Origin of the sequence: Streptococcus sp. AS14, assembly GCF_000286495.1 — a bacterium.
Lineage (GTDB): Bacteria > Bacillota > Bacilli > Lactobacillales > Streptococcaceae > Streptococcus > Streptococcus sanguinis_P.
Genome location: NZ_ALKI01000016.1, coordinates 1 through 57,671 on the forward strand (window position 1 = coordinate 1; position 57,671 = coordinate 57,671).

At 41.9% G+C, this 57,671-nt stretch carries 57 protein-coding genes and 1 tRNA gene (1 of these 58 running past the window's edge); 51 read left to right on the top strand and 7 right to left on the bottom strand.

Annotation, left to right across the window (positions count from 1 at the left end):
• Positions 1-34: 34 nt before the first annotated feature.
• Positions 35-1,386, bottom strand: a protein-coding gene (locus tag HMPREF1150_RS11775) for an IS3 family transposase (RefSeq protein ID WP_156788984.1) whose coding sequence is annotated in 2 segments (ribosomal slippage) — positions 35-945 and positions 945-1,386 — 1,353 coding nt in all. Because the reading frame shifts where the segments join, the coding sequence is not laid out codon by codon here.
• 92 nt (positions 1,387-1,478) lie between these two features.
• A complete protein-coding gene (locus tag HMPREF1150_RS03945; protein ID WP_009660094.1) occupies positions 1,479-2,960 on the bottom strand; it encodes a M protein trans-acting positive regulator PRD domain-containing protein in 1,482 nt (493 codons plus the stop codon).
• A gap of 293 nt (positions 2,961-3,253) precedes the next feature.
• Here HMPREF1150_RS03945 and HMPREF1150_RS03940 point away from each other — a divergent pair, with 293 nt between their 5' ends.
• From HMPREF1150_RS03940 to rpmH, 17 genes are all read left to right on the top strand, one after another.
• A complete protein-coding gene (locus HMPREF1150_RS03940; RefSeq protein WP_002920347.1) occupies positions 3,254-3,493 on the top strand; it encodes a GlsB/YeaQ/YmgE family stress response membrane protein in 240 nt (79 codons plus the stop codon).
• A gap of 55 nt (positions 3,494-3,548) precedes the next feature.
• Positions 3,549-4,130, top strand: coding sequence for an alkaline shock response membrane anchor protein AmaP (gene amaP / locus HMPREF1150_RS03935; RefSeq protein WP_002899157.1), 582 nt, complete (start codon positions 3,549-3,551; stop codon positions 4,128-4,130).
• Between the two features lie 11 nt (positions 4,131-4,141).
• A complete protein-coding gene (locus HMPREF1150_RS11780; RefSeq protein ID WP_002905455.1) occupies positions 4,142-4,312 on the top strand; it encodes a DUF2273 domain-containing protein in 171 nt (56 codons plus the stop codon).
• 18 nt (positions 4,313-4,330) lie between these two features.
• Positions 4,331-4,921, top strand: a complete 591-nt coding sequence (locus tag HMPREF1150_RS03925) for an Asp23/Gls24 family envelope stress response protein (protein ID WP_002902153.1) — start codon at positions 4,331-4,333, stop codon at positions 4,919-4,921.
• 76 nt (positions 4,922-4,997) lie between these two features.
• Positions 4,998-5,201: a CsbD family protein gene (locus tag HMPREF1150_RS03920; protein WP_009660108.1), complete on the top strand. Its 204-nt coding sequence runs from the start codon at positions 4,998-5,000 to the stop codon at positions 5,199-5,201.
• 783 nt (positions 5,202-5,984) lie between these two features.
• Positions 5,985-7,652, top strand: coding sequence for a ribonuclease J (locus HMPREF1150_RS03915; protein WP_009660103.1), 1,668 nt, complete (start codon positions 5,985-5,987; stop codon positions 7,650-7,652).
• Positions 7,653-7,726: 74 nt separating this feature from the next.
• Entirely contained in the window at positions 7,727-8,506 is a 780-nt protein-coding gene (locus tag HMPREF1150_RS03910; protein WP_009660076.1) for an alpha/beta hydrolase family protein, read from the top strand.
• A gap of 106 nt (positions 8,507-8,612) precedes the next feature.
• Entirely contained in the window at positions 8,613-10,070 is a 1,458-nt protein-coding gene (gene gltX, locus HMPREF1150_RS03905) for a glutamate--tRNA ligase (RefSeq protein WP_009660042.1), read from the top strand.
• Between the two features lie 89 nt (positions 10,071-10,159).
• Complete coding sequence (locus HMPREF1150_RS03900) at positions 10,160-10,795, top strand: DUF6287 domain-containing protein (RefSeq protein WP_009660084.1); 636 nt, start codon at positions 10,160-10,162, stop codon at positions 10,793-10,795.
• A 174-nt stretch (positions 10,796-10,969) separates the two neighbouring features.
• Positions 10,970-12,169: an argininosuccinate synthase gene (locus tag HMPREF1150_RS03895; RefSeq protein WP_009660046.1), complete on the top strand. Its 1,200-nt coding sequence runs from the start codon at positions 10,970-10,972 to the stop codon at positions 12,167-12,169.
• Between the two features lie 14 nt (positions 12,170-12,183).
• Positions 12,184-13,566: an argininosuccinate lyase gene (gene argH / locus HMPREF1150_RS03890; protein WP_009660112.1), complete on the top strand. Its 1,383-nt coding sequence runs from the start codon at positions 12,184-12,186 to the stop codon at positions 13,564-13,566.
• A gap of 151 nt (positions 13,567-13,717) precedes the next feature.
• A complete protein-coding gene (gene rnpA, locus HMPREF1150_RS03885; protein ID WP_009660044.1) occupies positions 13,718-14,077 on the top strand; it encodes a ribonuclease P protein component in 360 nt (119 codons plus the stop codon).
• On the top strand, positions 14,061-14,876 hold the full coding sequence (locus HMPREF1150_RS03880; RefSeq protein ID WP_009660050.1) for a YidC/Oxa1 family membrane protein insertase: 816 nt from the start codon (positions 14,061-14,063) through the stop codon (positions 14,874-14,876). The genes rnpA and HMPREF1150_RS03880 overlap by 17 nt, the downstream gene beginning before the upstream one ends.
• Before the next feature lie 21 nt (positions 14,877-14,897).
• Positions 14,898-15,923: an RNA-binding cell elongation regulator Jag/EloR gene (jag, locus tag HMPREF1150_RS03875; RefSeq protein ID WP_002911583.1), complete on the top strand. Its 1,026-nt coding sequence runs from the start codon at positions 14,898-14,900 to the stop codon at positions 15,921-15,923.
• Positions 15,895-16,989, top strand: coding sequence for a DUF6287 domain-containing protein (locus tag HMPREF1150_RS03870; protein WP_083842666.1), 1,095 nt, complete (start codon positions 15,895-15,897; stop codon positions 16,987-16,989). The genes jag and HMPREF1150_RS03870 overlap by 29 nt, the downstream gene beginning before the upstream one ends.
• Before the next feature lie 17 nt (positions 16,990-17,006).
• Complete coding sequence (locus HMPREF1150_RS03865) at positions 17,007-17,639, top strand: hypothetical protein (protein WP_009660081.1); 633 nt, start codon at positions 17,007-17,009, stop codon at positions 17,637-17,639.
• Positions 17,640-17,777: 138 nt separating this feature from the next.
• Positions 17,778-17,912, top strand: a complete 135-nt coding sequence (gene rpmH, locus HMPREF1150_RS03860; protein WP_002893904.1) for a 50S ribosomal protein L34 — start codon at positions 17,778-17,780, stop codon at positions 17,910-17,912.
• 63 nt (positions 17,913-17,975) lie between these two features.
• Here rpmH and HMPREF1150_RS03855 read toward each other — a convergent pair whose 3' ends face one another.
• Positions 17,976-18,593 (bottom strand): YafY family protein, encoded by a 618-nt coding sequence (locus HMPREF1150_RS03855; RefSeq protein WP_032905579.1) that lies wholly within the window; start codon positions 18,591-18,593, stop codon positions 17,976-17,978.
• 24 nt (positions 18,594-18,617) lie between these two features.
• Between HMPREF1150_RS03855 and HMPREF1150_RS03850 the strand changes: the two genes are divergently transcribed.
• Positions 18,618-19,082, top strand: a complete 465-nt coding sequence (locus HMPREF1150_RS03850; protein ID WP_032905614.1) for a pyridoxamine 5'-phosphate oxidase family protein — start codon at positions 18,618-18,620, stop codon at positions 19,080-19,082.
• An 11-nt stretch (positions 19,083-19,093) separates the two neighbouring features.
• Positions 19,094-19,654 (top strand): DNA-3-methyladenine glycosylase I, encoded by a 561-nt coding sequence (locus HMPREF1150_RS03845; protein ID WP_009660106.1) that lies wholly within the window; start codon positions 19,094-19,096, stop codon positions 19,652-19,654.
• Between the two features lie 131 nt (positions 19,655-19,785).
• Here the strand turns inward: HMPREF1150_RS03845 and HMPREF1150_RS03840 are convergent, their stop codons facing one another.
• From HMPREF1150_RS03840 to HMPREF1150_RS03830, 3 genes are read right to left on the bottom strand one after another with little or no spacing between them, the layout of a single operon-like run.
• Positions 19,786-21,201, bottom strand: a complete 1,416-nt coding sequence (locus tag HMPREF1150_RS03840) for a DUF4153 domain-containing protein (RefSeq protein ID WP_009660059.1) — start codon at positions 21,199-21,201, stop codon at positions 19,786-19,788.
• A 2-nt stretch (positions 21,202-21,203) separates the two neighbouring features.
• Positions 21,204-21,422: a helix-turn-helix transcriptional regulator gene (locus HMPREF1150_RS03835; protein ID WP_002902177.1), complete on the bottom strand. Its 219-nt coding sequence runs from the start codon at positions 21,420-21,422 to the stop codon at positions 21,204-21,206.
• Between the two features lie 8 nt (positions 21,423-21,430).
• On the bottom strand, positions 21,431-21,907 hold the full coding sequence (locus HMPREF1150_RS03830) for a DUF2975 domain-containing protein (RefSeq protein WP_002902179.1): 477 nt from the start codon (positions 21,905-21,907) through the stop codon (positions 21,431-21,433).
• Positions 21,908-22,112: 205 nt separating this feature from the next.
• Here HMPREF1150_RS03830 and HMPREF1150_RS03825 point away from each other — a divergent pair, with 205 nt between their 5' ends.
• The 7 genes from HMPREF1150_RS03825 (at position 22,113) to rsmA (ending at position 29,349) form a co-directional block, all read left to right on the top strand.
• Entirely contained in the window at positions 22,113-23,195 is a 1,083-nt protein-coding gene (locus HMPREF1150_RS03825; RefSeq protein ID WP_032905581.1) for a helix-turn-helix transcriptional regulator, read from the top strand.
• A 131-nt stretch (positions 23,196-23,326) separates the two neighbouring features.
• Complete coding sequence (locus tag HMPREF1150_RS03820) at positions 23,327-24,568, top strand: MFS transporter (RefSeq protein ID WP_009660118.1); 1,242 nt, start codon at positions 23,327-23,329, stop codon at positions 24,566-24,568.
• 95 nt (positions 24,569-24,663) lie between these two features.
• A complete protein-coding gene (locus HMPREF1150_RS03815) occupies positions 24,664-25,434 on the top strand; it encodes a TatD family hydrolase (RefSeq protein ID WP_009660099.1) in 771 nt (256 codons plus the stop codon).
• Positions 25,427-25,999, top strand: coding sequence for a ribonuclease M5 (gene rnmV, locus HMPREF1150_RS03810; protein ID WP_032905616.1), 573 nt, complete (start codon positions 25,427-25,429; stop codon positions 25,997-25,999). Before HMPREF1150_RS03815 ends, rnmV begins: the two co-directional genes overlap by 8 nt.
• Before the next feature lie 67 nt (positions 26,000-26,066).
• Entirely contained in the window at positions 26,067-27,164 is a 1,098-nt protein-coding gene (locus HMPREF1150_RS03805; RefSeq protein WP_009660064.1) for a DUF262 domain-containing protein, read from the top strand.
• Positions 27,161-28,390, top strand: coding sequence for a hypothetical protein (locus HMPREF1150_RS03800; RefSeq protein ID WP_009660072.1), 1,230 nt, complete (start codon positions 27,161-27,163; stop codon positions 28,388-28,390). Before HMPREF1150_RS03805 ends, HMPREF1150_RS03800 begins: the two co-directional genes overlap by 4 nt.
• An 86-nt stretch (positions 28,391-28,476) precedes the next feature.
• Complete coding sequence (gene rsmA / locus HMPREF1150_RS03795) at positions 28,477-29,349, top strand: 16S rRNA (adenine(1518)-N(6)/adenine(1519)-N(6))-dimethyltransferase RsmA (protein WP_009660031.1); 873 nt, start codon at positions 28,477-28,479, stop codon at positions 29,347-29,349.
• 146 nt (positions 29,350-29,495) lie between these two features.
• Here the strand turns inward: rsmA and HMPREF1150_RS03790 are convergent.
• Positions 29,496-29,578 (bottom strand) — tRNA-Leu (locus HMPREF1150_RS03790).
• 195 nt (positions 29,579-29,773) lie between these two features.
• Here HMPREF1150_RS03790 and HMPREF1150_RS03785 point away from each other — a divergent pair.
• From HMPREF1150_RS03785 to HMPREF1150_RS03675, 25 genes are all read left to right on the top strand, one after another.
• Positions 29,774-34,459 (top strand): Cna B-type domain-containing protein, encoded by a 4,686-nt coding sequence (locus tag HMPREF1150_RS03785; protein ID WP_009660055.1) that lies wholly within the window; start codon positions 29,774-29,776, stop codon positions 34,457-34,459.
• 234 nt (positions 34,460-34,693) lie between these two features.
• On the top strand, positions 34,694-35,572 hold the full coding sequence (gene rsgA, locus HMPREF1150_RS03780; protein ID WP_009660102.1) for a ribosome small subunit-dependent GTPase A: 879 nt from the start codon (positions 34,694-34,696) through the stop codon (positions 35,570-35,572).
• An 11-nt stretch (positions 35,573-35,583) separates the two neighbouring features.
• Positions 35,584-36,243, top strand: a complete 660-nt coding sequence (gene rpe / locus HMPREF1150_RS03775) for a ribulose-phosphate 3-epimerase (protein WP_002893879.1) — start codon at positions 35,584-35,586, stop codon at positions 36,241-36,243.
• Positions 36,236-36,868 carry a thiamine diphosphokinase gene (locus tag HMPREF1150_RS03770; protein ID WP_009660095.1) on the top strand — a complete coding sequence of 211 codons (633 nt, stop codon included), beginning with the start codon at positions 36,236-36,238 and terminating at the stop codon, positions 36,866-36,868. Before rpe ends, HMPREF1150_RS03770 begins: the two co-directional genes overlap by 8 nt.
• A gap of 1 nt (position 36,869) precedes the next feature.
• Entirely contained in the window at positions 36,870-38,126 is a 1,257-nt protein-coding gene (gene rmuC, locus HMPREF1150_RS03765) for a DNA recombination protein RmuC (RefSeq protein ID WP_009660111.1), read from the top strand.
• Positions 38,116-39,060 carry a 3'-5' exoribonuclease YhaM family protein gene (locus tag HMPREF1150_RS03760; RefSeq protein ID WP_009660082.1) on the top strand — a complete coding sequence of 315 codons (945 nt, stop codon included), beginning with the start codon at positions 38,116-38,118 and terminating at the stop codon, positions 39,058-39,060. The genes rmuC and HMPREF1150_RS03760 overlap by 11 nt, the downstream gene beginning before the upstream one ends.
• Before the next feature lie 92 nt (positions 39,061-39,152).
• Positions 39,153-39,968, top strand: coding sequence for a pur operon repressor (gene purR / locus HMPREF1150_RS03755; RefSeq protein WP_032905583.1), 816 nt, complete (start codon positions 39,153-39,155; stop codon positions 39,966-39,968).
• A gap of 21 nt (positions 39,969-39,989) precedes the next feature.
• On the top strand, positions 39,990-40,454 hold the full coding sequence (locus tag HMPREF1150_RS03750; RefSeq protein WP_009660035.1) for a hypothetical protein: 465 nt from the start codon (positions 39,990-39,992) through the stop codon (positions 40,452-40,454).
• A 215-nt stretch (positions 40,455-40,669) separates the two neighbouring features.
• Positions 40,670-41,083, top strand: a complete 414-nt coding sequence (gene rpsL, locus HMPREF1150_RS03745; RefSeq protein ID WP_002893867.1) for a 30S ribosomal protein S12 — start codon at positions 40,670-40,672, stop codon at positions 41,081-41,083.
• 19 nt (positions 41,084-41,102) lie between these two features.
• Positions 41,103-41,573, top strand: coding sequence for a 30S ribosomal protein S7 (rpsG, locus tag HMPREF1150_RS03740; RefSeq protein WP_002893865.1), 471 nt, complete (start codon positions 41,103-41,105; stop codon positions 41,571-41,573).
• A 240-nt stretch (positions 41,574-41,813) separates the two neighbouring features.
• Positions 41,814-43,895 carry an elongation factor G gene (gene fusA / locus HMPREF1150_RS03735; protein ID WP_004185285.1) on the top strand — a complete coding sequence of 694 codons (2,082 nt, stop codon included), beginning with the start codon at positions 41,814-41,816 and terminating at the stop codon, positions 43,893-43,895.
• Between the two features lie 321 nt (positions 43,896-44,216).
• Entirely contained in the window at positions 44,217-45,224 is a 1,008-nt protein-coding gene (gap, locus tag HMPREF1150_RS03730; protein ID WP_002899102.1) for a type I glyceraldehyde-3-phosphate dehydrogenase, read from the top strand.
• Positions 45,225-45,577: 353 nt separating this feature from the next.
• Positions 45,578-47,389, top strand: coding sequence for a glutamine--fructose-6-phosphate transaminase (isomerizing) (gene glmS / locus HMPREF1150_RS03725; RefSeq protein ID WP_009660061.1), 1,812 nt, complete (start codon positions 45,578-45,580; stop codon positions 47,387-47,389).
• A gap of 209 nt (positions 47,390-47,598) precedes the next feature.
• Entirely contained in the window at positions 47,599-48,645 is a 1,047-nt protein-coding gene (locus HMPREF1150_RS03720) for a uroporphyrinogen decarboxylase family protein (RefSeq protein ID WP_009660119.1), read from the top strand.
• 55 nt (positions 48,646-48,700) lie between these two features.
• Entirely contained in the window at positions 48,701-48,901 is a 201-nt protein-coding gene (locus HMPREF1150_RS03715; RefSeq protein WP_002928014.1) for a hypothetical protein, read from the top strand.
• An 87-nt stretch (positions 48,902-48,988) separates the two neighbouring features.
• Positions 48,989-49,990, top strand: a complete 1,002-nt coding sequence (locus tag HMPREF1150_RS03710; protein WP_009660073.1) for a uroporphyrinogen decarboxylase family protein — start codon at positions 48,989-48,991, stop codon at positions 49,988-49,990.
• Positions 49,991-50,005: 15 nt separating this feature from the next.
• Positions 50,006-50,890 (top strand): transporter substrate-binding domain-containing protein, encoded by an 885-nt coding sequence (locus HMPREF1150_RS03705; RefSeq protein ID WP_009660107.1) that lies wholly within the window; start codon positions 50,006-50,008, stop codon positions 50,888-50,890.
• Positions 50,891-51,089: 199 nt separating this feature from the next.
• A complete protein-coding gene (locus HMPREF1150_RS03700) occupies positions 51,090-51,782 on the top strand; it encodes an amino acid ABC transporter permease (protein WP_009660029.1) in 693 nt (230 codons plus the stop codon).
• A 3-nt stretch (positions 51,783-51,785) separates the two neighbouring features.
• Positions 51,786-52,472 (top strand): amino acid ABC transporter permease, encoded by a 687-nt coding sequence (locus HMPREF1150_RS03695; RefSeq protein ID WP_002908663.1) that lies wholly within the window; start codon positions 51,786-51,788, stop codon positions 52,470-52,472.
• Positions 52,473-52,484: 12 nt separating this feature from the next.
• Positions 52,485-53,249: an amino acid ABC transporter ATP-binding protein gene (locus HMPREF1150_RS03690; protein ID WP_002911634.1), complete on the top strand. Its 765-nt coding sequence runs from the start codon at positions 52,485-52,487 to the stop codon at positions 53,247-53,249.
• Between the two features lie 456 nt (positions 53,250-53,705).
• The gene (locus HMPREF1150_RS03685; protein WP_002911636.1) at positions 53,706-55,844 is read left to right on the top strand and encodes an ATP-dependent Clp protease ATP-binding subunit; all 2,139 of its coding nucleotides are present in this window, start codon (positions 53,706-53,708) and stop codon (positions 55,842-55,844) included.
• 343 nt (positions 55,845-56,187) lie between these two features.
• Positions 56,188-56,631 carry a hypothetical protein gene (locus HMPREF1150_RS12155; RefSeq protein ID WP_009660067.1) on the top strand — a complete coding sequence of 148 codons (444 nt, stop codon included), beginning with the start codon at positions 56,188-56,190 and terminating at the stop codon, positions 56,629-56,631.
• 102 nt (positions 56,632-56,733) lie between these two features.
• Positions 56,734-57,066, top strand: coding sequence for a hypothetical protein (locus tag HMPREF1150_RS12290; RefSeq protein WP_002926131.1), 333 nt, complete (start codon positions 56,734-56,736; stop codon positions 57,064-57,066).
• Positions 57,067-57,338: 272 nt separating this feature from the next.
• Complete coding sequence (locus HMPREF1150_RS03680) at positions 57,339-57,611, top strand: TIGR04197 family type VII secretion effector (protein WP_009660100.1); 273 nt, start codon at positions 57,339-57,341, stop codon at positions 57,609-57,611.
• A 12-nt stretch (positions 57,612-57,623) separates the two neighbouring features.
• Positions 57,624-57,671: the 5' portion of a hypothetical protein gene (locus HMPREF1150_RS03675; protein WP_002902213.1), read on the top strand. 315 nt of this gene lie beyond the right edge of the window; only the first 48 of its 363 coding nucleotides appear in the window; the start codon lies at positions 57,624-57,626; the stop codon falls past the right edge of the window.

Consider the following 57,671-nt stretch of genomic DNA (forward strand, 5'->3'; position numbering starts at 1 on the left):
AGATGTACTGACCCCAAAAAGTTAGACAAATAATTTAAGTGAAGGATTTAGTTCTGTATTGCACAGGGCTAAGTCCTTTTAGTTTGACCTTAATTCGTTTGTTGTTGTAGTAATCGATATAGTCTACAATAGCTTGTTCAAGGTCTTCTAAAGACCTAAAGTGCTTCTCATAACCGTAAAACATCTCAGATTTCAAAGTACCAAAGAAGGACTCCATCATACCGTTGTCTGGGCTGTTGCCCTTGCGCGACATAGATGCTTGAATTCCCTTACTCTCTAGAAACTGATGATAAGAATCATGTTGGTATTGCCAGCCTTGATCACTATGGAGAATCGTATTCTCGTAGTGTTTCTCTGTAAATGCCTGTTCCAACATCGTTTTTACTTGTTCTAAGTTTGGTGAAGTAGAAAGATGATAAGTAATGATTTCGCTGTTAAAACCATCTAAAACTGGCGATAGATAGAGTTTTTGACTGCTTGCTGGAATGGCAAACTCTGTCACATCCGTATAGCACTTTTCCATTGGCTTGGCTGCTTCAAACTGGCGTTGAATGAGATTCTCTGCTTTCTTGCCAATCTCTCCTTGGTAGGAAGAATACTTCCGTTTCCGACGAATTCGAGCCGTTAAACCAAGGACTTTCATCAGCCGTTGGACCTTCTTATGATTCACCACGAAGCCACGATTCCTTAGTTCAAGAGTAACTCTCCGATAGCCATAATTTCCTTTATGCTCACGATAAATGGCCTGAATTTCAGCTTTAAGTTCTTGATTCTTATCTGGTTGATCTAGCTGTTTTAAGTGATAGTAGTAAGTTGAGCGAGCTAAATGTGCCGTTTCAAGGAGTAAATCTAATCGAAATCCTCCTGAAACCATTTCTCTAACTGTCTCTGCCTTTCTCTCTCTAAGGCTTCGTCCCTGTCTTCTAGCTCTTTTAACTTTTTTAGGTAGGCCACCTCGGTACGTAGACGCTCATTCTCCTCTTGAAGTCGTTCTAATTCTGTCATTTCTTCCCAAGTTTTCTTCCGTTTACGTCCCATCCTAGCTGGCCTTCCTCTTGTTTTCTCAACAATAGTATACCCGTTTTTCTTGTATTGTGCCAGCCAATTTGAAAGTAATCCACTACTTGGGAGAGCATAATCCAGAGATACGCTTAGTTGCGAACGACCTTCAATCAAAACCTTATTGATGATTTCTTGTTTTAATTTAGGAGAGTAATAACGGTTTTTCCCTTTTTTGACATTTTCTATTCCGTAACGATCAATCAATCGGATTAAGTACTTAAGATTTGAAAGGTTCATTCCATATTTTTCTGAAAGTCGCTTTAAGCTGATTCCTTGTTTTCTTAGTTCATAGATTCGAACTTTATCCTCATAAGTTAATTTCATTTAAAAACACCCCAAAAGTTAGATTTTTTCTGTCTAACTTTTGGGGTGCGGTTCATAGAATGCGGTTTTTTTTGTTATCAAAATAGTCCAAATCACTCGTCTAAGCGAATAAACATCATTGCGTTAAGTAAGGAGATGAGTGCGACCGTATTAATATTATTGGAATAGATCAGTCTCTTGTTCTCAATGGGTGGAATAATAAAATTAGAAATGATGATATCGTAAGGTGATTCTTTTAAAGAATCAATTGATAATTCTAATTTATTCCAAACTTCAAGTTCAAAATTATTACTGCAATAATAAGAAAGGGTCTCTGCTACTGATTTTGCATGATACTGATCAAAATTACTCATGACTAGAACCTTTAATTTAGGCTGATTTTGTAAAAGATTCAGCACTAAATGTTTGCTGTGAGTGATAAAAGTATAGGATAGATGGTTGACTTTCATTGGTGTGCTATGGATATCCAAAGTCTCTAGGTAATGTTCAATCCCTTCTTTTACCTCTGAAACAAATTGAGGGAAAATATTTTGAAAGTTCTTGATTGTATTCCCTTTTTGATCAAACAGAATAAACTCTGTAGATAGTTCCTGACGGTGCAGATGTGCTGTGTTATGCAAATGCCAAATAAGATTGTCCTTATTGTCAATTTTAAGATTATATTTGCTTTCTATCTGATCAATTAAATCACTTAATAATTGATACGAATTTTTTACATAGCTGTCTGTTTTTGCGCAGCTCATAAATAGATTTTCATCAATGAAAAACATTTTTTGAAAATAGGAGACAAATAGTTGACCTATCACTTCTTTATTCAGAGAGATATGGTATTCAGAATCAAAGCTTGCTACAATGTCTTCGATTCCTTCTGCCTGCATGAAAGATTCTAACAATTGATTGTTAAAAGAATCTTTCTCAACTTCCAAGAAATGACCAAACTTTATTCGATATAAATTCGTAACGAGGAGCAATTTTAACATTCTTTGAGTTGAGAAATTGACAGGAAATGCAGTTTCTTTATAGACAAGTGCTAATAGCTTACACAAAGGCTCTACTGAAAAATCTGTAAATGGCCATTCAAGGAAATAATATTTTTCCGAAAAATATTGTGCAAAAAAATAACGGATATCAATCTCATCTCCAATAATCCGAGCAGGATTGAGACTAATTTTAAAATTATATTGTTTTTTTATGATTTTGTTAATATGACTGATTATACGATAGAGTGAGGAAGAGCTTATATAAAACTCTTTACAAAGACTCTCAGTTTCATATCCTTCGTTAAAGAAGATGAATTCTAAAATTGAAAAATGGGTTGAATGCTTAAAAAAATGGTGATACACCATCTCAATATCACTATCATCGGTATTAATGATACGTATACCATTAGTGGACGAGTGAAAAATCAATTGAGGAAACGCAGACTTGACATGGGATAAATCATCTTTTACTGAACGTTCTGTACAATTCAATAGTTCAGCCAGTTCAGAAATATGAAACCAGCGTTTGTTTTTAAATAGTAGTTCTAATAGTTCTAATTGCCTGTGGCTCTTTTTAGACAGTAATTCTCGCATTAAAATATTATCTTTCTTTATATAGTGTTTTTATTATCAGGCAATTATACCATATTTTATGCATTTAACCTCGTTTAACAACTCTAAAATATATCTAAAAATGCTGATAAAAGCCTATAGAACAAGGAATTCTTATCTTTGCGTATCTATAGTACAGATAAACGGAAAGAAAACCAAGTTGAATTATTATGTTTCCAAGTTGGAAAATTATATAATTATGTTAATCAAAAAATAATAGTAAAAAATATTATTAAACAATTTTGATTTAGAAAAAATTAGAAAGGAGAATCAATATGCTTTGGTCTATTATTGTTGGAGGTGTTATTGGTCTTATTGCTGGATCAATCACTAAAAAAGGCGGCTCAATGGGTGTTATTGCAAACGTTGTTGCAGGTTTAGTTGGTTCTGCTGTCGGTCAGTCACTTTTGGGAACTTGGGGTCCTAGTTTGGCTGGTATGGCCTTGCTTCCTTCTATCATTGGTGCAGTTATTGTAGTAGCTGTTGTATCATTTTTTGTAGGTAAAAATGCATAAATTGTCTTTTTACTTTCAAAATACAATTTAAAATTTAATGATGTGAGGATTCAATATGTCAAAATCAAGAAAAATACTTTCCCTTATTTTCTGTATTTTAATCTTGACAATTTTGATTCCTGTTTTGCTAGACTTTCATAAAGTCAGCGGTCTGGGGCTCCAGTTATTTAGCTGGAAGTTATTCACGTGGAAGCAGATTCCTTTTGTGGGCTACTATCTTTCTAGGTATGTTTTCTGGGGCACTGTGGTTTTAGCAAGCTTAATCTTACTACTAATGTTAGTGATAGTTTTTTATCCTAAGAGACGTTTGGAAATTCAGCTAGCTGATGCGGATGGGAAACTGATGCTGAAAAATTCAGCCATTGAAGGGTTTGTTCGTAGTCTGTTAACAGAACACGGTTTAATTAAAGATCCTACAGTTTCAGTAAATAGCCGTAAAAACAAATGCATGGTTTCTGTTAAAGGGGCAATCGTTCCTTCGGAAAACATCATCAAGAGAAGTCAGTTGATTCAAGAAGAAATTGCGTCTGGATTGACAGAATTCTTCGGAATCAATCATAATGTCAAGCTTAAAATCTCTGTCTCAGACTTCAAGCCAAAAGAAGCGGCTAAAAAAACTACTAGTCGTGTAAAGTAAGGAAGTAAAAAATGGAATGGTTTAAAAAATATCAATATCCAATCTTGTCTGGATTAGCAGGCATTATTCTAGCATGTTTTATCCTATCCTTTGGCTTCTTTAAGACTCTATTTGTCTTGATTTGCGCTACTCTAGGGGCAGGAATTGGATATTATATTCAAAAAAATAATATATTTAAATAACTAATCAAGGAGTTTAATATGTCAAATAAAGATGTTAAAGATGTTGCTAAAAAAGAAGTTGCTCAAGCAGCTCACGAAGTAAAAGGTGAATTGACTTACGATGATAAGGTCATTCAAAAAATTATCGGTCTCTCTTTAGAGAAAGTTTCAGGCTTGCTGGCTGTTGATGGTGGTTTCTTCTCTAACATAAAAGATAAATTGGTCAACTCTGACAATGTCACTCATGGTGTCAATGTTGAAGTTGGTAAAGAACAAGTCGCTGTTGACTTGAATGTGGTTGCAGAATATCAAAAGAATGTTCCTGCTTTATACAAAGAAATCAAGAAAGTCGTTGCAGAAGAAGTTTCTAAGATGACTGATTTGGAAGTTGTTGAAGTAAATGTCAATGTTGTTGATATTAAAACAAAAGAACAACACGAAGCGGATTCAGTAAGCCTTCAAGACCGAGTGACAGATGTTGCTGAATCAACAGGCGAATTTGCTTCAGAGCAGTTCGAAAAAGCAAAATCTGGCATTAGCGGTGGTTTCTCAGCTGTTCAAGAAAAAGTTGGCGATGGTGTAGAGGCTGTTAAAGACGCTGCATCAAATGAAAAAGCTCGCGTTCGTTAATTCTCTAAATAAGATTAGGAATTCTTATATTCTTTCATTGCTTTAAAAATTGAAACTAATAACGGAGGTATCAATTATGTCTACAGAAGAAAAATTCAACCAAGCTAAAGGTTCTATTAAAGAAGGCCTTGGCAAATTAACTGGTGATAAAAAAACAGAAAAAGAAGGAGCTGCTGAAAAAGTAGTTTCTAAAGTTAAAGAAGTTGCAGTAGATGCCAAAGATGCTGTTGAAGGTGCAATCGAAGGCGTTAAAAATATGGTTAAAAAAGACGATAAATAAAACCAATAGTTGATTTTCCTTATAAAAAGTCTTTGTTAGCTATAGTTACTGATAAAAATTATCTAGAGTTTAAAGGAGATCATTTTAAGGTCTCCTTTCTTTTTTTGCTTGACTTCTTTTTAGCTAAAAAGTTTTTTAATTTCTTGGTTGTAAACGCTTGCAAATATCTGAGTAGAGTACTATAATAGAGTTAAGGAAATAGAAAGAAAGGAAACCAAATTCATTCGCTTTAAAGTTTACTTTGTTGGTATAGTTGTTTGTAATACATAAGTAGTTGCTTTACTTGACATATTGGTTGAATTGTCAGACAGGCCTGCTTAGCTTGCCTGATTGTAACGATAGTATAGAAAGTAGAAGCTTTTAGATGGTTTTCAAACTTCGAGAATTCAATCAATAGTGCTTTATTATGTTATAGAGATTTCCAATGCTAAGATAAAAAGAAAATCATTAGCGGTTGAAGGAATTAAAAGTTTATAAAAAATAATAAAAACAATAAATCAAAAAATTGTTATTCAGTTACATCTTGGATGAACTGATTGCTCTCATACCAGCGAAGTAAACCAGACCTCTAGCCGAGTAAAGCTAGAGGTCGTTTTTTGTAGTCAAGAGCGCTAAGAAGACACACTTGACTTTGAAAAAACATGAAAAAATGCTATAATAGGTTGGATATGCGAACCTTTGGTTTGCAAGACTGTAATTCGACTTGGCTAGCCAAGGACCGTTAGTAATAAAATAAAGAATCTTTGATAAAAGTGAGATTCTGAAAATTGAATAGGAGAAAAAATGAGCAAGAGCAATATTAAACTGATTGCTTTGGGCGGCGTACGTGAAAATGGTAAAAACCTCTACGTTGCCGAAGTGGATGATTCCATTTTTGTATTGGATGTTGGGCTGAAGTACCCAGAAAATGAGCAGTTGGGTGTGGATTATGTCGTTCCCAACATGGATTATTTGTTTGAAAACAAGGAGCGGATTGCGGGTGTCTTTCTGACGCACGGGCACGCGGATGCGATTGGTGCTCTACCTAATCTTTTGGCAGATGCTAAGGTGCCAGTTTTCGGTTCTGAGTTGACGATTGAACTGGCCAAGCTTTTTGTCAAAAACAATGATGCGGTTAAGAAGTTCAATGATTTCCATGTGATTGATGAAAATACTGAGATTGAATTTGGCAAAACCGTGGTTTCCTTCTTCCGGACGACTCACTCGATTCCTGAGAGTTTGGGAGTTGTCATCAAGACCAGAAAGGGTAGTATCGTTTATACAGGTGATTTCAAGTTTGACCAGTCAGCCAGTCCGTCCTATGCGACAGACTTTGGCCGTCTGGCTGAGATTGGCCGCGAGGGTGTTCTGGCCTTGCTCAGTGATTCAGCCAATGCGGACAGTAGTGTTCAGGTGGCTAGTGAGAGCGAGGTCGGTAAGGAAATCGAAGATACGATTGCTGACTGGGATGGTCGTGTGATTGTTGCGGCGGTTGCCAGCAACCTGTCTCGTATCCAGCAGGTCTTTGATGCAGCTGCAGAGACTGGCCGCCGAGTGGTTTTGACAGGCTTTGATGTTGAAAACATCGTTCGTACGGCTATCCGCCTCAAGAAGCTGTCCTTGGTGGACGAACGCCTCTTGATCAAGCCCAAGGAAATGTCTAAGTTTGAAGATCATGAGTTGATTATCTTGGAGACTGGCCGGATGGGTGAGCCTATCAATGGTCTGCGCAAGATGTCAATCGGCCGTCACCGCTATGTGGAAATCAAGGAAGGCGATTTGATTTACATCGTAACGACGCCGTCAATTGCCAAGGAAGCTGTCGTGGCTCGCGTGGAAAATATGATTTATCAGGCGGGTGGCATTGTCAAGCTGATTACCCAAAACCTGCGGGTTTCGGGTCACGCAAATGCGCGTGATTTGCAGCTCATGATTAACCTGCTACAGCCTAAGTACCTATTCCCTATTCAGGGTGAGTACCGTGGCTTGGATGCTCATGCTAAAGCTGCCATGGAAGTTGGCATACTGCCGGAAAATATCTTTATTCCTAAGCGGGGCAGCATTATGGAATACGACCATGGTGATTTTGTGCCGGCTGGTGCTGTGTCAGCTGGAGATGTCATGATTGATGGGAATGCAATTGGTGACGTGGGTAATATCGTTCTGCGCGACCGCAAGGTCTTGTCTGAAGATGGTATTTTCATCGTGGCACTCACGGTTAACCGTAAGGAAAAGAAAATCATTTCCAAGGCTAAAGTACACACCCGTGGATTTGTCTATGTCAAGAAGAGCAGAGATATTTTGCGCGAAAGCTCTGACATTATCAATAAAACTGTGGAAGACTATCTGGCGCAGGATAGCTTTGACTGGGGTGAGCTGAAGGGTGCTGTCCGTGACAGTCTGGCCAAATATCTCTTTGACCAAACCAAGCGTCGCCCAGCTATTTTGCCGGTTGTTATGGAAGTGCGGTAAAAATCTGAACACAAATACAAGAAAAGTCGGGCTTCGGCTTTTTCTTGTCAGGAAGATACGAAGGAGAAATGCGAATGGCAGTGATGAAAATAGAGTATTATTCTGAAGTTTTGGAGATGGAATGGGGTGTCAATGTCCTCTATCCGGACGCAGCTCGTGTGGACAAGCCGGACGATAAGGACATTCCTGTTTTGTATCTGCTTCATGGTATGAACGGGAATCACAATAGCTGGCTCAAGCGCTCGAATATTGAGCGTCTGGTTCGCTCGACCAACTTGATTGTTGTTATGCCTAATACCAGCAACGGCTGGTACACCGATACTCAGTACGGTTTTAACTATTACGAAGCCATCGCTGATGAGCTGCCTCGGGTGCTCAAGCGCTTTTTCCCAAATATGTCAGATAAGCGGGAGAAGAATTTTATCGCAGGCCTTTCCATGGGCGGATACGGAGCCTTTAAGCTAGCTCTCAAGTCTAACCGCTTTTCATACGCGGCTAGTCTTTCTGGGGCTTTGAGTTTTCTTGATGCTCGTCCGGATAATGCTGAAATGGCATCGCCAGCCTATTTGCGAGGAGTTTTTGGAGACTATAAAGACTGGACCAGCAGCCCTCACTCGCTGGAAAGTATAGCCAAGCAATCTGATAAAAAGACTAAGCTTTGGGCTTGGTGTGGCGAAGAAGATTTTCTCTACAAGGCCAATCAGGAGGCAGTGAAAAACCTGCAAGACTTGGGCTTGGAGATTACTTACATCCACAGTCCAGGTAAGCATGAGTGGTATTACTGGGAAAAGCAGATGGAGAATGTACTGGCCTGGCTTCCTATTGACTTCCAGCTGGAAGAGCGCCTGTTGTAAAAATAGATTGTAAAGTCGTATTCTGCCCTCAGAGTATGATATAATGATTACGTTTGAAAATCGGAGTGGGAATGATTCCCCGAAACACAAATAGGAGAATGGAACTTTGACAAAAGCGATTCGAGTGCGTTATGCACCAAGTCCGACTGGACTTTTACACATCGGAAATGCGCGGACTGCGCTCTTTAACTACCTCTATGCTCGTCATCATGGTGGAACCTTCATTATCCGTATCGAGGATACTGACCGCAAGCGCCATGTAGAAGACGGGGAACGCTCTCAGCTAGAAAACCTGCGCTGGCTGGGTATTGACTGGGATGAAAGTCCTGAGACTCACGAAAACTACCGTCAGTCTGAGCGCTTGGATATTTACCAAAAATACGTCAATGAACTCTTGGGCAAGGGCTTGGCTTACAAGTCCTATGTGACTGAGGAAGAATTAGCGGCTGAACGCGAACGTCAGGAAGCAGCTGGTGAAACACCGCGTTATATTAATGAGTTTCTAGGCATGTCAGAGGAAGAAAAGGCAGCCTATATCGCTGAGCGCGAAGCAGCTGGTGTCATTCCGACGGTACGTCTGGCTGTTAATGAAGCTGGTGTCTACAAGTGGACTGACATGGTTAAGGGCGAAATTGAGTTTGAAGGCGGCAATATTGGTGGCGATTGGGTTATCCAGAAGAAAGACGGCTACCCAACCTACAACTTTGCTGTGGTTATTGATGACCATCTGATGGAAATCTCTCACGTTATTCGGGGGGATGACCACATTGCCAACACGCCTAAGCAACTCATGGTTTATGAAGCTCTGGGCTGGGAAGCTCCAGAATTTGGCCATATGACCCTGATTATCAACTCTGAAACAGGCAAGAAACTGTCCAAGCGCGATACCAACACTTTGCAGTTTATCGAGGATTATCGCAAGAAGGGCTACCTACCAGAAGCAGTCTTTAACTTTATTGCACTGCTGGGCTGGAATCCTGGTGGCGAGCATGAGATTTTCTCTCGTCAAGAATTGATTGAGCTCTTTGATGAAAAACGTCTCAGTAAGTCCCCAGCTGCTTTTGACCAGAAGAAGCTGGACTGGATGAACAACGAATACATCAAGAATGCAGATTTTGACACAATCTTCGCTCTGGCTAAGCCGTACTTGGAAGAAGCGGGCCGTTTGACAGATAAGGCAGAAAAGCTTGTGGAACTCTACAAACCACAAATGAAGTCTGTAGACGAAATCGTGCCGCTGACAGACCTCTTCTTTGCGGACTTTCCAGAGTTGACAGATGCAGAGCGTGAGGTCATTTCTGGTGAAACGGTACCGACCGTGTTGACAGCTTTCAAAGAAAAGTTAGAAGCTATGTCTGATGCAGATTTTGTGACGGAGAATATCTTCCCACAAATCAAGTCTGTCCAAAAAGAGACAGGGATCAAGGGCAAAAACCTCTTCATGCCGATTCGGATTGCCGTTTCGGGTGAAATGCATGGACCAGAGCTGCCAGATACGATTTACCTGCTGGGTCGTGAAAAATCTATCCAGCATATCGAAAACATGCTGAATCAAATTCAATAAGATAAACCAGCTTTCGAGCTGGTTTTTACTTTGCAAATTTTTGTTTTTATGTCACAATTGTAATAAGAAAATACCTTAAGGAGAGAAAAATGAAAAAATGGATCATCATCTTGATTGGAGGGCTAGTAGCCTTACTCGTGCTAGTAACCTGTAACCAAAAGAAAGAGCAGACGACCCCTGCTTCCAACAATTCTAAAGCAAGTTCGACTAGTTCTGCATCTTCTAAAAAGTCTGAAAGAGGGGCCAATTCGAGCGAACTTGATGGTCAAGCGGATAATCAGGAAACTTCTGATACAGACTCTCAGAAGAATTCGGAAACTGAAGCTGAAAAGTCTGCCAAGGAAACTAGCAAAGGAGAGAAAGAGACGGCATCAACTTCTAGTTTGGATATGAAGGCTATTGCTTCTGGGGATTTTTCCAGCATGATTGGTACTTGGCAGGATGCCAAAGGGAACAGTTATACATTCGATGCGTCAGGTATTGAGTCAGATGTTGCCAAGCTTGAGGCAGGAGATTACTCTGGGCCAGATGAAAATGGGATTTACCGAGCAGGGATTCGTTGGAAAAACCAAACCGGTGCTGCTTTTCTTATAATTCCAGCAGGGAAGAGTCTGCCAGCTGGGGAGACTGTCAATGGGACGGATCCGACTGATACCAGTCAAGATCGTTTCATCATCACCCAGAGCGTTTCCGAACATCCCGATGTTTTTTACCGTGTAAAATAAGGAGTCTTGACAAACTCTTTTTTCTTATTTTGAGTCCAGTATATAATATATTGATTTTGAATAAAAATCGATAAAACGCTTTTATTTTAATAAATATTAAATTCCCTCTTGACATTCGCATTTTCATACAGTAGAATGTTTAAAAATAAAATGTAGAAGGATAGAGGTAATCGCATGGTTAAAGAGAAAGTCATTTTAGCGTATTCCGGCGGCTTGGACACTTCGGTGGCCATTACTTGGCTGGACAAGGATTATGATGTGATCGCAGTCTGCATGGACGTAGGTGAAGGAAATGATTTAGATTTCATTCATGACAAGGCGCTGAAAGTTGGCGCTATCGAATCACATGTTATTGATGTTAAAGACGAGTTTGCGGAAGACTACGTCTTGGTTGCTCTGCAAGGACACACCTTCTACGAACGAAAATATCCTCTAGTGTCCGCTCTGAGCCGACCTTTGATTTCTAAGAAATTGGTTGAAATTGCTCACAAGACGGGGGCGACAACCATTGCCCATGGCTGTACCGGAAAAGGAAACGATCAGGTTCGTTTTGAAGTGGCTATCGCCTCCTTGGATCCCAGTCTCAAGGTGATTGCTCCGGTTCGGGAGTGGAAATGGTCTCGGGAAGAAGAAATCAATTACGCCAAAGCTAATGGTGTTCCAATTCCTGCAGATCTGGATAGTCCTTACTCAGTCGATCAAAACCTTTGGGGACGGGCCAACGAGTGCGGAGTTTTAGAAAATCCTTGGAATGAAGCACCGGAAGACGCCTATGATTTGACGGTTGCGCCAGAAGCAGCGCCAGACAGCCCAGTCTATGTAAATATTGACTTTGAGGCAGGTGTACCAGTTGCTTTAGACGGTAAAAAGATGAAGCTTGCGGACTTGATCCTTGAGCTAAATGACTTGGCAGGACAACACGGTGTTGGGCGGATTGATCATGTGGAAAATCGTCTGGTAGGGATTAAGTCTCGGGAAATTTATGAATGCCCTGGGGCGGTGACTCTCTTGGCTGCCCACAAGGAAATCGAGGATCTGACTTTAGTTAGAGAATTGGCTCATTTTAAGCCGATTATCGAAAATGAACTGTCCAATCTCATCTACAATGGCCTTTGGTTTAATCCAGCGACAGAAGCTCTGATTGCCTATCTCAAGTCCACTCAGCAGGTGGTTAATGGAACAGCTAAAGTGAAGCTTTATAAGGGGGCTGCGACAGTCGTGGCACGTAAGTCTGATAATTCTCTCTACGATGAAAGTCTGGCCACCTATACCAGTGCAGATACCTTTGACCAGGATGCCGCGATTGGCTTTATCAAGCTATGGGGTCTTCCATCTAAGGTTCACGCAGAGGTTCAGGCTCACAAGGACAAATAGAAAGGGGCTTTCCTATGGTGAATCATAAACTGTGGGGCGGACGTTTTGAAGCCTCTCTGGAAGACTGGGTAGAGGAGTTTGGTGCCAGCATCGGATTTGACTATCGTCTGGCTCCTTATGATCTGCAGGGCAGCCTAGCCCATGTCAAAATGCTGGGACAGACGGGAATCATTGCTCCAGAGGAAGCAGCTGCTATTCAGGCAGGCCTAGAAAAGCTGCTGGTACGTTATCAGGCTGGAGAGCTTGAGTTTGATGTGCGTAATGAAGATATTCATATGAATATGGAGGCTCTTCTGACCGAGGAGATTGGGCCAGTGGCTGGCAAGCTTCATACGGCTCGCTCCCGTAATGACCAGGTGGCGACAGATATGCACCTCTATCTCAAGGATCAGATCGGCCAGATTGCGGATAAACTCTTGAATCTGCGTCAGGTGCTGCTGAACTTGGCAGAAGAGCATGTAGAGACTATTATGCCAGGCTATACCCATCTGCAACATGCCCAGCCGATTAGCTTTGCCCATCATCTGCTAGCCTATTATCAGATGTTCAGCCGGGATAGTCAGCGCTTTGCCTTTAATCTGGAGCATACGAATTTGTCTCCTTTAGGAGCAGCGGCTCTGGCGGGGACGACGTTTTCAATTGACAGGGAGCTGACGGCTGATTTATTGGGTTTCAAAGGCATTTACCACAATTCCTTGGATGCGGTAAGTGATCGAGACTTTATCTTGGAATTTCTATCTAACAGCAGCATTCTCATCATGCATTTGTCTCGTCTCTGTGAGGAGCTGATTAACTGGTGCAGCTATGAATATGGCTTTGTCAGCCTGTCAGATACCTTTAGTACTGGTTCTTCCATTATGCCGCAAAAGAAAAATCCGGACATGGCGGAGCTGATTCGGGGTAAGAGCGGCCGAGTTTACGGTCACCTCTTCAGTCTTCTGACGGTTATGAAATCCCTGCCCTTGGCCTATAATAAGGACCTGCAGGAAGACAAGGAAGGCATGTTCGATACAGTAGATACTATCCAAAAATCGCTGGATATTATGGCGGGTATGCTGTCTAGTATGACAGTAAACAAAGAAAAAATGCTGGTTTCAACTCAGCAAGACTTCTCCAATGCGACGGAATTGGCTGACTATCTGGCCAAAAAAGGACTGCCTTTCCGGGAAGCCCATGAGATTGTCGGAAAGTTGGTTCTGGAATGCAGCAAGGCAGGCTATTATCTACAGGATATCCCGCTGAGCCGCTATCAGGAAGTGTCGTCGCTGATTGAGGAAGATATTTATCAAGCGCTCGAATCACAAACTGCTGTACAAAAGCGGAATTCCCTTGGCGGGACAGGATTTGCACAGATCCGTCAGGAGTTGGAAAGAGCTAAGAGACAGCTGGAAAAGTAATAAGATATAGGGAACATCGCAAGGAAATTGCGGTGTTTTTTTGGTGAATCAACCTTTTAAATATTTGCAAAAACAGCGTCATAGCGGCTCTTATTGGCATTTTCGAAAAATATGGTATAATAGATATAATTTTGGTGGATGGAGTTGAGTTTTGAGAAAAAACTATCGCGTCAAGAGCGAAAAAGATTTTAATGCGATTTTTAAAAGAGGACAGAGTTTTGCTAATCGAAAATTTGTCGTTTACATGTTAGAAAAAGAGCAAAAGCATTTTCGAGTTGGAATTTCCGTCAGTAAAAAGCTGGGGAATGCAGTAGTTCGTAATCGTATTAAAAGAAAAATCCGCCATGTCTTGATGCAGCATCAGAAAAAGTTAGTCCAGGCCGACTTCGTAGTTATCGCTCGCAAAGGAGTGGAAGAGTTGGACTACCACCAAGTTGAACAAAATTTATTGCATGTGTTAAAAATTGCTAAACTTTATCAGGAAGGATTCATTTGTGAAACAGAAAAGTAAATTAGGGATTTTGCTGGTTGCGTCGTTGCTCTTTCTTACAGCCTGCGGAACTAGTCAAGTAACGGCCGATTCACATGGCTTTTGGGAAAAGTTGGTCTATTTCTTTGCGGACACCATTCGTTTTCTATCCTTTGGTGGAAGTAAGGGAATTGGGATTATTCTCTTTACCTTGATTATCCGGACAGTTCTCCTGCCGGTCTTCCAATTCCAGACGACTTCTTCACGCAAGCTGCAGGAAGTACAGCCGCATATCAAGCGCCTGCAGGAAAAGTATCCTGGTAAGGATATGGAGAGCAGAACAGCCTTGGCTGAGGAAACTCAAAAGCTCTACAAAGAAAAGGGTGTTAATCCCTATGCTTCATTCATTCCGCTCTTTATCCAGATGCCAGTGCTCTTGGCTCTGTATCAAGCACTGACTCGGGTTGATTTTATGAAGACAGGTCACTTCCTCTGGCTCAATCTAGGAGCAACAGATCCGACCTTTATTCTTCCGCTGTTGGCAGCTCTCTTCACTTTCTTCAGTACTTGGCTTTCAAACAAGGCCTTGCCTGAGAGAAATGGCGGGATGACAGTCATGATGTACCTGATGCCAGTTGTGATTTTCTTTTTTGCCCTCTATGCAGCGAGTGGGGTGGCCCTCTACTGGGCGGTCTCAAATGCTTATCAGGTGGTCCAGACCTTGCTTCTGAGCAATCCTTTTAAAATCATTGCCGAGCGGGAAGCCAAGGAACGGTCAGAGCGTCAATTAGAACAGAAAAAGAAACGTGCCCTGAAAAAAGCACAGAAAAAGAAAAAGTAAGTAAGAAGGAGGACTCTTGCAATGGTTATTTTTACAGGAGCAAGTGTTGAAGAAGCCATTCAAAATGGTTTGAAAACGTTGGATATTCCACGTATGAGAGCGCATATCACTGTTATTTCACGTGAGAAAAAAGGCTTTTTAGGTCTGTTTGGCAAGAAGCCAGCTCAGGTGGATGTCGAGCCGATTGCTGAGACGACAGTTGTCAAGGCCAATCAAAAGGCTGTAAAAGGTGTTCCCGAAGAGATTAATGCTCAGAATGAGCCTGTGCAGTCTGTCAGTGAAGCAACGGTTGATTTGGGTCGTGTGGTAGCTGCCATCAAGAAGGTCGAAGGAGAAGGCGAAGTTATCTCAGATGAGGTCAAGGCTGAAATTCTCAAAAATGACAAGCAAGCCAATACAATTTTAGAAGAGACTGGCACCATTGATCTTCTCAAGACCAACCAAGCTATTGATGAGTCAATTGCTCAAGCAGAAGCGGACGATAGCAAGGTTATCTCTTTTGAACAAGCAGCTAAAGACAAGGCTGAGCCGATAGAAACGGAAGAAAGCTCTTTTGCTGATTTAGGCATCCAAGTCGAAGCTGACTACGATATTGAAGAGGTAGTTGAAAACGTAACGAACTATGTTCAGAAAATCGTGGATGAGATGGATGTTGAAGCGGGTATTTCCAGCAGCCACAACCGCCGTACCATTAACATGCAGATTGATACCAATGAACCGGGGCGCGTGATTGGCTACCACGGAAAAGTCTTGAAAGCTCTGCAGCTATTAGCGCAAAACTATCTTTATAACCAATATTCTAAGAGCTTCTATATTTCCATTAATGTCAATGACTATGTTGAGCATCGGGCAGAAGTACTGCAAAGCTATGCGCAGAAACTGGCTCAGCGGGCTTTGGAAGACCGACGCGGTCAGCACACAGACCCTATGTCTAACAGCGAGCGCAAAATTATCCACCGCATCATCTCTCGCATCGATGGCGTGACTAGCTATTCCGAAGGCGACGAGCCTAACCGCTATGTCGTTGTGGATATTGACAGCGAATAAAAAGAAAGCCAGCAGAGATGCTGGTTTTTGCAGTAATAAACTAAGAGAAAGAATTATGAAGAAGAGAGTTTTTCTAATTATTTTAGGGTTAGCATTACTTGCTGCCTGTAGCCAAAAGAAAATAGAGAATCAGGATAATACTCCTGATTCGAGTAAGAGTGCATTGGATAAAGAGCAAAAGAGTTCTTCAATTTCAGTAGAACAAGATGAAAAATTATATGCTTCGACTTTGGAGAAATTAACAAAAGATACTTCAGAAGGCCGTGCGCAGATATACACATTCTATGATATTGATAAAAATGGGACGAATGAATTAATCACAGGCCATCATTCTGACGGGGCTTATTATTTAGCGGCTATTTATTATTTGAATCAAGGAACATCAACTTATTTAGCTCAATCAAAAGTAGCTTCAGCAGGTGGAAGTCGAGAAAGCGCCACAATATATATAGATGGAACAGTCTTTTATGCTCAATGGCACTCTCTGAGTCCTGATGCTAAGGGGTATCTTTATCGACTGAGATCTGATAATAGTGGTATAGATGTGCTAAAAGAAGCAGATTTTCAAATAGCAGGTGTAGATTCAAATTCTGAAAAAAGCGCAGCTTCAGTTTTTGGATTAGCTTCTAAAAAAGAGCTTGATTTATCTTTGTTGACTTGGAAAGATATTGAATCTTATCAATCAAAAAGCTCCGTAGGAGCAGAGGACAATCCAGAAATTTCAACTCAAATGGATTTATCGAGCATTCAAAACGGTGATTTCTCAAGTATTGAAGGTACGTGGAAAAATGGAAATGGAGAAGAACTGACCTTTGATAAAAATGGTTTGGTGACTAATGGGCTAAAATTAGGAAATCAGTTTAAAATAGTCAACTCCTATTTAGAGGGTGGCATATCCTATGGTGGTCCGGGTGCAGCAATATTATTTATTCCTGCTGGTGTAGATATGTCTATGACTTTGGATAATCAAAAAATAATGGATGCTTCAAATCGTAAGATGGACAGGATTCTTATTACGCAAAGTGTTAATGTTAATAACTCAGAAGTATTCTATTATAAAGAGTAAAAAAGAAAGGATTTTTTATGTCACTTTTTCCAGCTATTGAAAGTTATCTGCCTCATCAAGGGGCTAAGTATATGTCTCCAGACAAGGCAGGGCAACTGAGTGAGTCTATGTTGGAATTGAGAGCTAAAGGCCAGGCGGCACGCAAGGAGTTTGCAGATTTGGTCAAGGATTTTCAGAGCCTCTATCCTAAGCTGACCTTGGAGCGAACCAGCCAGTGGATGAATCAAGCACAGATACTGCGACCGCATTTTTGGAATTATCTTAAAGGCTATGGGGAAATCACAGAGCCAATGTTCGCCCTGCGCTTGTATGGGACTGCAGAAGATTTTGGAGTGTCACTAGAGGTGAGCTTTATGGAGCGTAAGAAAGATGAGCACAGTCTCAGCAAGCAAAATCGGGTCTTGGAGCTGCCTATTCAGTCGCCAGCTTATTATTTTGCTCAGATAGATGGTGTGAGTCAGCGTTTTGAAGGTACTGAGGAAAATCGCAAGTTCCTTACTCAGCAGCTAGCAGCCGGTCAGGTTCGTAAGGTCTTGGTCAAATACGATATTCCTCTTTCTCAGGCTGCTTCAAGAGAGCAGGTGCTGTCCCAGCTGCAGGAGGCCATGACAGCCTTGATTCCCTTTTATGAGGCGACTCGGACCTTATGATTGCGTTTACAAAGAGAAAGTTATTTAAGTAAGTATTGACAAAAGCCCCAGAATCATATAGAATAGTAAAGTATGTTTAGTAACTGATCACAACTAGCCGGCTAAACGAATACAAGAATCTAAGAGGAGGTATTCATCGTGAAACGTACTTATCAACCAAGTAAAATCCGTCGTGCGCGTAAACATGGTTTCCGCCACCGTATGTCAACTAAAAACGGTCGTCGTGTATTGGCAGCTCGCCGTCGTAAAGGACGCAAAGTTTTGGCTGCTTAATCCAAACGATTTATCAAGAAACCAGCGGAGACTCGAGACCGCTGGTTTTTTTGTGTGTTAAATTTATTGACTAAAGTCGATAGACTGGCAGTACAATTCCTCTTTTCGTCCGGTGTCTTTATTTATGACCTCCACATACCAATCTCCTTTGTGGCTAAATAGTTTGATAAATTGAACTTGAAGAGACTGCTGTTCATACTTAATTGGAAAAAATTCTTCCTGCCTATGTAATAAAATATCTAGAATCATCCGCAGTTGAGAGTTGTTGATTGTTTTTCTGACTTCTGGTTGAAGGATTTTCTCAATTTTTGTAATCTTGCTTAACTGCTGTTCTGAAATCGAGTTTTCAAATTTTTCTTTTAATTTTTGCAGGTCAATATCAAAAGGGCACATATTGTAGTTTTCCAGAGTCAGCATGGAAAAATACAAGGCAGAAATTTCATCTATGGAGAAAATAATAGGAGATAACAAGTCGTTGCTAAGAATTTTATAACTGCCATTCCGGCCTAAGTCAGAATAAATTGGAATGCCTAACGTTTCAAGGCTGGCAATATCACGAAGGGCAGTGCTTTTTGAAATGTGATATCGATTCATAATATCTTTTAGATTGAATTGTCTTTTCTTATTGAGAAAAATAAGCATATCGTTAATTCTTTGAGATTTATTCATGCTAAGCTCCATATTTTTATAAAATGGTTTCAAATAATGATACCTTTTTATATTATACTAGTTTTAGAGAAAATAATAAAGGAGTCAAATATGAAGCAATATTTTAAGGCCTTATTGGCAGAACAGACAGAAATGGCCCTAGCAACTTCTGTAAAGGATATCCCAAATGTAAGAATTGTAAATTTTTACTATGATGAGGAGACAAAGAAATTGTTCTTTATCTCATTTAAAAATAGTCATAAAATCCAAGAGCTGGCAATCAATAATCGTATTGCTCTTACAACAGTCCCGAAAGGTGATGGGAGGTATGTCCGGATTCAAGGAAGAGTCAAAGAAAGCCAACTTTCTATTGAGGATATAAGAAGCGTTTTTGTCCAGAAGTATCCTTATTATCAAGATATTATTGAGCAGCATAGCAACTCCTTGCAACTTTTTGAAGTCTCTTTTTCTGATGCTTTCTTGGTTTTAGATAATAATCAAGTTGAGAAAATTAAACTATAAGGAGAAAATAGATGGTTGAGATAAAAAGATGCGATTGGGCTGAAAATAGTGAGCTTGAGAGAAATTATCATGACCATGACTGGGGGCGACCTGTGCATGACGAGCATAAACTCTTTAAAATGTTGATTTTAGAAGGTCAACAGGCGGGCTTGAGCTGGCAAACTATTTTGTCAAAAATGGATGCTATGACAGAGGCTTATGAAAACTTCAATCCTGAAATACTCTCCAACTATGACGAGCAGAAGATTGAAGAATTGCTTAGTGATCAAAGAGTGATACGAAATAGGCTGAAAATAAAGGCAGTTATAAAAAATGCTAAAGCCTATTTAAAATTAAAAGAAGACTATGGTAGTTTGGATTCTTATATTTGGTCTTTTGTAAAGAATGAACCGATTCTTAATTCATGGTCTAGTATTGAAGAGGTGCCTGCTCGAACGGATCTATCCGATAAAATTAGTAAAGAACTCAAAAAGAAAGGTTTTTCTTTTGTTGGTTCTACGACTGTATATGCCTTTATGCAGTCCATTGGCATGGTCAATGATCATTTGCTGACCTGTGATTTTAGGATATAATCATTTTTCTTTGAATTGGAAAGGTGAGCGGTCTATTATTGAATGCTGGTAAATGATGTAAAAAAGGAGAATAAAACCAGAAAGAAACTGTTTTTCTTTCTGGTTTTTTGTGTATAGTTGAGCACAGTTGCTTATTTTGCTACTGGTAAAAGAACTGGATACAGATAGCAGAGCAAGGTAAAGCTTATCAGGGCGTAAAAGATACCGATGCGAATAGCTTGGATAGGTTTGTAGAAGCGAATCAGGGTCAGTAGGCACCAAACCAAGAGAACTAGGATAAACCATGCTGAAATCAAGCGCAGCGGTGTTGGTCCGTAAAGGTAGATGTAGATGCCAAATAATTTCCAGCCGGCTAGCAAGGCCAGCAGACCAGTAAAGATAAAGAGAATAGTAGCTGCGAATCGCGTCCCTTTCTGATCCCAGAGCGGTTTTTTGGCAATCAGATAGAAGACACCTAGGACTGCAAAGTTAAGGATAGACACCCGAACCAGCTGCCAGAAGCCAGCTACGGCAACAGTTGAAGCATTCTGCGGAGAAATAGCCTGAGCTACTGTTCCGGCGCTTAGGAGCTGACCGAGCTCACCCAGACCCGTTAGGAAGAAGAGAGCATAGGTCAGGCAAAGGCTGCCGATGATAATGTAGGCTGCGAAAGCGGGTGCTACTCGCAAAGGGTGGATACTTGCTTGGAATTTTTTGTAGCTAAGTTTAGTATCTTTTTTGCCTAACAGACTGCCGGCTAGGAGGCCGTACAAGTACAGACTGACAGGAACAGCCAGGCAGGCCTTGAAGAGAATCATGCCGCTATCAAGACTTGAAAAGAGGGAGTCAAGGAGATTTTCGATAACATCAGCAGTATTGCTGAAGAAGGAGGCAAAGCTGTCTGAAACCTGACTTAGCTGGGACCAGACAAAGTAGACCAAGATTCCTGCGACAAAGAAGCTGCTGACGATAATCGCGAGCTGTTGGGCTTTCTTTGAAGACATGCTGTCAGAGCTATCGGAATAGTCCTTCTGCTTGCCTTCTATAAAGACTAGAATAGCAGCAATGAAATTTTTAAAGGGCAGGATGCAGAAGGCTTGAATGGTGTCAAACCAGACTAGGATCCCCAAACGCCCCTGGCTTAACCAGCCGGTGCGAGACAGAATATAGAAGGCGAATGAGATGTGGATGGCTAGAAATTGGAAAAATTCTAGCTGACGATGAAGCCCCCAGAGACTTAAAGCCAGAGCTTGAGCTAGCGTCATGATCAGAAAGCTTCTAGTCTCTAATCTGCTGTCAAGATTCTTTATCTGCAGTGATGGATAGGCCAATTTCCTGATTAGGGCCTCGCTTAATAATATAAGGCCGATTGCAAACGGGAAAAAGGATGCAGTTTGATAATTAAAAAATACTGCAGAGTAAAAGTAGGTTAAAAGATAGAGGATTAGATAGCCGATTTTAAAGAATCGCAGTTGCTTGTCCTCTAGGCCTGTGAAGATGGTCTGTCGTTCTGCTTCTGCGGGCAGACAAGGCTGGACATTCATCTGATCTTGTGCTGGATATTCCATAATTATTTCTCCTCCTCATCGTCAGGGATATACTCCAAAATATCGCCAGGCTGGCATTCTAATTCACGGCAGAGAGCGTTGAGTGTTGAAAAGCGGACGGCCTTAGCTCGATTATTTTTTAGAATAGATAGATTGGCTGGTGTTAGGTCAATCAACTCTGCTAAACGGCCAGCACTGATGCGTTTTTGCGCCATGACAAGGTCTAAATTTATCTGAATCATAAGACCTCCTAAATAGTGTAGTCCACTTGATCCTGCAGCTCAATGGCCTTGCCAAAGGCGTTGCGGATGACACGGATAATCAGGGTCAAGATGCTACAGGAAACAGTGACTAAGAGCATGGGCAAATAGGCTGTCAGTCCCATAAAGAGGGAGATGAGAGCCACAGTGCCGACTTCCCAGCCAAGATAGCGCATGTACTGAACATTTTGTGTGATAAAGACCTGATTTTTACCAATGCGGCTAAGGAGTCGATAGAGATGGACAATGCAGGCTAGAGCCAGGCAGCCGAGGACATAGCCGAGCAGCAGCAGGAACCAAAAGCGCGTCTCCCCTTGAAAGAAAGGAGAGGGAAATTCGATAACTAGATTGACGACCCAAGGTCCTAGGGCTATCAGGATAATGGAAGCAATAAATAAAAGGCTGATACTGATTTTTGTAAGAGTAATGCTCATATCTTCAGAAGTCTTTTTCATTTTGTCTGTCATAATTTCCTCCGACTAACGATTCATTTCTTAGTAACTATAACACGCATCTTATCGATAATCAATAAAAAACTATCGAAAAAAGATAAAATCGGTCTTAAGGACTAGATGAAATTTTCTAAAAAGTTCTTATTGTATAGATATGGATTTCTTATCAGAAGATGAATAGAGCAGAAGACGATGAATATTTCGCCTGATTTTTGGTATAATGAAAAACAGGAATTGTATACTCTTTCTGGTTAGAAGCGGAGTATGTGTAAGGAGGGAAGATTCTGTGGGTGTAAAGCTTGTTCATTATCGTAGTAAGTTATATGAATTTCTCATGGTGCCTGCCATCGTTTCAAGGGATGATAAACATATGTGGATGGATTTACGGCAGAATCAAAAGGAGCTGCTTCTTGATGTACAGCCGCACTATGATAAGCTCTATCAGGATTTACTTCCTTTGAAAAAGGAGCTTGTTGCGGTTAGTTTGTTTGAAGGAGCTACGGTGGGACTGGCTCCGCTCCTCTACCTCTACTTGCTAGAAAAAGGAGAAGATCCGGCCAATCCGCATGACTTGTTAGAATGTCTGAAAAAACTAGATGCAGAGCAAATCATCTATTGCTTATCACTTAAGCTTTCTAAAGGGGAAGTCATCAAGGGATGTCCTGAGAATCTGCTGGCTTTTATAGAGAATAGTGACAAGTCTCCGGAAAATAAATGGTACTGCTACCAGGCTATTCAGCATCCAGAGAAGCTTCGGGACCAATTAGTTTCCTTGCTGGAAAGAGTGTTCGAGCTCTATCAGCCTATTTATGAGCAGTTTGAGAAGGAAGTTCTAGCTTTTGAACAAGAATTTAGCCTATCTGATGTGATGAATGATGATGAGCAGCATGCCAAGCTTCTTGAAAAGGACACACAAGTCTTTGTTCTGTCACCTATGTTTATTGACTCTTTTCTCGAAAAGGTTCCTGATTTCACTTCCTATTCCTTAGTCCTTTCGACGAGAAGTTCCCAGTTATCAAAGGCGGAATCGGAGCTTAACGATGAAACATTGGCTCTGGCCTTAAAAACACTTGGAGATGAAACCCGCTATAAAGTATTGATTGAATTGATTCAACCGCATGCCAAGAATAAAGATATAGCTAAAAAACTGGGGCTTACAAGAGCCTCTATCTCATTCCATACGCAGAAGCTGCTAAATTCTGGCTTGCTGGAGCTTGTGATGGATGATGATTCGGTTAAATACACGGTCAATAAAGAACTGATTCGAAAGATTATAGAGAAGTTCAAACAAGACCTAACATAGTTTCAGAAGACCTGGATTCATTCTAGGCCTTTCTTTTTGTAAAACAACAATCTAATAAAAATTTGACAAACACCTAATTTATTGTTATGATTTGTTAAACAAAAATCTAACAAGAGTAAAGGAGATGTCGTATGATTGTTTTTGCAAAAAACAAAAATTTTCGCCAGTTGCTCATCAATCAATGGATTTCAGGTTTTGGGGACATTGTTTTTTATTTGGCTTTGATGAACTATGTTTCTGCCTATTCCTTTGCTCCACTTGCGGTTTTATTGATTTCTCTTTCTGAAACGCTGCCCCAGTTAATTCAAGTTTTTACTGGAGTTGCAGCGGACTTTCAGAAGAATCGTATCCATAAATACCTACTTATACAGTTTAGTAAGGTGCTCTTATATAGCTTGGTAACGTTTTTGTTGCTTGAACAAGATTTCTCCTTCTTGATTCTGCTTTTGATTTGCTTGATTAACTTTCTGTCGGATAGTCTGAGTTATTTTTCAGGTGCCATGCTGACCCCAGTTTATGTAAAAGTGATTGAGCAAGATATGACCTCTGCTATGGGCTTTCGGCAGGCTAGTATGAGTCTGGTTCATATTTTGGGGAATCTAGCTGGCGGTTTTCTCATCGCTTGGATGAGTATTGGAGCTTTGGCAGGACTGAATGCTCTGACATTCTTGCTAGCTTACCTTGGTTTTGGGCATATTAGTAAAAATTTACAGGAATTAGAACCAGAGCTAGGTAATGCAAAGAAGCTAAATAAAGAGAATTATTGGCAGCATTTATTGGATTCTCTAAAAGTCTTGCTGGGATTGAAAAACGTTGTGAGGTTGTTATTAGTTTCAACCTTTGGGCAGGTCACTCTGAATATTCTGACGCCAGTGGCGACTCTTTTATTGCTGAAAAGGCCTTTTTGGAATCTGCAGATTGGTCAGTCCATTGCCGTGTTAATTGTTCTAAGTTCCGCTGGTCTGATCTTAGGGAATATTTTGAGTGGCAGTTTGCTGAAAAAACTTTCGACGAAGCTTGCTATGTATAGTAGCCAAGTATGTGAAGGTTTTATTCTTTGCGGTTTTTTCTGGCAAAATTTTTTACTTGTCCTGATAGCGAGCTTTGCTTGCTCTGTTACAGTCGGTCTGCTGAGTCCAAGATTGCAGAAATCTGTTTTCAGCCTAATACCAGAAGAGTCCATGGGAGCTATCCAGTCAGCTATTAATTTATTTAGCATGGCTGTTCCTAGTGTTTTATCTATGCTGTTGATAGCTCTTGCCAGCAGTTTGGGGGTTATTTATATTCTCCTCCCGCTTGTGTTAATGCTGGCACTGTCTTTCTACTTGATTATTCCAATGGAGAACTTGAAGGCAGATTCGGATAGCTGTTGAATGGCAGCTATCTTATTTTTCTGCTTTGAAGAGACTTCTGATTTTTCAGGTCATTTTTGGTATAATAAAGGACAGGAAATACAAGGAAGTAAACCATGAAGATTTTTGATACACACACGCATTTAAATGTGGAAGAATTTGCTGGTCGAGAGGAAGAGGAACTGCAGCTGGCTGCAGAAATGGGCGTCAGCAAAATAAATATTGTCGGTTTTGACCGACTGACTATTGAGCGCGCCTTGGAGTTAGCAGACAGTTATGATCAGCTTTATGCTACGATTGGCTGGCATCCGACTGAGGCTGGGACTTATGATGAGGCGGTGGAAGCCTATCTGCTGGACAAGCTTCGTCACCCCAAAGTGGTGGCTCTGGGCGAGATTGGGCTGGACTATCACTGGATGACTGCGCCCAAGGATGTTCAGGAGCGGGTGTTTCGACGCCAAATCCAGCTCTCCAAAGAACTGAACCTCCCCTTTGTCGTTCACACACGTGACGCATTGGAGGATACCTATGAGATTATCAAGAGTGAGGGAGTTGGTTCTCGGGGCGGTATCATGCACTCTTATTCCGGTTCTTTGGAAATGGCAGAGCGCTTTATCGAGCTAGGGATGATGATTTCCTTTTCTGGAGTTGTTACCTTTAAAAAAGCGACGGATATTCAAGAAGCTGCGCAGAACCTGCCTTTGGACAAAATTCTCGTCGAGACTGATGCGCCTTATCTAGCGCCTGTTCCCAAGCGTGGCCGAGAAAACAAAACAGCCTATACTCGCTATGTGGTAGAGAAAATTGCTGAGCTGCGTGGGCTGACTGTCGAAGAAGCAGCGCAGGCGACCTATGACAATGCAAAGAAGGTGTTTGGGCTTGATTGAGAAGATAAAAATCCCTCAGGTGCTTGTCGTTGAGGGGAAGGATGATACAGCCAATCTGCAGCGATTTTACCAAGTTGACACTTATGAGACAAGAGGCTCTGCGATCAATGAAGAAGACTTAGAGCGGATTGCGAAACTGCACCAGCTGCGTGGTGTTATTGTCTTTACTGATCCAGACTACAACGGTGAGCGTATCCGTCGAATGATTATGGAGACTGTGCCTACTGCTCAGCATGCCTTTCTTCGTCGAGATGAGGCAACGCCCAAGTCTAAGAACAAAGGTAAATCGCTGGGAGTAGAGCACGCTTCATTTGAGGATTTACAGCAGGCGTTAGCTGGTCTAGTCGGATATTTTGATGATGAGGATAATTTTGACATAAGCAAAAGTGACCTCGTACGACTGGGACTGCTTATGGGAAGTGACAGCCGTCAGCGTCGAGAGTATCTTGGTGAGCAGCTCCGTATCGGCTATTCTAACGGTAAGCAGCTGCTTAAACGCTTGGAATTGTTTGGGGTGACTTTGGCGGAAGTGGAAGATGTTATGAAATCTTATGAGAATAGCTAAGCAGAGCCCAAATGTAAGCAAATTATGCTATAATGGAAGAGTAGATTAATATAGAGGAAAGAAAATAATGGAATATACTACTATAAGTCATGATGTTGAAACTATAAATAATAGAATAAGAAGAGGGCAAATAAAAATGGACTCTGATTTTCAAAGAGGAGAAGTTTGGACTTTGCCTAAAAAACAAAAATTAATTGATACGATATTACGTGGATGGCCTATCCCTCCCATACAAATTGTAAAATTAAAAGATACAGAGGAAATATTAGATGGGCTTCAACGTGTTACCTCCATAATTGAATTTTTAAAGGGAGAATATTCCATTGATGGAACAATCCAGCCAAAAAATTCAGATTTAGAAATATTAGATGGACTGACTTTTTCAGATATAGAAAAAAAGGCTGATTCGGAGAAAGATCCGTTTTATAAAAAGATCCTCAATACTATTTTAAGCACGTCTATTAGTGCATATTATATACAGAATCCAACTTCTGAAGAAATTGCAGAACTATTTTATAGGTTCAATTCCCCAATGCAACTGAATCCTGTAGAGAAGAGGAATGCATTTATGGGAGACACTAGGACACAAATAAAACAATTAAATGAGTATTTTATTGAGAGTGGAGCTAGAAAAGAGACTTTAGGTTTCAATGATATTCGTGGGCTTTATGAAGATATTCTTGTCAAAGTGTGCTATTTTTTTGAATTTCCTGATAGGCGCGTTATAAAGTTAACAACGGATAAGTTGGTTGAGTTGTATAGAGAGAATCATAAGTTTTCTGATAGAACTATCTCAACAATTAAATCTTCAATAAAGCTATTTTTTGAAACAATAGAAGAGTATTTCCAAAATAGTCATATTAAACTTTCTAGAACTACTGTATTTTCGATTTTGTTATTTATTTGTAATAATCTTAGCTCGCTTCATAAACATGAAATCCAAAAAGTTATACACTTTTCAAGTGGTGGGATTCAAAAAAACACAGAGATTTATAATACCTATCGAAGTCTTTCTATATCTGGTACAACAGATGCAATTAATATTAATCTCAGAGAGTATATTTTATATCTTGTTTGTGAAAATATTGAGATTACTACTGATGACGAACTATTTGAGGGAATGAGAGATTATTATATTGAAAAAATTGGTGTAAGAATTCTATGAAAATAAAAGATCAAAAAGTTTTAGATTTCGCAAAAAAAACAAATGATTTTGTTGTTATCCTAGGGGCAAATGGCAGTGGAAAAACATCGAAATTAAAATCCATCTTTAATGATATGTCTGATGTCAATCCAGATATAAAGCAAGTATATATTTCGGATTCTTATATTATTAACTCTGGACAGATTGTTAATTATTTTATTTCTAATACCGATATTGATAGTCTTGAATCAAGAGAGATTAAAAATAGTGATTTAAAGCATCTTAATACAATGATTTTTAAAGAATATCATAAAGTGACATATAAAACCATAGATTTTGATGGTTTCACTGATATTTTTGGGGATCAAATTCCGGAGGTGGATATACTATTTGATAGGTATAGTAGGAATATACGTTTTTTCTATGTTGAAGTGACAGATTCGGAAGGTAAAAGTTATGACTCTCTTTCAATGGGGAGAGGTGAATATTTATCGGTGGTGTATTTTATACTATTCCATGAAGAAATAAAAAAAAGTAAGGTGTATATAGATGAACCTTGCAACTATCTGTCATATTTTTCTCTTCAAAACTTTTCTAAATTGTTAATTAAATCCTCAGCAGTGGCTAAAAATGAGTTTTATTTGACAACAAATAATTTAGATTTAATAGACAATTTGCTGTGTTATGATGTTGATTTAAAAATAATATTTAACTATCCAGAAGGTACATCGGAAATTTCAAAGGAAGATTATTATTCTATATTTTGTGCTCGATATCAGAAAAAAGAAGAAATCAAGAGAGTTATTTTTGTCGAGGATGTTTTAGCGAAAAAGTTTTTAGATAGGCTGTTTCCAAATGAAGAAATTGTTTTCGTTCAAGGAGAGGGGAATTTGAGAATAGTTGATAGGTTTAGTGCTTTAAATACACAATTTAAATTCCCTGAAATTCGAGTGATTTATGATGGCGATCAAAAAGATCGCCAGTTTAGATTGCCCTTTGATGATGTAGAATCTTATGTAATTTATAATTATCAAAAGATTATTGATAGCAAAATACCTAAAGCCACGAGCTTTAGGATTGAAGACTCTATTAAGCGTTTGGAAAAACATGATGCATATTTAGAAATTTTAAATATTTTAAATCTTGAAGAAGAACAGTGTCTAGACAGATTAGTAAAAGAATACAGAGATGGTGAATGGTTTGAAGAAATTTCTAATTATATAAATAATGTAATAACTTCTGTTTAATTGATGTTATTATATAGATTTGTTTAGGAAGTAATGGTATCAGATGTATTCTTAGAATTTAGGTACTAGCTTAGAAAGAAAGATATATGAGAATTGCAGACCATAGTGTGACCCGTGCCATTCTGGAGCGTCACGGTTTCACTTTTAAAAAATCTTTCGGTCAGAATTTCCTGACGGATACCAACATTCTCCAGAAGATTGTGGACACAGCTGAGATTGACAAAAAGGTCAATGTCATCGAGATTGGGCCCGGTATTGGGGCTTTGACGGAATTTTTGGCCGAAAGTGCCGCGGAGGTCATGGCCTTTGAGATTGATGATCGGCTGGTACCGATTTTGGCGGATACTCTGCGCGATTTTGACAATGTGACAGTGGTCAATCAGGATATTCTCAAGGTTGATTTGACCCAGTACATAGCAGAGTTTAAAAATCCAGACCTGCCTATCAAGGTAGTGGCAAACTTGCCCTACTACATCACGACGCCGATTCTCATGCACTTGATTGAGAGCGGAATTCCTTTTAGTGAGTTTGTCGTTATGATGCAGAGAGAAGTGGCGGATAGGATTTCGGCTCAGCCGAATACCAAGGCCTATGGTAGTTTGTCGATTGCGGTGCAGTATTACATGACAGCTAAGGTTGCCTTTGTTGTGCCGCGGACAGTCTTTGTGCCAGCGCCCAATGTGGATTCGGCTATTCTCAAGATGGTGCGCAGAACCCAGCCAGCAGTGGCGGTACAGGACGAGAAATTCTTTTTCAAGGTCTCCAAGGCCAGCTTTGTCCACCGTCGGAAGACTCTCTGGAATAACCTGACCAGTTATTTTGGAAAGTCAGAGGAGACCAAAGACAAGTTAACAGCAGCCTTAGAACGAGCTGACTTATCTCCAAGTGTTCGAGGAGAAGCTCTTAGTTTAGAAGAATTTGCTCGCTTGGCAGACGCTTTGAAGACTGAGGGATTATAAAAAAATAGAAGATCTGCTCTATATGGCTGGTCTTCTATTTTGCTAATGAGGTAAATATGAAAGTGAAATTTCTGGCTTTTCTCAGCAGTATAATTCTGCTTCATAATAACAAAAAATCCTATCAATCATGATAGGATTGCTTTTTATGCGGAGGAAGGGATTTGAACCCTCACACCCGTATGGGCACATGCGCCTGAAGCATGCGTGTCTGCCGTTCCACCACCTCCGCTTGAGATTCTATTATAACTTATTTTTGTGAAAATGCCAATAGAGAATATCAGTTTTTTTCATACAGTAAAAAAAGCGGAAAAATTTCTATTTTTTTCTTTACTAAAATAGTTCTATAATATTGCCATTATAGTAAGTATTTGTTACAATAAGATTAATTACTTATTTAGGTAACGAAATAAAAAAGGAGAATGTTATGAAACTGAAAAAATGGCTGCTGTTTTTGATGCTGCCCCTTCTGTTTTTGCTGGATTTGAAGCTGTTTACAGCAACTGCTCAAGCTGATGCTTTGAAGAATGCAATCACAGACATTAAAATCTGGGATCATTCTAATGGCCGCGAAGCAACCAAGGTTAACGGTGCTTACAATTTGGTCCAAGGGGGGAATTATCGCTATGAGCTAGTTTTTGATTTGTCTGCTTACGATAACAAGCTCAAGGATGGGGATACCTTTACCTTTACAGTACCGAACGGTGCAACCATTGCTGATGGTACAACTTTTACTCTGACGGATAATGAAACGCAGGTCCAACTTGGAGCGGCTAAGATGACGTCGAATGGTTCGGGTAAGGGTGGTCTGATCACGGTTACTATTCAGAATTTGGCAGATTACAAGTCTAAGACAACTGCTAGTGGAGTAAGAGGGAGCTTCTTCTTTGATTTTCAGGCGACGACAGTAGGTGCTGATCAAGACTGGAATTATAAGCCTGAGGAAACTCAAGGGGCGATGAGCCATAAGGTAACCATTAACGAGCGCAAACAAAACAGTTTTTCAACAGCTGGTGAAAACTACGCTAAGATTGGAGGGGTCATTGCTAAGAAGCCATATAATTCGGCTATTCTAGGCAAGAGCGGTGACTACTCGCATAACTGGACTGTTCGTATCAATACTCAGCAAAAGACCTATAATTCTCCGATTGTTATCAAGGACGTCATTCCAGATAGCAGTGCACCAATGCAATTCGTTCCGGAGCAACTTGTCCTTCGCCAAGGGGAGTACACACAGAGTTTATCAAGTATTGCGAATTCTGTTATCTTGAAAGAAGGTCAAGATTATACGGTTGCCTATAATGACACTTATACAGAGTTTACTCTAACTATCAATAATCCAGGTAATCGTGCCTTTATGTTGAACTATATGACAACTTCACCAGCTGATGGTTCTTTGGTATCCAATACGGCTGAGATGGAAGTTGATAATACAAAACTGCCATTCAGAGATGATCGTCCTGGTCAGACGAGCTCTACGGTAGAGCGCAGCAGCCGGATTACAGAAGGCGGTGTTATCACAGCGGATATCAGCAACAGTCTGGTTCTCTATAAGCAGGATTCTAAGACTGGCAAAATGCTGGAAGGTGCTGTCTTTAAGGTGACAACTCCTAGCGGTGAAGAGATTACTCTGCCGCCGACTGATGCTAACGGGCGGGTTTCTACACAGCCTTTCTCAAGTGAAGAAATCAAGAAAGGCCAATTCACAGTAGAAGAAGTCACAGCTCCGGAAGGCTATGTACTGGACAGCAATCCGATGAAAGTGACTATCAAGGCTGATGGTGCAGTCAAAACAGTCAAGAATACGGTAGATCCAAATGCCAGCAAAAAGCTGACAGTCAAGAAAATTTGGAAAGATGAAAGCAATCAGGACGGCAAGCGTCCAGCTTCTATTGCTGTAGATGTCTACGCTAACGGTCAAAAACTGGCTGATAAGACAGTGACCGTAACTGGCGGTAGTACAGATGCGGAGTGGACAGCTCAGACAACTGATTTACCAATCTTTGATGCAAGCGGTCAAAAAATCACCTATACAATCGGTGAAGATCAGCTTGATGGTTACGATGCTCCAGAAGTAGATCAGGGGAATCTCACTGTTACCAATACTCGTACGCCAGAGAAAATCGCTATCAAAGCCAGCAAGAAATGGGATGATGCCGAGAATCAAGACGGCAAACGTCCTGCCAATGTTGTTGTCAAACTTTATAAAGAAGTCGGCGGTCAGAAATCAGAAGTTGCGAACCGAACTCTGACTGAAGCTGACCAGTGGGCAACCGAGTTCACTAACTTGAACAAATATGAAAAGGGACAAGAAGTTGTTTATTCTCTGGAAGAAGACGCGGTCCCTCACTATCAATCTCAGGTAACTGGCAATGCTGCTGACGGCTTTGTAGTGACCAACACTTACAAGCCAGAAACCATCAAGATTTCTGGTCAGAAGAAGTGGGATGATGCGGAAAACCAAGATGGCAAGCGTCCAAATGCTGTTAGAGTCAAGATCTTGAAAGGCCAGGATATTGTTGATGTGCAGGAAGTGACGGCTGCTAACGGTTGGAAATATGAATCCAATCCTCTTCCTAAATATGCAGCAGGCCAAGAAATTGCTTATACTGTTGCAGAAGAAGCTGTCTCAGGCTACACGAGCAAGGTGGACGGCTACAACATCACCAACTCTTACACCCCAGAAACGGTCAAGGTTTCCGGTCAGAAGAAATGGGATGATGCGGAAAACCAAGATGGTAAGCGTCCAGCTTCTGTTAAGGTTAAAATTCTGAATGGTGATACGGTTGTGGATGAGCAAAATGTGACTTCCGCTAACGAATGGAAGTATGAGTCCAAGGCTTTGCCTAAGTATGCGGCAGGCCAAGAAATCACTTATACCGTAAGTGAGGAAGCTGTTCCAGGTTATACTAGTAAGGTAGAGGGTTACAACATCACCAATTCTTACACTCCAGAGACAACGACTGTGTCTGGAAGCAAGACTTGGGAAGATGGCGATAACCAAGATGGCAAGCGTCCAGCTTCTATCACAGTTAATCTGCTAGCTGACGGTCAAAAAGTCAATACCCAAACAGTCGGAGAGGCAGAAGGCTGGTCTTACAACTTTACTGGCTTGCCAGTTTACAAGGATGGTCAACGGATTACCTATACAGTAACGGAAGAAGCTGTACCGGGTTATTCAACCAATCTCAACGGCTACAATATCACTAACTCTTATACACCAGAGAAGACAGAAATCACTGCCAGCAAGACCTGGAATGACAGCGACAATCAAGACGGCAAACGTCCAACTAAGATTAGCATTAAGCTGATGAAGACCGTCGGCGGTGTCAAGACAGAAGTCGCTAGCAAGGAAGTGACGGCTGCTGATCAATGGCAAACCAAATTTGAAAATCTGCCAGTTTATGAAAATGGTCAGAAGATTGATTACTCTATCGAGGAAGATGATGTAGCTGGCTACACTAAAGAAATCAAAGATTTCACAGTTACCAACTCTTACACTCCAGAGATGATTAAGATTTCTGGTCAAAAAGTCTGGGATGACGCTGATAACCAAGACGGCAAGCGTCCAGCTTCTGTTAAGGTTAAAGTGAAAAATGGCGATACTATCGTAGATGAGCTGGAAGTAACAGCTGCTAACGATTGGAAGTTTGAGTCTAAAGCTCTTCCTAAGTATGCAGCAGGTCAAGAGATTGCCTATACTGTCACTGAAGAAGCGGTTGCGGAATATCAAACTAAGATTGATAAGTTCACCATTACCAATTCTTACACTCCTCAAAGTACAGAATATGCTGTGACTAAGGTCTGGGATGATGCTGATAACCAAGACGGCAAGCGTCCAGCTTCTATCACAGTGCAACTGTATAGCTCAGTAAATGGTCAAGAGCCAGCTGCTGTCGCAGGTAAGACATTGACCTTGACGGCTGATAATGAGGTGGCAGCTAACACTTGGAAAGCAAGCTTCACCAATCTGCCTCAGTTTGACAAGGGACAGAAGATCACCTATTCCGTCAAAGAGGATGATGCAACAGTAGCCGCTTTGAAAGAAAAAGGTTACAGTCCGAAAGTAGAAGGTCAGACAATCACTAACTCTCATACTCCAGAACAGGTTAAAATTTCTGGTCAGAAAGTCTGGGATGATGCAGACGATCAAGACGGCAAACGCCCAACATCTATTACAGTTAAAGTAATGGATGGAAGCACTGTTGTTGATACACTTGAAGTAACAGCTGCTAATGGATGGAAGTTTGAATCTAAAGACCTGCCTAAATATAGAAATGGTCAAGAGATTGCCTACACACTTAAGGAAGATGCTGTTGCTCAGTATGAAACTAAGATTGATAAGTTCACCATTACCAACTCCTACACTCCAGAAACTGTTAAAGTCTCTGGTCAAAAGGTTTGGGATGATGCTAATAATCAAGACGGCAAGCGCCCAGCATCTATCAAGGTCAAGATTTTGGACGGAGATAAGGTGGTAGATGAGCTGGAAGTGACAGCTGCTACTGACTGGAAGTTTGAGTCCAAGGATCTACCTAAGAATAAGAAGGGCAAGAAAATAAACTATACAGTCCTTGAAGAAGTGACGGTTGAGGGTTATAGCAGCAGCCAAGAACAAGCAACAGATGGCAGCTTTACTTTGACTAATAGCTATAAACCAACACAGATTGCTGTTAAGGGAACTGCGGTATGGTCAGATGCTGAAAATCAAGATAAGGTGCGACCTTCCAAGATTACTGTTCGCCTCTTGGCAGATGGCAAACCAATCAAAGAAGAGGTTGTGTCAGAAGAAAATGGTTGGCAGTATGACTTTAGCGACCTTCCTAAGTACAAGGATGGCAAGGAAATTGTCTATAGTGTTGCGGCTGATCCAGTAGATGGCTATAAGCTTGAGATCAACGGTACTCAGCTGACCTTCAGTCATATCCCTACTAAGAAAGTGGCTGTTGACGGAGTAGTTTCACCTAATAAGCCAGGCGGTCAAGCTCCGAAAGTCGGAGGAAAAGCTCTTCCTCGTACTGGACAGGAAGAAAGTCTTCTTGTTACTATTCTTGGCTTCCTAGCAGCGCTTCTCGCAGGAGGAATGCTGATGGCTAAGGCGAAACGCAGCTAATCAGTTTTGTGACTTACTGAAAGGCACAGTAAATATCTCATTCGATATGAAAAAGCGAACAGGTTCTTTTGAGCTTGTTCGCTTTTATCATGTCAGTTTCATCTCAAGTATTTTAAAACAACTGCTTTCTATGAAAAATGAACCTAACCTTAAGAAATGTCTTCTATGCAAAACAAGCAAGCTAAATCTCGCTTTTTTTGTTATAATGAGTGTATTAACTTTTAAGGAGCAATCTTGCAAGGAAAAATCATTAAGGCTCTGGCTGGTTTCTATTATGTGGAGTCGGACGGACAGGTTTATCAAACCAGAGCGCGGGGTAATTTTCGCAAAAAAGGGCAGACACCCTATGTCGGTGACGAAGTCGAATTTTCAGCTGAAAAAGACTCGGAAGGCTATATTTTAAAAATAGCAGAGCGAAAGAACAGTCTCGTGCGGCCGCCGATTGTCAACATTGACCAGGCAGTTGTAATCATGAGCGCGAAAGAGCCAGATTTCAATGCCAATCTGTTAGATCGTTTTCTGGTGCTTTTAGAGCATAAGAGGATTCATCCTATTATCTACATCAGCAAGTTAGACCTGCTTGAAGATGAGAAGAGCTTGGATGTCTATGTACAGGCCTATCAGGCCATCGGCTATGAGGTCATTAAGACGACTGAGGAGTTGCTGCCATTGCTGACAGGGAAAATCACTGTTTTCATGGGACAGACTGGGGTTGGAAAGTCCACTCTGCTCAATAAAATTGCCCCAGACTTGCAGCTTGAAACAGGAGAGATTTCTGAAAGTCTGGGCCGTGGCCGCCATACGACGCGGGCTGTCAGCTTTTACAATCTAAACGGTGGGAAGATAGCCGACACGCCAGGATTTTCGTCTTTGGATTACGAGGTGAGCACAGCTGAAGATCTCAATCAAGCTTTTCCAGAGATTGCTGAGTTTAGCCAGTCCTGTAAGTTTCGTACTTGCACTCATACCCACGAGCCAGCTTGTGCTGTCAAGCCAGCAGTTGAGGCCGGCCAGATAGCTTCATTCCGCTTTGATAATTATCTGCAATTTCTTAGCGAGATTGAAAATCGTCGGGAGACCTATAAAAAAGTTGCCAAGAAAAATTCTAAATAAGGAGAAGAACTATGACTTCATTCAAAATTGCCCCTTCAATCTTAAGTGCGGACTATGCTAATTTTGAATCAGAACTGAAAAAGTTAGAAGCAACAGGCGCTGAGTATGCCCATATTGATATTATGGATGGTCATTTTGTACCCAATATCAGCTTTGGGGCTGGGGTTGTTGCCAGTATGCGTCCTCACAGCAAGCTAGTCTTTGATTGCCATCTGATGGTTTCCAATCCTGAACATCATATTGAAGAATTCGCTCGTGCCGGTGCAGATATTATCAGCATCCATGCCGAAGCGACACCTCATATCCATGGAGCGCTGCAGAAGATTCGAGCAGCAGGGGTCAAGCCTAGTGTTGTGATTAATCCGGGAACACCAGTCGAAGCAGTCAAAAATGTTTTGAATTTGGTTGATCAAGTCCTTGTGATGACAGTTAATCCAGGCTTTGGCGGTCAGGCCTTTCTGCCAGAAACCATGGATAAGATCCGTGAGCTGGTCGTTCTGCGTGAAGTCAATCAGCTGAATTTTGATATTGAAGTGGATGGCGGTATTGACGATAAGACCATTGGGATTGCTAAAGAAGCTGGTGCCAATGTCTTCGTAGCAGGCAGCTATGTCTTCAAAGGTGATGTCAATCATCAAGTTCAGACCTTACGGGATGCCCTGCATGACTAAGGTTGCACTGTTTGCTGGCGGGAATTTGGAGCATTTTAGCTTAGATTTTGATGTTTTAGTCGGAGTAGACCGTGGAAGCCTCTTTCTGCTTGAGCAGGGAGTTTGTCCTGACTTGGCTGTCGGGGATTTTGACTCTGTGACCGAGGAAGAATTGCTGCGCATAAAAGATAGTGCCAAGGAAGTCGTTCAGGCCCATCCTGAAAAGGATGATACGGACCTGGAGTTAGCTGTTCTAGCTTGTTTTGAGCGCTATCCAGATGCTTGTTTGACTATTTTTGGAGCCTTTGGGGGCCGTCTGGATCATGCCTTGGCCAATGTCTTCCTGCCCAGTAATGAAAAAATTGCACCTTATATGGAGAAGATTTTTCTGGAAGACGAACAGAATCTGCTGACCTATGTTCCAAAGGGGCGCCATGAAATCAAATCAGTAGCCGGCATGCGCTATTTAGCCTTTCTGCCATCGGATGATGCTGCCTTAACGATTGAGGGAGCCAAATATCCACTCAACAAAGATAACTTTTTTTTCAAAAAAGTGTATGCTTCTAACGAATTTATAGATAAGCCCATTTATTTGGACTTTGATAGCGGCTATACAGTCGTCATTTACAGCAAAGACAGGAGCTGATATGGAGTTTATAATCATCCTCATTCTTTTAGGAAATCTAGTGCTGACCTTTCTTTTATGGCAAAAGCTTAGTCAGCAGACCGAGACACTAAAGCAAGTCTTGGAAAATCAGGCAGATCATCTATCGGATCAGTTGGACTATCGCTTGGAGCAGGAAAGTCAGAAAAAGCAAACGTCTCAGAAAGAGCTGGAATTAGCTCTGGGAGATCGTTTGAGCGAGGTCAGGACAGATTTGCACCGCAACTTGACAGAGCTGCGCTTGGAAATCAGTGACAACCTGACCAAGAATCGGGATAAAACTGACGAGCGTATGCGGCAAATCCAAGAGTCCAATGAAACCCGTCTAGAGCAGATGCGGCAGACTGTTGAAGAGAAACTGGAGAAAACACTTCAGACTCGTCTTCAGACTTCTTTTGAGACCGTTTCTAAGCAATTGGAGTCTGTCAATCGCGGTCTGGGAGAAATGCAGAGTGTTGCCCGAGATGTCGGCACGCTGAACAAGGTTCTTTCCAACACCAAGACACGAGGGATTCTAGGGGAGCTGCAGCTGGGGCAGATTATTGAGGACATCATGACGGCCAGTCAATATGAGCGAGAGTTTGTTACGGTGGCTGGATCCAGTGAGCGTGTCGAATATGCCATTAAACTGCCGGGACAGACAGAGCATGAATATGTCTATCTGCCCATTGATTCTAAGTTTCCTCTGGCTGATTACTACCGTTTGGAAGATGCTTATGAGTCTGGCAACAAGGAAGAGATTGAGCTCTACCGCAAGTCTCTCTTAGCAAGCGTTAAACGCTTTGCCAAGGATATTAAAAGTAAATATCTGGCACCGCCGGCCACGACCAACTTTGGTATCATGTTTCTGCCTACGGAAGGTCTCTATTCGGAAGTTGTCCGCAACCCAGCCTTTTTTGACAGTTTGCGGCGGGAGGAGCAGATTGTGGTGGCGGGACCGTCGACCTTATCTGCCTTGCTCAATTCACTGTCTGTCGGCTTTAAAACGCTCAATATCCAAAAAAGTGCGGACGACATAAGCAAGGTTCTGGGTTCTGTCAAATCCGAGTTTAACAAGTTCGGTGGAATTCTGATCAAGGCACAAAAACACTTGCAGCATGCTTCGGGTAACATTGATGAACTATTAACCCGGCGGACAGGAGCTATCGAAAGAACCTTACGCCATATTGAGCTGTCTGACCAAGACCTCGATTTGAACTTACTTGATTTTTCAGAAGAAAGGGAAAACAATGAAGATTAATCAAATGAAAAAAGATGAACTGTTTGAAGGTTTCTATCTGATCAAGTCAGCAGAAGTCCGTCAGACAAGGGCTGGGAAAAATTATCTGGCTTTTACGTTCCAAGACGATACAGGGGTAATCGAGGGCAAACTCTGGGATGCGCAGCCACATAATGTTGAAGAATTCACTGTTGGCAAGGTCGTGCACATGCAAGGTCGACGGGAAGTCTACAATAACACGCCCCAGGTAAATCAACTGACCCTGCGTCTTCCTAAGGCTGGAGAGCCCAATGATCCAGCGGATTTCAAGGAAAAACCGCCAGTAGACCAGAAAGAAATCCGAGATTATTTATCTCAGATGATTTTTAAGATTGAGAATTCGGTCTGGCAGCGCGTGGTCCGCTCGCTTTATAGCAAGTACGACAAGGAGTTTTATTCTTATCCAGCTGCCAAGACCAATCACCATGCTTTTGAGTCTGGCCTAGCCTTTCATACCGCTACTATGGTCAAGCTGGCAGATGCTATCGGAGACATTTATCCTCAGCTTAATAAAAGCTTGCTCTTTGCTGGGATCATGCTTCATGACTTGGCCAAGGTTATTGAGCTAAGCGGTCCGGAAAATACAGAGTACACTGTGCGAGGCAATCTGATTGGCCACATCGCTTTGATTGATGAAGAATTGACCAAGACCCTGATGGAGCTGAAAATTGATGACAGCAAAGAAGAAGTAATCGTCCTGCGGCATGTGCTTCTCAGCCACCATGGTCTCTTGGAATATGGCAGTCCTGTACGTCCTAAGATTATGGAGGCAGAAATTCTGCATATGATTGATAATCTGGATGCGGAGATGATGATGATGACTACTGCCTTAGGACTTGTAGATCCAGGTGAAATGAGCAATAAAATATTCGCTCTTGAAGGCCGTTCTTTCTACAAACCAAAACTTGAACAGTAAAATACGAAAAATGGACATTACTTGGAAAAGAATGTTCGTTTTTTTGTTTCTGTTATGGTATAATGAATAAAATAACTTTAATTGGTGAAAAAATGAAATTAAGAAGAAGTGAGCGTATGGTGGTTATCTCCAATTATTTGATTAACCATCCTTATGAATTAACGAGCTTAAATACATTTGCAGAAAAATACGAATCTGCCAAATCTTCTATTTCAGAAGATATTGTCATTATTAAGCGAGCCTTTGAAGAGATTGAAATTGGGACCATTGAAACGATTACTGGTGCCGGTGGAGGAGTCATTTTTAGCCCGTCCATCTCCGATACAGAAGCTAAGACCATTGTGCAAGGTCTTTGTGATCAGCTGTCTGAAAGCAATCGGATTCTTCCCGGGGGCTATATTTACCTATCGGATCTGCTCAGCACTCCATCCATTTTGAATAATATCGGACGGATCATTGCCAAAAGTTTTAAAGATCAACAAATTGATGCGGTCATGACGGTTGCGACTAAGGGTGTTCCTTTGGCCAATGCAGTAGCCAATGTTCTCAATGTACCTTTTGTCATCGTTCGTCGGGATTTAAAGATTACAGAAGGGTCAACGGTTAGTGTCAACTATGTATCGGGCTCCAGCGGAGATCGTATTGAAAAGATGTTCTTGTCCAAGCGCAGTCTCAAGGCCGGCAGCCGCGTCTTGATTGTGGATGACTTCCTCAAAGGTGGGGGGACTATTACAGGGATGATTAGCCTCTTATCTGAGTTCGACTCTGAGCTGGCAGGTGTTGCTGTCTTTGCAGACAATGCACAGGCCAATCGCGATTATCTGGACTATAAATCGCTCTTGAAAGTAACCAATATTGATGTCAAGGCGAATACCATTGATGTGGAAATTGGAAATATTTTTGATTAGGGAAAAGGGCGGAGATTATAGATGAAAACAGTTTTAGAAAAGTTTGACCACAGTCCGCTGTGGATTCGTTTAGGAGTATTGTCGATTTTATTTGGGATTCTGATTACTGGCATGGTTTTTGTGCAAGGACAGGCTAATTCCACCAGAAATTCAGTTAGTTCAGCTGCCAGTATCGCATCAAGCAGCTCTTCCCTACAGCTATCCTCTGCTCAAAAAGAAGCGCAGGAAAAAGAAATTCAGGAAGAGGAGCAAGCAGTCCAGGCCGCAGAAGAAGCAGTTAAACAGCTTGAAACCATGCAAACTTTGGAAGATTTGCAGCTAGCTAAGACTGCAGTAGAGAAGGTCAAGGATGCAGCGACGAAAGCTAGATTCCAAAGTCGTATTCAGGCGATAGCAGTCTTGATTGATCCGGAAGCAGCTCAGGCCGCTGTTTCTGAAAATCCAGCTGCTGTATCAGAAGAAGCAGTGGCTCAGCCGCAGCAATAAATTAGCAGCAATCTAATAAGCAGAGATAAGCTTAAAATAGAAAAAATGTATTGACAGAAAAGTATCGTCGTGCTATAATGATAGACGGTACTTTTTACTTTTGGTCTCTCAAAAGTGTACAGAGACGTGCTGACAAATGTTGCAAAAGTACACGCAGATGATAGCTGTCACCAAGTGTATCATCACCAAAATTAAAAAAATACAGGAGAATGTAGATGCCTACAATTAACCAATTGGTTCGCAAACCGCGTAAATCAAAAGTAGAAAAATCTAAATCACCAGCTTTGAACGTTGGTTACAACAGCCATAAAAAAGTTCAAACAAACGTATCTTCACCACAAAAACGTGGAGTTGCAACCCGTGTCGGAACTATGACACCTAAGAAACCGAACTCTGCCCTTCGTAAATTTGCCCGTGTACGTCTGAGCAACCTGATTGAAGTTACAGCTTACATCCCAGGGATCGGACACAACCTGCAAGAGCACAGCGTAGTGCTTCTTCGTGGTGGACGTGTAAAAGACCTTCCAGGGGTACGTTACCATATCGTCCGCGGTGCACTTGATACAGCAGGTGTTACTGATCGTAAACAAGGCCGTTCTAAATACGGTACTAAAAAACCAAAAGCATAAGGAATGGGGAGAAAGATAAATGAGTCGTAAAAACCAAGCGCCTAAGCGCGAAGTATTGCCAGATCCGCTTTACAATTCAAAATTAGTTACTCGTCTTATCAACCGCGTTATGCTTGATGGTAAGCGTGGTACAGCGGCTTCTATCGTTTACGGAGCTTTTGACCAAATCAAAGAAGCAACTGGAAACGATGCGCTGGAAGTATTTGAAACAGCTATGGAAAATATCATGCCTGTACTTGAAGTTCGTGCTCGCCGTGTCGGTGGTTCAAACTACCAAGTTCCGGTTGAAGTTCGTCCAGAACGCCGTACAACACTTGGACTTCGCTGGTTGGTAACTATTGCTCGTCAACGTGGTGAGCACACAATGGTTGACCGCCTTGCAAAAGAAATCTTGGATGCATCTAACAACACCGGTGCAGCTGTTAAGAAACGTGAAGACACTCACCGTATGGCTGAAGCCAACCGTGCCTTCGCACACTTCCGTTGGTAAGAATAAGATACTAAGGGCGTTAAAAAAGCGACTGAAAATTAGGAGGCTTGACGCAGAATCAAAGATTCTAGAAAAGCTTATCTATTTTCTGAGCTTTTTGCCCGAGTTCAATTCAACTTATCTACAAGTTGAAACCAACAAAACAAGATAAACATTGAGAACGGGTAGGTCCTGCCTATCCGTTTTTGCTAAATCATGTTATAATAAATTGTAAAATAAATTAATAGGAGAAATAACCAAATGGCTCGCGAATTTTCACTTGAAAAAACTCGTAATATCGGTATCATGGCCCACGTCGATGCTGGTAAAACAACAACAACTGAGCGTATTCTTTACTACACTGGTAAAATCCACAAAATCGGTGAAACTCACGAAGGTGCGTCACAAATGGACTGGATGGAGCAAGAGCAAGAGCGTGGTATCACTATCACATCTGCTGCGACAACAGCTCAATGGAACAACCACCGCGTAAACATCATCGACACACCAGGACACGTGGACTTCACAATCGAAGTACAACGTTCTCTTCGTGTCTTGGACGGTGCGGTAACCGTTCTTGACTCACAATCAGGTGTTGAGCCGCAAACTGAAACAGTTTGGCGCCAAGCAACTGAGTACGGAGTTCCTCGTATCGTATTTGCCAACAAGATGGACAAGATTGGTGCTGACTTCCTTTACTCAGTAAGCACTTTGCATGATCGTCTTCAAGCAAACGCTCATCCAATCCAATTGCCAATTGGTTCAGAAGATGACTTCCGCGGAATTATCGACTTGATCAAGATGAAGGCTGAAATCTATACTAACGACCTTGGTACAGATATTTTGGAAGAAGATATCCCAGCTGAATACCTTGAGCAAGCTCAAGAATACCGTGAAAAATTAGTGGAAGCAGTTGCTGAAACTGACGAAGAATTGATGATGAAATACCTTGAAGGTGAAGAAATCACTAACGAAGAGTTGAAAGCTGCTATCCGTAAAGCGACTATCAACGTTGAGTTCTTCCCAGTATTGTGTGGTTCTGCCTTCAAGAATAAGGGTGTTCAGTTGATGCTTGATGCAGTTATTGACTACTTGCCAAGCCCACTTGACATCCCAGCAATCAAAGGTATCAACCCAGATACAGAAGAAGAAGAAACTCGTCCTGCATCTGATGAAGAGCCATTTGCTGCTCTTGCCTTCAAGATCATGACTGACCCATTCGTAGGTCGTTTGACTTTCTTCCGTGTTTACTCAGGTGTCCTGAACAGCGGTTCATACGTATTGAACACTTCTAAAGGTAAACGTGAGCGTATCGGACGTATCCTGCAAATGCACGCTAACAGCCGTAACGAAATTGAAACTGTTTATGCGGGTGATATCGCTGCTGCCGTAGGTTTGAAAGATACAACTACTGGTGACTCATTGACAGATGAAAAAGCTAAAATCATCCTTGAGTCTATCAATGTTCCAGAACCAGTTATTCAATTGATGGTTGAGCCTAAGTCTAAGGCTGACCAAGACAAGATGGGTGTTGCTCTGCAAAAACTGGCTGAAGAAGACCCAACATTCCGTGTTGAAACAAATGTTGAAACTGGTGAAACAGTTATCTCTGGTATGGGTGAGCTTCACTTGGATGTCCTTGTTGACCGTATGCGTCGTGAGTTCAAGGTTGAAGCAAACGTAGGTGCACCTCAAGTATCTTACCGTGAAACTTTCCGCGCTTCTACTCAAGCTCGTGGATTCTTCAAACGCCAATCTGGTGGTAAAGGTCAATTCGGTGACGTTTGGATCGAATTTACACCAAACGAAGAAGGAAAAGGCTTCGAGTTTGAAAATGCTATCGTCGGTGGTGTGGTTCCACGTGAATTCATCCCAGCGGTAGAAAAAGGTTTGGTTGAGTCAATGGCGAATGGTGTCCTTGCTGGTTACCCAATCGTTGACGTGAAAGCTAAACTTTACGATGGTTCATACCACGATGTCGACTCATCTGAAACAGCCTTCAAGGTTGCGGCATCACTTGCATTGAAAGAAGCTGCTAAGACTGCCCAACCAGCTATCCTTGAGCCAATGATGTTGGTAACCATCACTGTTCCTGAAGAAAACCTTGGTGACGTTATGGGTCACGTAACAGCTCGTCGTGGACGTGTTGATGGTATGGAAGCTCATGGTAACAGCCAAATCGTTCGTGCCTATGTTCCACTTGCTGAAATGTTCGGTTATGCGACAGTTCTTCGTTCAGCATCACAAGGACGCGGTACCTTCATGATGGTATTTGACCACTACGAAGATGTACCTAAGTCAGTACAAGAAGAAATCATTAAGAAAAACAAGGGTGAAGCTTAAGCTTTGAGCAAACCTTGGCACTCGCATTTGCGGGTGCTTTTTCTATTTTTGGAGAACTGCCCCCTCAATAAAAAGGGGAAATGATTGATTTTGTAAGTTGTATCCCCGCATTTTCGAAAGTTACTGCTTTGCTTTTTCAAATCAATGAAAGTCGAAATGAAAGTTAGTGAAAGAATTCATAATACTTGTTAATAACAATGAAATCAGTTGCATTTTACCTCAATTAAGTATATAATAGAAATGTTGAAAGGTGATTTGTAGCAACTCAAGTTACTCTTTTCACATAAAAATTTTTTGATTTTCATAAGGAGGAAATCACGAATGGTAGTTAAAGTTGGTATTAACGGTTTCGGTCGTATCGGTCGTCTTGCTTTCCGTCGTATCCAAAACGTAGAAGGTGTTGAAGTTACTCGCATCAACGACCTTACAGATCCAGTAATGCTTGCACACCTGTTGAAATATGACACAACTCAAGGTCGTTTCGATGGTACTGTTGAAGTTAAAGAAGGTGGATTCGAAGTTAACGGTAAATTCGTTAAAGTTTCTGCTGAACGTGACCCAGAACAAATTGACTGGGCTACTGACGGTGTAGAAATCGTTCTTGAAGCGACTGGTTTCTTTGCTAAGAAAGATGCTGCTGAAAAACACCTTAAAGGTGGTGCTAAGAAGGTTGTTATCACTGCTCCTGGTGGAAATGATGTTAAAACAATTGTATTTAACACTAACCACGACATTCTTGATGGTACTGAAACAGTTATCTCAGGTGCTTCATGTACTACAAACTGCTTGGCTCCAATGGCTAAAGCGCTTCAAGACAACTTCGGTGTTGTTGAAGGATTGATGACTACTATCCACGCTTACACTGGTGACCAAATGATCCTTGACGGACCACACCGTGGTGGTGACCTTCGTCGTGCTCGCGCTGGTGCTGCAAACATCGTTCCTAACTCAACTGGTGCTGCTAAAGCTATCGGTTTGGTTATCCCAGAATTGAACGGTAAATTGGATGGTTCTGCACAACGTGTTCCAACTCCAACTGGATCAGTTACTGAATTGGTTGCTGTTCTTGAAAAGAACGTAACAGTTGATGAAGTAAACGCAGCTATGAAAGCAGCAGCTAACGAATCATACGGTTACACAGAAGATCCAATCGTATCTTCAGATATCGTAGGTATGGCTTACGGTTCATTGTTCGACGCAACTCAAACTAAAGTTCTTGATGTTGACGGCAAACAATTGGTTAAAGTTGTATCATGGTACGACAACGAAATGTCATACACTGCACAACTTGTACGTACTCTTGAATACTTCGCGAAAATCGCTAAATAATTCAATAGTAGAAGAAAGGGGCTCAATTGAGTCTCTTTTTCTGTGCACTGTTTTGCGAGAATTATCAGAGACAGGGCTATGGGAATGTACAGCTCTATCTCCTATTCTTTATTAGTCATATAGAAAGTCAGTTCTGATACATCTGTCCATTTTTCTAAATGCTTTAAGGGGCTGTTTTGCGGTAAGAGAAGCTAAGCATAGTTTTCTTAAAGAAAACTATACCAATTTTGCACTTGACAAACCAAAAAACAGTGTGTATACTAGCTTTGTTGGAGTTTTTGGACTCCAAGAAGACTATACCAATTTTTAATAAGAAGGGCTGGTTTCTAAGGCTAGAAATCAGAAGTAACGTTATGTGTGGAATTGTCGGAGTTGTCGGAAATCGCAACGCAACAGATATTTTGATGCAGGGCTTGGAAAAGCTGGAATACCGAGGTTATGACTCAGCTGGAATTTTTGTAACAACAGGGAAAACTTCTAGTCTGGTCAAGTCTGTCGGTCGTATCGCTGACCTACATGCTAAAATTGGCATTGATGTTGCTGGGACTACTGGTATCGGACATACTCGTTGGGCTACTCATGGAAAACCAAGTGAAAACAATGCCCATCCTCATACTTCACAGACTGGCCGTTTTGTCTTGGTTCACAACGGTGTGATTGAGAACTACCTTGATATTAAGAATACTTACCTAGCTGATCATGACTTCAAGGGGCAGACAGATACAGAGATTGCTGTGCACTTGATTGGCAAATTCGCTGAAGAAGAAGGCTTGTCTGTTTTAGAAGCCTTTAAAAAAGCTCTTCACATTATCCGTGGTTCTTATGCCTTTGCTTTGGTGGACTCAGAAGATGCAGATGTTATCTATGTTGCTAAAAATAAATCACCTCTTCTAGTTGGACTGGGTGATGGCTACAATATGGTCTGCTCAGATGCCATGGCCATGATTCGTGAGACGAATCAGTTTATGGAAATTCATGACCAAGAGCTGGTTATTGTTCGTAAAGACAGTGTGGAAGTGCAGGATTATGACGGGAATACTCTGGAGCGTGAAAGCTATACTGCTGAGTTAGATCTGTCCGATATCGGTAAGGGGACTTATCCATACTATATGCTCAAAGAAATCGACGAGCAGCCAACTGTGATGCGTAAGCTAATCAGAGCTTATACAGATGATAAGGGGCAAGTATCAGTAGATGCGGATATTGTCAAGGCTGTTCAGGAAGCTGACCGTCTCTATATCCTTGCGGCTGGAACTTCTTACCATGCTGGCTATGCTTCTAAGCGTATGCTGGAAGAGCTGACGGATACACCTGTTGAACTGGGCATTGCTTCTGAGTGGGGCTATGCCATGCCGCTCCTTAGCAAGAAGCCTCTCTTTATCTTTATCAGCCAATCTGGTGAAACAGCTGACAGCCGTCAGGTCTTAGTCAAGGCGAATCAGATGGGTATTCCAAGTTTGACCGTGACCAATGTTCCAGGTTCTACGCTTTCTCGGGAAGCCAATCATACCATGCTGCTGCATGCAGGTCCTGAGATTGCGGTTGCTTCTACTAAGGCCTATACAGCTCAAATCGCAACTTTGGCCTTCTTGGCTAAAGCTGTTGGCGATGCCAATGCTTCTGAAAAAGCGGCAGCCTTTGACTTGGTTCACGAGCTGTCCATAGTTGCGCAGTCTATTGAGTCCACTTTGTCAGAAAAGGAGTTGATTGACAATAAAGTCCGTGGCCTTCTGGAAACGACCCGCAATGCATTCTATATCGGCCGTGGTCAAGACTACTATGTGGCTATGGAAGCCAGCCTAAAACTCAAAGAAATTTCTTATATCCAGTGTGAAGGTTTCGCGGCTGGTGAGCTCAAACACGGTACGATCTCTCTGATTGAAGACGGGACACCAGTTTTGGCCTTGCTTTCTGATGAAGTCTTGGCTAGTCATACACGAGGCAATATTTCAGAAGTCGTAGCTCGGGGTGCCAAGGTGCTGACTATTGCTGAGGAGAATGTGGGTAAAGAAGGTGACGATATCGTACTCAATCAGGTTCACCCATACCTGTCACCAATCTCTATGGTGGTACCGACACAGCTCATTGCTTACTTTGCAACCTTGCACCGTGGTCTGGATGTAGACAAACCGCGTAATCTGGCTAAGTCTGTCACTGTAGAATAAGCGCAGCAGCCATTGCCTATAAAAATTACCTATCTCATCCATAGAAAATATATATGGTACTTATCTAAAAAGGGTACAAAAAATAAGGTTATTCAGCAGAGTCTGAAAAGCCTTGAGAAAGCTAGTTTAGTCTAGCTTTTTTATTTTGCTTTGATAAATATTTTTAATCAGGCTGATAGGGAAAATATATTTCCCAGGAGAAAGAGAGGATGGTAAGATATATTACAAATTCAAAGAAGGAGGAAGAGATGGTCAGCAAGAAAGAATTAGTGCTGAGAGCTTTTCGGGGTGAAGAAGTTGACCGAGTGCCTGTTGGTTTTTGGTTTCACTTTGTAAGCCAAGAGGAAAAGATGCTGGGCCTGGACAATCCAGTGATTTTCAATAAAAGTGTTGAGGGGCATGCTGCTTATGTTCGAGCTGCACGGCCAGACTTTGTCAAGATTATGAGCGATGGCTTCTTTAAGTATCCTAGTGCGCTTTATTCGGATCATATTGAGTCTATTCGAGACTTGACAGCTATCCAGTCTATCGGCGAGTATCATCCTTGGATTGAGCAGCAGATTGAGATGGTGAAGGCTGTAAAGGCAAGCTATCCAGAGGACCTCGCTTCCTTCTACAATATCTTTGCGCCGGTCTCCTATCTTAAGCGCTGGTTCCGCCGGGAAGGGTCACGAGGAGATAGAGAAATTGCAGATTTTCTGGCAGAGGATTCCGAGCTGACAGGACATGTTTTTGATGTCATTGCCACTGATATTGCTATTTTGACTAGGCGGATCATTGAGGAAGCGGGCATTGAGGGGATTTATCTCAGCACCCAGCAAGTTCAAGACGATCGGGTAGATGCGGCCAGTTATCGTCGTTATATTGAGCCTAGTACGATTAAGGTTCTGGAAGCGGCAAATGCGACTGGCGGTCAGAATATTCTCCACATCTGCGGCTTTGAAGGAGCCAGCAATGATTTGGAACTGTTCAAAGACTATCCGGCTCAAGTCTTTAACTGGGCAACCCATCATGAGGGGGTCAGCTTAGCGGAAGGGCGCAAGCTCTTTGGCGGTCAGGCTGTCCTGGGCGGCTTTGAAAATGGCAGAGCAGCTCTTCTAAATACGGGCAGTCGTGCAGAATTAGAGAATGAGACCAAGCGGCTGCTGGCTGAAACTGGCAGTCAGGGAGTGATTCTAGGGGCTGACTGCACTGTACCAGATGATTTTGAAATAGAAAGACTGGACTGGATTCGTCGGGCGGCTATTCAGTTCTGACGGAATTGCCAAAGTCCTAAAGAGCATTTTTCAACTCTTTCAAGGAGGAAGATAGATGAATCGGTATCAAAAAAGGCTTGCAGCTCTTGCTCTGATATTCTTGATAATAGGAACCTTTCTGAGCATCAGTCAGATTTATGCTCATCAGTCTTCAGACAAAAAAGAAGATGATTTGCAGGTGCTCAAGAAACTGCCAGAGCAGTCAACTGGCTTGATGCAGCCCAATGATATCGCTGCTCTGCTCTTGTCGGATTAGAATTTTACTTAAAATGATGAATTAGTCCAATGAAAAAGCTAAAAAACAACTCATTGGCTAGATAGGAACAATAAAAAAGGAGAGAAGATGACTTCAAAAAGAGAATTAGTACTGAAGGCTTTCAGAGGAGAGTACGTTGACCGAGTGCCAGTTGGTTTCTGGCATCATTTTACCAGCGAAGAGGAGTGGCTGTCTGGTTTTGGAAATCAGGCCATTATTGAGAAAAATCTGGCTGGTCATCAAGCTTTTCTGGCAGAAGTCGAGCCAGACTTTATCAAACTGATGAGTGATGGTTATTTTGCTTATCCTAATGAGCGCTTGAAAAAAGCCCAATCTATCAAGGATTTAGCAGATATTGAGCCGATAGGTGCTGACCACCCTTGGATTAGTGAGCAGGTGGAGCTGGTTCAGAAGATTAGGGCTAGCTTTACAGAGGACTTGGTCGCTATTTACAATATTTTTGCACCAGTGACCTACTTCAAATGGTTGGTCGGCAAGGTTGCCGGAGGGGATGATATCATTGCAGATTTCCTGGCAGAGGATGCTGTGCTCACGAAGCGGGTGCTGGATGTGATTGCTCAAGATATTGCAGCTCTGACGGAGCGGATTATCAAGGAAGCTGGTGCGGATGGAATCTACCTCAGCGTTCAGAGCATTCAGGATGCACGGGTGTCGCCTGAAGACTATAAGGCTTTTATTGCTCCTAGTGAATTGGCGGTGCTGGAAGCAGCCAATGCAGCTGGCGGAGTGAATATCCTGCACATTTGCGGTTACGAAGGCGCGCGAAACGATGTTCATCTTTTTACTGACTATCCAGCTCAGGTCATCAACTGGGCAGTGGGGCCAGAAGGCATCAGCCTAGCGGAGGGCCGGAAATTATTTGGCGGTCGGACTGTCCTCGGTGGCTTTGAAAATGGCAAGGACGGCCTGCTCTACACGGGCAGTCAAGCAGCTATTCAAGACGAGACCAAGCGGCTGATAGCAGAGGCTGGCAAGGAAGCTTTGATTATCGGGGCTGACTGTACTATTCCAAGCGATATTGAGACAGAGCGGATTCAGTGGGTTCGCCAAGCAGCAAGCTTAGCATAAGAAGGAGACGAAAGAATGAGCAAGAAAAAATGGATTATTGGTGGAGCAGCAGTGATTGCTATTGTAGCGGCGACTTATTTAGGGCGGACCTTGACAGGTGCTTCATCTAGCAAGACGAGCAGTTCTGCATCAGGCAGTGGCAAGGTGATAACTTTGAAAGTGGCACATACACAGAACTATGTTCCTTATGACTTTGTGGATGAAAAGGGAGAATCAGATGGCTATGAGGTTGCTGTTCTCAAGGCCATTGATGAAAAGCTGCCAGACTATCAGTTTGAATATACTGGTACCAGTGATGAAGATCTCTTAGTCGGTCTGGAATCTGGAAAATATGACATCGGAACCAAGGGAGCCTGGTACACCGAAGAGCGGGCGAAGAAGTTCATCATTCCAAAAAGCCCAATCGGTGCTAGCATTATCGGTTTCACTATACGCAAGGAAGACGCTGAAAAATACAAGACCATTGATGATTTTGCCAAGGAAAATGGCAAGCTGGTACCAATCTCTCCGCAGAATGCTCAATGGGCTGTTATCGAAGAGTATAACCAAAAGCATAGCGGTGCTCCTATTGATTTGACTGCAGCAGAGTCCTTCAAGGTAGCTGATGCTTATGCTTGGGTTCTGGAAGGGCGCTACGATGCTTTCTTTGACATCAAGCTGTCTTTTGAAAAAGCTGTGACAGACAAGGAAGGATCTTACCATCAGTATGCGGATCAATTGACTTGGTTCCCTTACAAGGGGATTCCGACCTACCCCCTGCTTCATAAAAACGAAAAAAATGAAGAATTTGCCAAGGCATATGAGAAGGCAATTAAGGAACTGGAAAAAGACGGAACCTTGGCTAAACTATCTGAAAAGTATTTCGGAGAAGATGTCTTCTCTTATGTGGACAAGGACTAGTGGTTGCTGTCTGCCGATAATCAAAGGCTGACTGAGAAGTTGGCTGAATATAGAGTTGGCGGCTTCTAGGCTGACCTTGATGCTGTTTGAAGGGATTTTCAAAGAGGATAACTAGGCGAGAGCATGGCTGCTCCAAGCTGAAAGTGTCCGTCCAAGAGAAGCTTATTCTATCTAATCATTGTCGAAGGAGAAGAAAATTATGGTCTCGTATGACTTGTCCCGTGTCTTTGGCCTGCTACCTAGTCTGCTGCAGGCTCTGCCGACCACTTTATGGATTATGTTTGTGACAGCTTTGATTGGCTCCTTGCTGGGTGGTCTGTTGACCTGGGCTCAGATTGCCGAGGAGCAGTCTTTTGCTGGTCTGGCTAGAGGATATATATTTATCCTTAGATGTACACCGCCTATCGTCTTGCTTTTCTTGGTTTTTTATGGCATTCCAGAGTTTTTAGAATGGTGGCTGGGGCTGGATATCAATAATTGGTCGCGGACTGTTTTTGTCATCATCACCATGATTCTGCTCTTTGCGGCTATGATTGCGGAAGTCTTCAAGGCAGCCTATCTTGCTGTTCCCAAGGGACAGACCGAGGCAGCTCTCAGTATTGGCTTGACACCGGTGCAGACTTTTCTGCGCATCGTCCTGCCACAGGCTTTTCGCATCGCCCTGCCCAATCTTACTACTGCCCTTCTTAATCTCATGCGGGATGCTGCGCTGGCTTATACGATTGGGGCAGTGGATGTCATGGGAGCAGGGCAAAATCTTATCAGTCGTAATCTGGGCAATTATTCCCTCGAAACCTATACAGCGGTGGCCTTGATTTACTGGGGAATTGCCCTAGTGGTTTCGCTGGCTTCCCAGCTTCTGGAAAAGAGTCTGACAGTCAAGGAGAGGTAAAGAATGGATTTGAATTATATTGTAAATACCTTTCTGGTTACTTTGAAAGGCATACCAGTAACCCTGATTATTATGGTGGTTGCTATTCTGCTCAGCTTTATTCCAGCTCTGCTTCTAGCTCTGGGGCAGATTTATAAAGTTCGAGGTGTGCGGACCTTTTCGGTGGTTTATCTGGCCTTTATTCGGGCGACGCCGCCCATTTTGCTCATTCTCTTTTTCTATAGTCTTTTTCCTAGCTTACTGAATCAAATTTTCAAAAGTCTGGGCAGTCAGGTAGACGTCTTTAAGTTCAATCCGCTTTACTATGCTTTCATCATTTATAGCCTGATGACGACAGGCAGTTTATCGGAAATTCTGCGCTCTGCCATTTTGACGGTGGATAAAGGACAGTTAGAAGCGGCGCAGGCTATTGGTTTAACGAATTTTCAAGCCTATCGGAGAATTGTTTTTCCTCAGGCTCTGCGCTCTGCCCTGCCCAATCTGGCCAATCTGGTTATCAATCTAGTCAAGGGAACCTCGCTGGTATTTGTCATGACGGTCAAGGATATCACAGCCCTGGCTAAGATAGAAGCCTCCCATTCTTACCAGTATTCAGAGTCTTATCTGGTGATTTTTGTTATTTATCTCATTATTTGTGGCTTGATTCAGTGGATGTTTAGGGGCTTGGAAAAGCGCTACGCTCTTGCTTAGGAAGGAAAGATTATGTTAGAAGTAAAACATATCTCCAAACGATTTGGAGAGCACCAGGTGCTGGCAGATGTCAGTCTCAAGGTCAATCAAGGTGACGTTGTAGTTATTCTGGGACCGTCAGGCTCTGGGAAAACAACATTTCTGCGCTGTCTGAATCACTTAGAAAAAGCGGATGGCGGCCAGCTGACTCTGTCTGGTAAAGACTATGATTTGGCTAAGCTCAGCAAAAAGGAGATTTTAGAAATCCGTAGAAAGACGGCCTTTGTCTTCCAGCATTATAATCTCTTTGCCAATAAAACAGCCCTTGAAAATATCTTAGAAGGCTTAGTGATCGCTCGTAAGATACCGAGGGAAGAAGCGCTTGAGATTGCGGAAGAGTCCTTGAAGCGCGTGGGTCTCTTGGCCTACAAAGACTACTATCCTTCCCAGCTATCAGGCGGCCAGCAGCAGCGGATTGGGATTGCCCGCGCCATTGCTGTCAAGCCAGACGTTATCCTGCTGGATGAACCAACTTCGGCGCTAGATCCGGAACTGGTCGGCGAAGTTCTTAGTGTCATGAAGCAGCTGGCTCAGGAGGGAGTGACCATGGTCGTTGTGACCCACGAGATGAGCTTTGCCCGCGATGTGGCCAACCATGTCATCTTTATGGACGGAGGCCACATAATTGAAGAAAATCCTCCTCAGGAATTCTTCTCTAGTCCGAAGGAAGAACGGACCAAACAGTTTCTGTCCCGTATTCTGTCGGATGCCAGCTATAGTGTAGAGTATATGATTTAAAATCTGGACTATGTCCAGATTTTTATTATAAAAAAGCGTCTTTATAGGAATGAAAAGAGCCTAAACCAAAATTTTGATTACATTTGTAAATTTATTTTAAAAAATTATGTAAAATCTATTGACAAATAAATTCTGTCATGATAAAATTACAACTGTAAACAAAAAAGTTTACGTAAATTTAATCAGAAGATGTGAATATAGCCGGAAGGCGATTATTTTTGGGAGGATTAAAAATTATGTAAGATCATCTTCTTCCGAAAGAGATCAAATCACTCATAAAAATAGAGACTGAATCAGTCTTGATTTTTGAAAAGAGAATAAGTTATGTAAAATAATAGATAGGAGAAGATCTCCCAAATGAAAATTTATAGTAGATAAGGAAGAGATTTCTTATCTCAAACTTTAGTAAAAATAAAAATTATGTAAAGCAAAATATGAAAAAAGCGAGGTAATGCTATGAACAACAACTACAACAATTTTAATAATATGGACGACCTTTTCAACCAACTTATGGGGCGCATGGGTGGCTACAACAGCGAACACCGGCGCTACTTGATTAATGGTAGAGAGGTCACACCGGAAGAGTTTGCTCAGTACCGGGCTACTGGTAAGCTCCCTGGTCAAGGAGTAGGTGAGCAGACTGGCCAGACTGCTGCTCAAGGACCTAAGCAGGATGGTATCCTGGCTAAACTGGGTCGCAATCTGACTCAGGAAGCGCGTGATGGAAAGTTAGATCCAGTCATTGGGCGCAATAAGGAAATCCAAGAAACAGCTGAAATCCTTTCTCGCCGAACCAAGAACAATCCTGTATTGGTCGGAGACGCCGGAGTTGGTAAGACAGCTGTCGTAGAAGGATTGGCTCAGGCTATCGTCAACGGTGATGTGCCAGCGGCTATCAAGAATAAGGAAATTATTTCTGTTGATATTTCCGGTCTGGAAGCTGGAACCCAATATCGTGGTAGCTTTGAAGAAAATATCCAAAACTTGGTCAATGAAGTCAAGGAAGCCGGCAACATTATCCTCTTCTTTGATGAAATCCATCAAATCCTAGGAGCAGGATCTATCGGTGGAGATAGTGGCTCTAAGGGCATGGCGGATATTCTCAAACCAGCGCTTTCTCGTGGTGAGTTAACCGTCATCGGAGCTACTACTCAGGATGAGTACCGCAATACTATCCTTAAAAATGCAGCTTTAGCTCGTCGTTTCAATGAAGTCAAGGTTAATGCACCGTCTGCCGAAGATACCTATCAGATCCTTCAAGGTATTCGTGACCTGTATGAAAAGCACCACAATGTCATCCTGCCAGATGAAGTGCTGAAAGCGGCTGTGGACTACTCTGTCCAGTATATTCCACAACGGAGCCTGCCAGACAAGGCGATTGACCTGGTCGACGTGACTGCTGCCCACTTGGCAGCCCAGCATCCAGTGACTGATGTTCATGCGGTTGAAAATGAGATTGCTGAACAGAAAGACAAACAGGAAGCGGCTGTTGAGAAAGAAGATTATGAAGCAGCTCTGAATGCTAAGACTCGCATTGAAGAGCTAGAAAAGAAAATTCAAAATCACACTGAGGATATGAAGGTGACAGCTACGGTCAACGACGTAGCAGAGTCTGTTGAACGGATGACGGGTGTACCAGTATCTCAGATGGGTGCCAGCGACATTGAGCGCCTCAAGGGCATGAGTGACCGTCTCAAAGCTAAAGTGATTGGCCAAGATAAGGCTGTAGAAGCCGTGGCTAGAGCTATACGCCGTAACCGTGCAGGATTTGATGAAGGCAACCGTCCAATCGGAAGTTTCCTCTTTGTTGGACCAACTGGTGTTGGTAAGACTGAGCTTGCTAAGCAACTGGCTCTGGATATGTTCGGTACCAAGGAAGCCATCATCCGTCTGGATATGTCAGAATACTCCGACCGGACTGCTGTTTCCAAGCTGATTGGTACGACTGCAGGCTATGTCGGCTATGATGATAACAACAACACCTTGACCGAGCGTGTGCGTCGCAATCCTTACTCTATCATTCTCTTGGATGAGATTGAAAAGGCTGATCCACAAGTGATTACCCTTCTCCTTCAAGTTCTGGATGACGGTCGTTTGACAGATGGTCAAGGGAATACAGTCAACTTCAAGAATACGGTTATTATTGCGACTTCCAATGCTGGATTTGGATATGAAGCAGGCTTGGAAGAGGATGCTGAAAAACCTGATCTGATGGATCGACTCAAAGCTTACTTCCGTCCAGAATTCCTCAATCGTTTCAACGCGGTTATTGAGTTCTCTCATCTCAAGAAAGAAGATTTGATGGAGATTGTTAATCTCATGCTGATCGAAGTAAATCAAACCTTGAGCAAGAAAGAAATTGATCTGGCTGTATCTGATGCAGCTAAGGAATTCCTGCGCGACGCTGGTTATGACCAAGTCATGGGTGTTCGTCCGCTGCGCCGTGTCATTGAGCAGCAAATTCGTGACAAGGTGACTGACTTCCACTTAGACAATCTAGATGCTAAGCACTTGACAGCCGATTTGGAAGATGGTGTCTTAGTTATTCGTGAAAAGGGTGCTGACGCATCTGAAGAAGACAAGCAAGCAGAATAAAGCTTACTGAGTCAACTAACTTTTCAAAGATCTCCTTCTTAGATGAAGGTAGGTCTTTTTTGTTAAGTAGGAATTACAAATATCTCCCCTTTCTGGAAATAAATTACCATTTACCCCAAAATCTCAACTAAATTCTCCTTGATATCACTTAAAAGAAATGTTTCTATTAGGTATATAAAAAGAAAAACATTGAAACCTGATGCTGAAGAAAAGCCAGACTTGCTTAGAAGGTATCGGTAAAATGAAACAAAATTTTGATATTGCCGAAGCAGTCGATGACTCGAATCAACCTAGCTTCTCTCAAATAAGAGAGATGAATAATTTTTGACGAAAGGAGACTGCTATGAAACAGTCCATAACTACAATTAAACGCAATGTCATTATCTTCGCTATTCTCAGCACCCTATGTGGCTGGATTGGTTATGTTGTTGATAAAATAACCGGCCAAGCTCATTACGAAAATATCGGAACAGAGATAGGAAGCGGCTCTTTAGGGATGCTGATTTGGCTGGTAACTCCGTTAATCTGTACCATCTTTCTCCGTAGCTTTGGCGGAGATGGCTGGAAAGAAGCAGGGTTTTCCATTAATTTTAAAGATAATAAAAAATTATACCTGATTAGTTTTTTAGTTTACCCACTTGTTACGATAATAGTGATATTCTTGGGACTGATGACGCAAGGCATCAGAGTGACAGATGTGAAGGTTGAGTTCACGGTCTATCTTGGAATCTTGTTAACACAGATAGGGACTCAATTTATAAAAAATATTTTTGAAGAATCTGTTTAGAGGGCATATCTTACCAATTAATTAATTAAATTGAAATTATCCGACTTAAAACTATATCTACTTGTTGGCTTTATCTGGTGGATTTGGCATCTGCCTTACATTATGAAGTTTCTGTTTGAGAGAGAAATCCAAAATACCTTGCCGGTTGGAAGGTTTACATTCTTCCTTATCGGGATGATAACTGTTGCATGCTGGACGGTCATGTACACAGAGATTTTTAGAATTACTAAGTCAGTATGGCCGCTAGTAATTATGCATACTATGGAAGATGCGGTTATAAATCCTTTACGATTACTAGGATTTATCTCGGTAGAAAAAAATCAAGCTTTTCTCTTCTCGCTTCCAGTGGGGATGATTCCGACTATTCTTTATTTAAAAGTTGGTCTAGCTATACGGAAATGGAGAAAAAAACAGGAGTATGGAAAGTCGAGCTAACAAAGTAACAGAAAGCAGATTCCTGATAATGTTGCCGGCTCTCGCTTGAATCATCTGGCTGTCAAAGATTTGGAAGGCGATCTGGAGGATGAGTTTCTGATCATTAGGAAGCGGAAATCAGAGACTTTAAAAGCCTCAGCATAAGCAGGCTTAGCAATTAACAAGATTGGAATTATTTATCAGTCTTGTTTCTTTTTGGTTAAAAAGCAGGCGGAGACTTGAACTTATAATATAAATGTCATAAAATAAAAGCAAAAACAGAGGAGCAAGCAATGTCAGATATTAAAAGTGATAATGGGCTGGCAGCTAGCCATGCTAATAGCTTTTCAGCCGCTTCCAGTCAGATAGGTGCAGCATCTCAGCCTGACAAGGATGCTATCAGTCGTTTGGAGGGAAATAGCCGGGCAAGTGAGGAAATTGATCATTCCAGTACGGCGTCAGCTGATATCGCCGGTAAGATTACAAGCTTCAGTCAGCTCCTGCAAAGCGTAGCAGAGGAATTTCAGGCGACTGACCAAGGAATGGCTGCGGATATTGAGGGATAAGGAGGAAGTAGTATGAAGAATTCCCAAACTCTAGCTGCTGAACGCCTGCAGGCATTTGAA

What these genes read in the sequence shown, in the direction of transcription:
- HMPREF1150_RS03710 (WP_009660073.1), top strand. Translation starts at nt 48,989, where the DNA reads ATGACTTCAAAAAGAGAATTAGTACTGAAGGCTTTCAGAGGAGAGTAC.
- HMPREF1150_RS03695 (WP_002908663.1), top strand. Translation starts at nt 51,786, where the DNA reads ATGGATTTGAATTATATTGTAAATACCTTTCTGGTTACTTTGAAAGGC.
- HMPREF1150_RS03830 (WP_002902179.1), bottom strand. Translation starts at nt 21,907, where the DNA reads ATGACAGACAAAATGAAAAAGACTTCTGAAGATATGAGCATTACTCTT.
- HMPREF1150_RS03940 (WP_002920347.1), top strand. Translation starts at nt 3,254, where the DNA reads ATGCTTTGGTCTATTATTGTTGGAGGTGTTATTGGTCTTATTGCTGGA.
- jag (WP_002911583.1), top strand. Translation starts at nt 14,898, where the DNA reads ATGGTTATTTTTACAGGAGCAAGTGTTGAAGAAGCCATTCAAAATGGT.
- rmuC (WP_009660111.1), top strand. Translation starts at nt 36,870, where the DNA reads ATGGAGTTTATAATCATCCTCATTCTTTTAGGAAATCTAGTGCTGACC.
- HMPREF1150_RS03870 (WP_083842666.1), top strand. Translation starts at nt 15,895, where the DNA reads ATGTCGTTGTGGATATTGACAGCGAATAAAAAGAAAGCCAGCAGAGAT.
- HMPREF1150_RS03895 (WP_009660046.1), top strand. Translation starts at nt 10,970, where the DNA reads ATGGTTAAAGAGAAAGTCATTTTAGCGTATTCCGGCGGCTTGGACACT.
- HMPREF1150_RS03805 (WP_009660064.1), top strand. Translation starts at nt 26,067, where the DNA reads ATGGAATATACTACTATAAGTCATGATGTTGAAACTATAAATAATAGA.
- HMPREF1150_RS03705 (WP_009660107.1), top strand. Translation starts at nt 50,006, where the DNA reads ATGAGCAAGAAAAAATGGATTATTGGTGGAGCAGCAGTGATTGCTATT.
- HMPREF1150_RS03720 (WP_009660119.1), top strand. Translation starts at nt 47,599, where the DNA reads ATGGTAAGATATATTACAAATTCAAAGAAGGAGGAAGAGATGGTCAGC.
- HMPREF1150_RS03690 (WP_002911634.1), top strand. Translation starts at nt 52,485, where the DNA reads ATGTTAGAAGTAAAACATATCTCCAAACGATTTGGAGAGCACCAGGTG.
- HMPREF1150_RS03925 (WP_002902153.1), top strand. Translation starts at nt 4,331, where the DNA reads ATGTCAAATAAAGATGTTAAAGATGTTGCTAAAAAAGAAGTTGCTCAA.
- amaP (WP_002899157.1), top strand. Translation starts at nt 3,549, where the DNA reads ATGTCAAAATCAAGAAAAATACTTTCCCTTATTTTCTGTATTTTAATC.
- rpe (WP_002893879.1), top strand. Translation starts at nt 35,584, where the DNA reads ATGACTTCATTCAAAATTGCCCCTTCAATCTTAAGTGCGGACTATGCT.
- HMPREF1150_RS03840 (WP_009660059.1), bottom strand. Translation starts at nt 21,201, where the DNA reads ATGGAATATCCAGCACAAGATCAGATGAATGTCCAGCCTTGTCTGCCC.
- HMPREF1150_RS03800 (WP_009660072.1), top strand. Translation starts at nt 27,161, where the DNA reads ATGAAAATAAAAGATCAAAAAGTTTTAGATTTCGCAAAAAAAACAAAT.
- argH (WP_009660112.1), top strand. Translation starts at nt 12,184, where the DNA reads ATGGTGAATCATAAACTGTGGGGCGGACGTTTTGAAGCCTCTCTGGAA.
- HMPREF1150_RS03945 (WP_009660094.1), bottom strand. Translation starts at nt 2,960, where the DNA reads ATGCGAGAATTACTGTCTAAAAAGAGCCACAGGCAATTAGAACTATTA.
- HMPREF1150_RS03815 (WP_009660099.1), top strand. Translation starts at nt 24,664, where the DNA reads ATGAAGATTTTTGATACACACACGCATTTAAATGTGGAAGAATTTGCT.
- glmS (WP_009660061.1), top strand. Translation starts at nt 45,578, where the DNA reads ATGTGTGGAATTGTCGGAGTTGTCGGAAATCGCAACGCAACAGATATT.
- HMPREF1150_RS03715 (WP_002928014.1), top strand. Translation starts at nt 48,701, where the DNA reads ATGAATCGGTATCAAAAAAGGCTTGCAGCTCTTGCTCTGATATTCTTG.
- HMPREF1150_RS03685 (WP_002911636.1), top strand. Translation starts at nt 53,706, where the DNA reads ATGAACAACAACTACAACAATTTTAATAATATGGACGACCTTTTCAAC.
- rpsG (WP_002893865.1), top strand. Translation starts at nt 41,103, where the DNA reads ATGAGTCGTAAAAACCAAGCGCCTAAGCGCGAAGTATTGCCAGATCCG.
- HMPREF1150_RS03920 (WP_009660108.1), top strand. Translation starts at nt 4,998, where the DNA reads ATGTCTACAGAAGAAAAATTCAACCAAGCTAAAGGTTCTATTAAAGAA.
- HMPREF1150_RS12290 (WP_002926131.1), top strand. Translation starts at nt 56,734, where the DNA reads ATGAAGTTTCTGTTTGAGAGAGAAATCCAAAATACCTTGCCGGTTGGA.
- HMPREF1150_RS03680 (WP_009660100.1), top strand. Translation starts at nt 57,339, where the DNA reads ATGTCAGATATTAAAAGTGATAATGGGCTGGCAGCTAGCCATGCTAAT.
- HMPREF1150_RS03915 (WP_009660103.1), top strand. Translation starts at nt 5,985, where the DNA reads ATGAGCAAGAGCAATATTAAACTGATTGCTTTGGGCGGCGTACGTGAA.
- HMPREF1150_RS03855 (WP_032905579.1), bottom strand. Translation starts at nt 18,593, where the DNA reads ATGGAGCTTAGCATGAATAAATCTCAAAGAATTAACGATATGCTTATT.
- gap (WP_002899102.1), top strand. Translation starts at nt 44,217, where the DNA reads ATGGTAGTTAAAGTTGGTATTAACGGTTTCGGTCGTATCGGTCGTCTT.
- HMPREF1150_RS03760 (WP_009660082.1), top strand. Translation starts at nt 38,116, where the DNA reads ATGAAGATTAATCAAATGAAAAAAGATGAACTGTTTGAAGGTTTCTAT.
- HMPREF1150_RS03835 (WP_002902177.1), bottom strand. Translation starts at nt 21,422, where the DNA reads ATGATTCAGATAAATTTAGACCTTGTCATGGCGCAAAAACGCATCAGT.
- rsmA (WP_009660031.1), top strand. Translation starts at nt 28,477, where the DNA reads ATGAGAATTGCAGACCATAGTGTGACCCGTGCCATTCTGGAGCGTCAC.
- HMPREF1150_RS11780 (WP_002905455.1), top strand. Translation starts at nt 4,142, where the DNA reads ATGGAATGGTTTAAAAAATATCAATATCCAATCTTGTCTGGATTAGCA.
- HMPREF1150_RS03825 (WP_032905581.1), top strand. Translation starts at nt 22,113, where the DNA reads ATGAAAAACAGGAATTGTATACTCTTTCTGGTTAGAAGCGGAGTATGT.
- HMPREF1150_RS03910 (WP_009660076.1), top strand. Translation starts at nt 7,727, where the DNA reads ATGGCAGTGATGAAAATAGAGTATTATTCTGAAGTTTTGGAGATGGAA.
- rpsL (WP_002893867.1), top strand. Translation starts at nt 40,670, where the DNA reads ATGCCTACAATTAACCAATTGGTTCGCAAACCGCGTAAATCAAAAGTA.
- HMPREF1150_RS03845 (WP_009660106.1), top strand. Translation starts at nt 19,094, where the DNA reads ATGGTTGAGATAAAAAGATGCGATTGGGCTGAAAATAGTGAGCTTGAG.
- HMPREF1150_RS03700 (WP_009660029.1), top strand. Translation starts at nt 51,090, where the DNA reads ATGGTCTCGTATGACTTGTCCCGTGTCTTTGGCCTGCTACCTAGTCTG.
- HMPREF1150_RS03900 (WP_009660084.1), top strand. Translation starts at nt 10,160, where the DNA reads ATGAAAAAATGGATCATCATCTTGATTGGAGGGCTAGTAGCCTTACTC.
- HMPREF1150_RS03820 (WP_009660118.1), top strand. Translation starts at nt 23,327, where the DNA reads ATGATTGTTTTTGCAAAAAACAAAAATTTTCGCCAGTTGCTCATCAAT.
- HMPREF1150_RS03850 (WP_032905614.1), top strand. Translation starts at nt 18,618, where the DNA reads ATGATACCTTTTTATATTATACTAGTTTTAGAGAAAATAATAAAGGAG.
- HMPREF1150_RS03750 (WP_009660035.1), top strand. Translation starts at nt 39,990, where the DNA reads ATGAAAACAGTTTTAGAAAAGTTTGACCACAGTCCGCTGTGGATTCGT.
- HMPREF1150_RS12155 (WP_009660067.1), top strand. Translation starts at nt 56,188, where the DNA reads ATGAAACAGTCCATAACTACAATTAAACGCAATGTCATTATCTTCGCT.
- HMPREF1150_RS03770 (WP_009660095.1), top strand. Translation starts at nt 36,236, where the DNA reads ATGACTAAGGTTGCACTGTTTGCTGGCGGGAATTTGGAGCATTTTAGC.
- HMPREF1150_RS03865 (WP_009660081.1), top strand. Translation starts at nt 17,007, where the DNA reads ATGTCACTTTTTCCAGCTATTGAAAGTTATCTGCCTCATCAAGGGGCT.
- HMPREF1150_RS03785 (WP_009660055.1), top strand. Translation starts at nt 29,774, where the DNA reads ATGAAACTGAAAAAATGGCTGCTGTTTTTGATGCTGCCCCTTCTGTTT.
- fusA (WP_004185285.1), top strand. Translation starts at nt 41,814, where the DNA reads ATGGCTCGCGAATTTTCACTTGAAAAAACTCGTAATATCGGTATCATG.
- purR (WP_032905583.1), top strand. Translation starts at nt 39,153, where the DNA reads ATGAAATTAAGAAGAAGTGAGCGTATGGTGGTTATCTCCAATTATTTG.